Here is a 55,175-nt window from a genome sequence, read left to right on the forward strand (position 1 = left end):
TCGGCGAGGCACCGGGCGCGGGCATCCGCGTCTCGGGTTCGACCCGGGTCATAAGCGGATGAGCTGCGGCGTTCGCGGTCAGGCAATGTGGTCTGCCCCCAATGAGAGGCGGCCAGATGAAGGTCGCATGGTCGGGCTCTGTCCCAACGGCCGCTTCGGTGAACGCAGCGAAATATCCTGCGGCTACCCGACCAGAGAAGCCCTTTGCGGCACATTCCCAAAGGCCTGGAATAGTCACATAGCGTCACCGACAAAGAATCTGGCCATGCAAGGGATAGAGATTTCCAACCAATTGGGAACACAAGAGCTGCATCTAGGCTGGTGTGAGCACGCTTGCTCTTGTTGGCGTCTACTCTGCTGGCGCGAAACCGGTGATCAATTGTTTTAACCCCAATGCGGCGCCTGCGAAGATAGACAGGAAGGTCACCGGTGCACTGAACGCCAAAAGCGAGAAGGCAGAGATGCCTTGGCCGACGCTGCATCCCACGGCAAGGATTGCCCCTGGTCCCATGATTGCGGCACCCATGATTTGCCGTCGCAATTCGCGTGGGTCATCGCAGGCTTCCCAGCGGAAGTGGCCTTTGGAATACGACCCCAATGCGGCGCCGACGACGACACCGAAAACTGATCCGACGCTAAACGACAGCGCGGTGCCAGAGGCCGTCATGGAATAGAAGATCGTGTCGCCAATGGGGGCTACGAAGGTGTGGGTTTCTATTGGCTCGGCTTCAAAACCGGCCATTGCGACCCAATAGGTGCCGATCCAGCCAGAGACAATCGCAAGGCCGACGACAGCGCCCCAGAATAAGTAGCCCGGTGCGCGGCGCATGTCGGACGAGGCCAGCGCCCATGCCAAAAGCGCCCCGCCGACAACGAGCCCGGTCGTGAGGGGGGCGATCCCGAACCCTTCGAACAGTTGTGTGAACCCCTGTGCCGAAGTGGAATCGGACTCGACTGGGAACAGCGTGACCCTGGGACGGGCGAGGGGCCCCGACATTACGAAATATGCGGACAGGCCCATGACCAGTACGATTACAAATGATCGCAAGTCGCCACCGCCCAGCCGAGCAAGCGCGCCGTAGCCGCAATTGCCGCTAAGCGCCATGCCATAGCCGAACATCAGCCCGCCGATGATCGTGCCAGCAGGGTTCCAGACCCGGTCAAGATATGCCGCCTCGGACGCGTCAAACATGCCGAATGACATGGCGACATGCGTGCCGATGACGGCGACACCGATGGCGATGGCCCACATCCGCATGCGTCGGTTATCCGAACCGTAAAGCGCGTCTTCGATCGCACCGAGGGTGCAAAAGCGGCCGATCCGTGCAGCAAGCCCAAGGGCGACCCCGCCGACAAACCCAATCAATGCAACGGCATTGGCTTCTCCAAGCAGTTCAAGCAACTGGGCTTCCTCCCGAAGACCGATCGCTGGCCAGGCGACCGGTCAGTCGTCGTCCCGGCAAAACAGGTCGTAGACGACCTCCATGATTTGCCTGGGTCGATCATCTGTCAAGCTGTAGTAGATCGCCTTGCCATCTCGGCGCGGTTTCACCAGCCCTTCGAGCCGCAATCGGGACAGCTGTTGCGACACAGCGGCCTGGCGGGCGGACAGCAATTCCTCGAGTTCCGTTACCGACTTTTCGCCCGAGGCCAGATGGCACAGGATCATCAAGCGCCCCTCGTGGCTGATCGCCTTGAGGAAGTTCGATGCTTCCTGCGCGTTGCGCATCATCTTTTCCATATCCTCGGTGCACATGCCGGCGTCGAAGACGGGCAGGCGCGACGGTTCATTCATCTGCTGATCCGGTTCACTTGTCATTTCAAGCGTCATAGCGGTCTAGTCCGTATTGTCCAAGGGAATGCCCGCGCGTTCGAACATCATTGTGAGCAGACTCCAGAAGAAATCCTCGCCCGGGTACCCTTCGATGCGGCCCACTTCAGTTCCGTCATGGATCAGGATGAAGGTCGGGGTGAAGCGAACCTTTTGCGCAAAGTCCACATCGGGTGCCGCGCCGTGAAGGTCATAACGTTGCAGCGGTGCGGTCCGGCCCTCTGCAGTTTTGGGATAGATGTGGGAAATCTCCTCGTTCCAGCGCGCGCACCAGGCGCAGCCGGCTTCTTCCGCCATGAGCAGATATGTCTGCGCAAAGGCGGGCAGGGGCAGGACCAGAAGCGCCGTGATCAGCCAGGCATTCAGTGTTTTCACGACCCACTCCAATTGACGCCGCTTCATTCTTCATCATAATCTAATTTGTGAATATCACAAGGCAAGGAACCGCCACGCCGTGTTTGATGTGACATATTTGGGCGCTTTGCTGGCGGGTCTGCTGTCTTTTCTATCGCCCTGCATCCTGCCCATCGTGCCGTTCTACCTGAGCTATCTGGCGGGGGTCAGCATGAACCAGATCTCGGCCGAGGCGGAGATCTCGCGCGCCGTGCGCCTGCGCGCATTTCTGGCGGCGTGCTGCTTTGCGCTGGGGGTGATCACGGTGTTTATCGGGCTGGGCGCGACGGCCACGGCCTTTGGCCAGATGGTGCGCGAATATTTCGACATTCTGCGCTGGGTTGCCGCCGCGATCATCATCGCGATGGGGCTGCATTTTCTGGGCGTTGTGCGCATTGGCATTCTCTACCGCCAATTCCGGGCGGATGCGGGCAGCACGTCGAATGTGGGGTTGCTGGGGGCCTTTGTCATCGGCCTTGCCTTTGCCTTCGGCTGGACACCGTGTGTGGGGCCGGTGCTGGCCGCCATTCTGTTCACGGCGGCAGGGCAGGAGAGTGCGGGGCAGGGGGCGAGCCTGCTGTTTGTCTATGGCCTGGGCATGACGCTGCCCTTCATAGCCGCGGCGCTGTTCATCGGGCCGTTCATGCGGTTCATGGCACGGTTCCGGCGTCACCTTGGTTTGGTTGAAAAGATCATGGGGGCGCTGCTGGTCCTGTTTGGCGTGCTGATCGCCACCAATTCCATCAACTACATCGCGCAATGGATGCTGGAGCACGTGCCGTGGTTCAGCGCCATTGGCTGACATCCACGGGAGGATACCATGTTTCGACGGATTGCACTGCTGACCGCGCTGAGCCTTGGCATTCCCGCGATGGCTGCCGAGCTGGGGGATGACGGGCTGCACAAGGCGCCGTGGATGCGCGACACGTTCAAGGACCTGGCCGAAGATCTGGATGAGGCGAATGCCGAAGGGAAGCGACTGATGATCATCGTGGAACAGCGCGGCTGCATTTATTGCAAGAAGATGCACGAAGAGGTTTTCGTCGTTCCCGAGGTCGCCGGATACATCGAAGACAACTTTTTCGTCGTGCAGATCAACATGTTCGGCGATGTGGAGGTGACCGACTTCGATGGCACGGTGTTGCCCGAAAAGGAAATGGTCAAACGCTGGGGCGCGCTGTTCACGCCCAGCATCTATTTCCTTCCCGAAGAGGTGGCGGACGATGTGATGGCCACGCAGGCCGCCGTGGTCAACATGCCGGGGGCTTTTGGCCGCTGGACCACCTTCAACATGCTGAACTGGGTGGTCGAAAAGGGATATGACGGCGATGAGCCGTTTCAGAAGTACCATGCGCGGAAATTCGCGGAGCAGGCGAACTGAATCATGCTGCAGGCGCGAGGAAAACATTGCGTGTCATGCTGCGCTTGCGAACAGATATAAAAATTCATGTAGTTGAATTTGATATTGCTCAATCATGAATGTGTACGATAGTGTTCCCCCAAGAGCGGACGGGAATCGTCCAAGGGAGGGCACATGAAATACAGAATTGGACTTGGCCTGGCCGCGATACTGGCGGCCACCGCAGCAAGCGCAGAGGCCGTAAAACCGACGCAGGTTGTGTTTGAGGACGGGGCGATTTCCGCGTCGCTGAGCGGGATGCCGGGCGATGCGGCCAATGGCGCGGCCCTGATGAACAAGGGGTCGGGCAACTGCATTGCCTGCCATTCGGTCAGCGCGCTGTCCGACCTGCCGTTCCACGGAGAGGTCGGCCCGCCGCTGGACGGTGCCGGTGACCGCTGGAGCGAGGCGGACCTGCGCGGGATCGTGGCCGACGCCAAGATGATGTTCGACGGCACCGTGATGCCATCGTTCTACAAGACGTCCGGGTTCACCCGCCTTGGCGATGCCTACACCGGCAAGGCCCATGGTGAGGACGAGGTGCAACCCCTGCTGACCGCTCAGGAGATCGAGGACGTCGTGGCGTTCCTTGTGACCCTGAAAGACGAGTAACACGAGAGATCTGGAGCGTTCTATGGAACTGACACGGCGAAAACTGCTCGCACTTGGCTCTGGCGCAATGGCGCTGTCGAGCCTGACCGGCCTTCCGGCCTTTGCCAGCATGATGGATGACGCGATTGCAAAGCTGACGGGCGGCGCGGACCTGGGCGAAGGTGCGGTGACCATCACCGCCCCCGAAATTGCCGAGAACGGCAACACTGTGCCGATCGAGGTATCGGCCCCCGGTGCCGTTGCGATCACGGTTTATGCAGATGGCAACCCGGTGCCCAACGTAGCCACTTTCAAGTTTGGCCCGCTGGCCGCCTCGCGCAGTGCGTCTACACGCATTCGTCTGGCCACCACGCAGAACGTCGTTGCCATCGCGCAGATGGAAGACGGGTCGTTCCAGAAGGCATCGGCCAACGTGAAAGTGACCATCGGCGGCTGCGGCGGCTGATCTGACAATCCGCCCAACCGCGCAGGGCGCGGCATTCGGGCACCATATATTGGAGAGAGAGCAAATGGCCTCCGGAGTAAAACCCCGCGTAAAAGTCCCCAAAACGGCTTCTGCCGGTGACACCGTCACCATCAAGACCCTGATCAGCCACAAGATGGAGAGCGGTCAACGCAAGGACGATGATGGCAACATCATCCCCCGGTCGATCATCAACCGCTTTACCGCCGACTTCAACGGCCAGAACGTGATTGACGTCACGCTGGAGCCTGCGATTTCGACCAACCCGTATTTCCAGTTCGAGGCCATCGTGCCCGAGTCCGGTGAGTTCCAGTTCACCTGGTACGACGATGACGGTGATGTCTACGAGGAAACCAAGAAGATCGAAGTCTCTTGAGAAGACAGGGATCTCGCCAGGGAGGGACACTTATGAACTTGAAACCATGGATGGCAGCCGCCTTTGTCGGGATGGCCGGGGTCGCGATTGCGCAGGATGACAGCACGCTGTCGATTGATGGCGAGGACTTCGTCACTGAAACCGCGGCACCCGCGCATGTGGAGAACCTGAGCACGATCTATTCGGGCTGGCGATTCCGCACGCCCGAGACCCAGGCTCTGCAGGAGGATGACTTTGACAACCCAGCCATGATCTTTGTCGATCAAGGCATGGATCTGTTCAATGCGGTCGATGGGGCTGAGGGCAAGTCCTGCGCCTCATGTCACAAGGGTGGTCCGGAGGAATTCGTCGGCCTGCATGCCACGATGCCCAAGGTTGTCGATGGCAAGCTGATCGTGATGGAAGACCTCATCAATACCCACCGGGTGGAAGTGATGGGGGCCGAGCCTTGGAAGTGGTCCGGTGCCGACATGCAGGCCATGGTCGCCTTGATCGGTCTGCAATCGCGCGGGATGCCCATGGAGGTGGCCATTGACGGCGAAGCCGCCCCATTCTGGGAGAAGGGCAAGGAGATCTACTATACCCGCTACGGTCAGCTCGAGTTGTCGTGCTCCAATTGCCATGAGGACAACTATGGCAACATGATACGGGCCGACCATCTGAGCCAGGGTATGATCAACGGCTTTCCGACCTACCGTCTGAAGCAGGCCAAGCTGATTTCGCGCCACAACCGGTTCCGGGGCTGTATCCGCGACACACGGGCCGAGACCTTTGCCGAAGGATCCGACGAGTTCAAGGCGCTGGAGCTTTACGTCGCAAGCCGTGCCAACGGGCTGGATGTCGAAACACCCGCCGTCAGGCAGTAAACCGGATCAAGGGGCGTGCCTGCGGGTGGCGCCCCTTTTTTCGACGTATATAAATTCACATATACGCATATGTAATGAGGGGCTGATCACATGATCTCGCGCAGGGACTTTCTTCAGGTTGGGATGGCGGCGTCCGCACTGTTGGGCACATCCGGCTTTGGCAACTGGGCGCGGCTTGCGGCGCAACAGAGGCTGACGCAGGACCAGCTTCTGCAGTTTGAAACGTTCGGGAACGTGTCGCTGATCCATGTCACGGATATTCATGCGCAGCTGAAGCCGATCTATTTCCGCGAACCATCGGTGAATATCGGGGTGGGCGGCAACAAGGGGGCCGTGCCGCATGTCACGGGGGCGGAGTTCCGCAAGCTCTACGGCATCGAGGATGGATCACCTTCGCACTACGCGCTGAGTTCGGGTGATTTTGCGTCGCTTGCCCAGGCCTATGGCCGGGTGGGCGGCATGGATCGTGTGGCGACCGTGATCAAGGCGATCCGCGCGGACCGGCCTGACGCGATCCTGCTTGATGGTGGGGACACGTGGCATGGCTCCTACACCTGTCTGAAGACGGAGGGGCAGGACATGGTCAACGTCATGAACGCGCTGGAACCGGACGCGATGACCTTCCACTGGGAGTTTACGCTAGGGTCGGACCGCGTGAAGGAACTGGTCGAAAGCCTGCCCTTTGCCGCCCTTGGTCAGAACATCTTTGACGCCGAGTGGGACGAGCCCACGGAGATTTTCCCGCCCTACAAGATGTTCGAGCGGGGCGGCACCAAGATTGCCGTGATCGGGCAGGCGTTTCCCTACATGCCCATCGCAAACCCGGGCTGGATGTTCCCCGAATATGCGTTCGGCATCCGGGACGAGAATATGCAGGCGATGGTCGACGAGGTCCGTGCGGCCGGTGCGGAGTGCGTTGTCGTCCTGAGCCACAACGGCTTTGACGTCGACAAGAAGATGGCCACCGTTGTCAGCGGAATTGATGTCATCCTGTCGGGCCACACGCATGATGCGTTGCCCGAACCCGCAGTGTCAGGCGAGACGCTGATTTTTCCGTCGGGATCCAACGGGAAGTTCGTGACGCGCATTGACCTTGATATCCGCGACGGTCGGATGATGGGCTACCGGTCGAAACTGATCCCGATCTTCTCTGACGTTATTTCTCCAGACGCTGATATGACGGCGCTGATCGATGAGCAGCGCGCGCCGTTTGAGGCGGACATGGCAGAGGTGATCGGGCAGACCGACAGCCTTCTCTACCGTCGCGGAAATTTCAACGGCACGTGGGATGATCTGATCTGCGACGCGTTGTTGGCCGAGCGCGACGCCGAGATTGCGCTGAGCCCCGGCGTGCGCTGGGGGCCGTCGCTGATCCCCGGTCAGGACATCACGCGCGAGGATATCTTCAACGTCACGTCTATGACCTATGGCAAGGCGTATCGCACGGAAATGACGGGTGAATTCCTGAAAGTCGTGCTGGAGGATGTGGCCGACAACATCTTCAACCCCGACCCCTATTACCAGCAGGGCGGGGACATGGTGCGGACGGGCGGCCTCGGCTACCACATCGACGTGCGCGAACCCCAGGGCAGCCGCATCGGCAACATGACATTGCTGAACACGGGCGAGCCGATTGATCCCGCGCGCAACTACGTGGTGGCCGGCTGGGCGTCGGTCAATGAGGACACGGAGGGGCCGCAGATCTGGGACGTGGTGGAAAGCCATATCGCAAAGATGGGCACCGTGACCGTCAATCGAGACAATAACAACAGCGTCGTCGTGACCGGCGTTTAACGAGGGGGAGTGTCAGACATGGATGATACGTTCAAACCATCCCGGCGGGCCTTCCTGCGCGGCTCTGCCGCTGTGGCGGCGGGGTCTGTGGCGGGGGCGGCTGCGGCCACCGGGCCTGATCCGCTGATCACTGAATTGCAGGACTGGACCAGCTATACCGGCGTCGGCGTGGATGAGACGCCATACGGCATGCCCATCAGTTTCGAGAGCCACGTTGTGCGCCGGAACGTCGAATGGCTGACGGCCTCGCCCATCTCGTCCATCAACTTCACGCCGATCCATGCGCTTGAGGGGACCATCACACCACAGGGCTGTGCGTTTGAACGCCACCATTCGGGTGCCATCGAGTTGGCGAAGCCCGATTATCGGTTGATGATCAATGGGCTGGTAGACCAGCCGCTGGTGTTCACCTATGACGATCTGGAACGCTTCCCGCGGGAAAACCACGTCTATTTCTGCGAATGCGCCGCCAACACCGGGATGGAGTGGGCGGGTGCGCAGCTGAACGGCGTGCAGTTCACTCACGGCATGATCCACAACATGGAATATACCGGCGTGCCCCTGCGCATCCTGCTGAACGAAGCGGGTGCCGACATGTCCGCGGACAAGTGGGTCTACGTCGAGGGGGCAGACGCGTCGTCGAACGGGCGGTCCATCCCGATGGAGAAGGCGTTGGACGACGTGCTGGTCGCCTTCAAGGCCAATGGCGAGGCGCTGCGCATGGAGCATGGATATCCCGTGCGCCTTGTGGTGCCGGGATGGGAAGGGAACATGTGGGTCAAGTGGCTGCGCCGCATCGAAGTGACCGACATGGCCGTGGAAAGCCGCGAGGAAACCAGCAAGTACACCGACGTGCTGGAGGATGGCACCGCGCGCAAATGGACGTGGGAGATGGACGCGAAATCGGTCATCACCTCGCCCAGCCCGCAGATGCCGATCAAACATGGCGCTGGCCCGCTGGTCATTTCGGGTTTGGCCTGGTCCGGTCATGGCAAGATCGCCCGCGTGGACGTGTCCAAGGACGGCGGTATCACCTGGGAGACCGCGCGTCTCGGCAAGCAGGGCGACACAAAGGCACTGACCCGGTTCTACCTGGATATGGAGTGGGATGGCGCGCCGATGCTGCTGCAATCCCGCGCGATGGACGACACCGGTTATGTCCAGCCGACCAAGGAGCAGCTGCGCGAGAAACGCGGCGAGAACTCCGTCTACCACAACAACTGCATCCAGACCTGGTATGTGAATTCACAAGGGATCGCCGAGAATGTCGAAGTCTCCTAATCTCTTCATCCCCGCAATTGGAAGTTCGGCTCTCGTCCTCTGGACGGCCTTTGCTCTGATGGACCGCGACCAGGTGGCTGGCGGGGTCGACACGCTCGAAACCCAAATCGGACAGGTGTCGGCGACGACCACCGCAGCAACCCTTGTGGCCGGCGGAACACCCGCCGAGCCTGCCCCGCAGATCGACAAGCGCTACGGTTTGGGTCGCGCCGCACATCCCGAAGAGATTGCCGCCTGGGACGTGGACATCCTGCCCGATGGGCGTGGTCTGCCAGAGGGAAGTGGTGACGTCTGGACCGGCGAAGAGGTCTATGTCGACTATTGCGCCTCCTGCCACGGCGATTTTGCAGAAGGGGTGGACAACTGGCCCGTGCTTGCGGGCGGGTTCGACACGCTGGGGAACAAGGATCCTGTCAAGACGGTCGGCAGCTACTGGCCCTATCTGTCGACGGTCTGGGACTATGTTCACCGCTCCATGCCCTTTGGCGCGGCAGGGACGCTGACGGTTGATGAGACATACGCCATCGTTGCCTACCTCCTTTATTCCAACGACATGGTGGACGACGACTTTGTGCTGAGCCGCGAGACGTTCACGGATGTCCAGATGCACAATGCCGACGGCTTCGTTGTCGATGACCGGGCCGAGGCCGAATACGCCGAATGGCGCGCCGAGCCGTGCATGGAGAATTGCAAGGACACGGTTGAGATCACCATGCGGTCGGTCTTTCTGGTCGAGACACCGCCCGAGGGTGGGTCGAATTCTGTGATGAATCCGGCCAAGGTCGAAGGGTTGCCGTCCTTCACCGCTGAGGGGCCGTCCTTTATTCCGGTCGCGGCGCCAAAGGCTGCGGAGGCGCCCGCGCCCGAGACAGCGGAGGTGGCGGCGGCAAGCGACGGTGATGCGTTGCTGGAACATGGGGAAAAGGTGTTCCGCAAATGCTCCGCCTGCCATGCGGTGGGTGACGGGGCCAGGAACAAGGTGGGTCCACACCTGAACGGCATCATGGGGCGCACCATGGGATCGGTCGAGGGATTCAAATACTCGGACGGTTTTGCCGATGCGAACGCCGAGGGAAAGGTGTGGACGACCGAGGAGATGGTCGCGTTCCTGGCGAAGCCCAAGTCCTACATGAAAGGCACAAAGATGGTCTTTGCCGGGCTGAAGAAGGACGAAGATCTGGAAGCCATCACCGCCTATCTCGCGAGCTTTTCGGAATAGCCGTGGTGCGCGCCCTGCGATCCCTTTTGCCATTGGCCCTGACCGGGCTGACGGCGTTGTCCGGCCATGCCGATACCGGTGACGCCCAGGCGGGGGAAAAGGTGTTTCAGCAATGCAAGGGCTGCCATCAGGTCGGGGCCGGGGCCACGCACCGGATCGGCCCGCATCTGAACGGCCTGTTCGGGCGCAAGGCGGCCAGTCTGGACGACTTCGAGTATTCCAAGAGCTTTGAGCGCGCGGGTGCCGGCGGGCTGGAATGGCACGCCGAAACGCTGGACGTTTTCCTTGAAAACCCGCGCGCCATAACCAGCGGCACGCGGATGAGCTTTCGCGGGGTGAAGGACGCACAGGATCGGGCGCATCTGATCGTGTATCTGCGCCAGTTCTCGGACAACCCCGCCGACATTCCAGAGGCGGACCCGACGGCGCAGGCCGTGGATCATGACCTTGACCCCGCCATCCTCGCCCTGACGGGCGACCCGGAATACGGCGCGTATCTGAGCGGTGAATGCACCACCTGCCATCAGACGGGGGGCAGTGACGAGGGCATTCCTTCCATCACGTTCTGGCCCGAGGATCAGTTCGTGGTGGCCATGCATGCCTACAAGAACAAGCAACGCAACCATCCGGTCATGCAGATGATTGCAGGCCGGTTGGGAGACGAGGAGATCGCAGCACTCGCGGCGTATTTCAAGGACCTCGAGAACTGAGGTCATCATCGGGAGGAGATTTATTGTGACCTTCAACAGGCGGACTTTTCTTGGAGCATCTGCGGTGGTGGCGGCCGGCCTTGCCGCACCGATGGTGCGCGCGCAGGGCAAACCGCGCGTCGTCGTGATCGGCGGCGGGGCAGGGGGCGCGACCGCCGCGCGCTATATCGCCAAGGACAGCAAGGGCGAGGTCGATGTGACCCTGATCGAACCGACGCGCACCTACTACACCTGTTTCTTCTCCAATCTCTATCTGGGCGGCTTCAAGGAGATGGACGATCTGGGCCATACCTATGGCGGTCTGGCCGCAGGTGGCGTGAATGTCGTGCATGACTGGGCCGTAGGCGTCGATCGTGATGCCAGGACCGTCAGCCTCGCGGGTGGGGCAAGCTTGCCATATGACAAGCTGATTCTGTCGCCCGGTATCGACTTTGTCGATGGTGCGGTCGAGGGCTGGGACCTGAGCGCGCAGAACGCGATGCCGCATGCCTACAAGGGCGGATCGCAGACCGAGTTGCTGAAGGCGCAGCTGAAGGCGATGCCCGAGGGCGGCACCTTTGCCATGGTGGCGCCGCCGAATCCCTATCGCTGCCCGCCCGGACCATACGAGCGCGTATCCATGGTGGCGCATTACCTGAAAGCCAACAACCCGACGGCCAAGATCATCGTGGCCGATCCCAAGGCGAAATTCTCGAAAATGGCGCTGTTTCAGGAAGGGTGGAACAACCACTATTCGGGAATGGTCGACTGGATCGGGGAAGATTTTGGCGGCGGGAACGTGTCCGTGGATCCCGCAGCCATGACCGTGACCATTGACGGCGAGGAAACCAAGGTCGATGTCTGCAATGTCATCCCCGCGATGAAGGCGGGCCGCATCGCGGAACTGGCTGGCGTGACCGATGGCAACTGGGCCCCGGTGAACGCCGCCGACATGTCCAGCAAGGCCGACCCGGACATCCATGTGCTGGGCGACGCGAGCCAGCAGGGTGACATGCCGAAATCGGGCTTCTCCGCCAACAGTCAGGCCAAGGTCTGCGCCAACGCGGTACGCGGTGCGCTGACCGGGTCCAAGGTGTTCCCGGCCAAATTCTCGAACACCTGCTGGTCGCTGATCGACGCCGATGACGGCGTCAAGGTTGGGGCCACCTACGAGGCGACCGAAGAGAAGATTGCCAAGGTCGACGGCTTCATCTCGCAAACCGGTGAATCCTCGGACGTGCGCAAGGCCACCTACGAGGAATCCGAAGGCTGGTACGCAGGCATCACCGCCGACATGTTCGGCGCATCTGTCTGAGACCACGGCGGGGCCTTGCCGTTTCTCAAGGCCCCGCCCTCACACGCATGCAATTCTGCGGCATGATCAGGAGGATATGATGAAACAGACCATTCTTGCCATTTTGCTGGGCCTTGGCAGCGCTGCCCATGCCGAAACCGCAATCACAGTGCCCTTCGACGGCAGTTTCGACGACGCCGCCTTTGCCGTGGAAAGCGCGATTGTCGGCAAGGGCCTTGTCATCGACTATGTAAGCCACACCGGCGAGATGCTGAATCGTACCGGAGCGGATGTCGGCAGTGATGCCGAGCTGTTCAAGGAGGCGGATATCTTCATCTTCTGCTCGGCCGTGGTATCGCGCGAGGTGATGGAAGCCGACCCGATGAACATCGCGCATTGCCCCTATGGCATCTTTGTCGCCGAAAACGCCGAGGGTGTCATGATCGGCTATCGTGAATACCCCGCAGGCGAGATGCAGAAGGTGCAGGCCTTGCTGGCCGACATCGTCGCGGACGCTGTGGAGAATTGATGAACTACACCGATTTTTTCCGATCCGAGCTGGACGCGCTTCGCGACAGCGGCAATTACCGTAACTTTGCAGAGCTTGAACGCCACTGCGGGGCCTTTCCCTCGGCCACATGCCACAATGGTCCGGGTGAGGTGACGATCTGGTGTTCGAACGACTATCTGGGCATGGGCCAGCACCCGCTTGTGCTGGACGCGATGCACGCAGCCCTTGATCGTACTGGAGCCGGAGCCGGGGGGACGCGCAACATCTCGGGCACCACACATGACCACGTTCGGCTTGAGGCGGAACTGGCTGATCTGCATGGGAAAGAGGCGGCGCTATTGTTCACGTCCGGTTACGTGTCGAACTGGGCGGCCCTGGGCACGTTGGGTGCGCGCATTCCCGGGCTGACCATCCTCTCGGATGCGCTCAACCATGCGTCGATGATTGAAGGCATCCGGCATTCCAAGGCCGCGCGCGTGATCTGGAAACACAACGATCAGGCCGATCTGGAGGCGAAACTGGCCTGCCTTCCGGCCAACGCGCCCAAGCTGATCGCCTTCGAGAGCGTCTATTCCATGGACGGCGACATCGCCCCCATTGCCGAGATCTGCGATCTGGCCGACCGCTACAACGCGATGACCTATCTGGATGAGGTGCATGCCGTGGGCCTTTACGGCCCGCGCGGCGGAGGCGTGGCCGAGCGCGAAGGGGTGATGGACCGGCTAACCGTCATCGAGGGGACGTTGGGCAAGGCCTTTGGCGTCATGGGCGGGTATATCGCCGCGTCGACCGAGCTGTGCGATTTCGTGCGATCCTTTGCCAGCGGGTTCATCTTTACCACCGCTTTGCCGCCTGCGGTTGCGGCAGGGGCTGCGGCGTCGATCCGGCATCTGAAGGCCAGCGGGGCCGAGCGTGAGGCCCAGCAGGCGCGGGTGGCGCAGGTGCGGGCGCGGCTGGATCAGATCGGCCTGCCCCATATCGACAATCCCAGCCATATCATTCCGGTGATGGTGGGCGATCCGGTCAAGTGCAAGTTCATCTCGGACACGCTGTTGCGCGACTACGGGATCTATATCCAGCCGATCAACTATCCCACTGTACCCAAATGGACCGAGCGCCTGCGCATCACGCCGTCGCCCGTGCACAGCGATGCGGATGTGGCCCAGCTGGTGGCCGCGCTGGAAAAGTTGTGGACCCAATGCCAGTTGGCGCGACGTCCGCTGGCGGCGCAGTAGGCGTCTCAGGCTGATTGTACCAGTTGCGGGCGTGATGACATCCAGCGATGGGTGATCATCGCCCCCACCCACATGCAGAACACGGCCACCCAAGCAGTCAGCGCCATGATGGACCCGCCCGCCATGCCCGCGCCAACGGCGCAGCCGCCCGCAAGCATGCTGCCAAAGCCCATGAGAACCCCGCCGACCAGATATCGCTCCATCGGGGTGTCGGCGTCAAAACGCTGAACGCGCGCCTCGCCCTTGATCAGTGCGGTCAGAAGGGCGCCGATGAACACACCGGGCACGAGGCCGAGACCAAAGCTGGGAATGACATCGGGAGCTGTGACCAGCGCCATGAGTGTGTCGGTGGAGGGCCCGGTGAAGGTGACGGACTGCACCGCGATCACTTCGAAAGACACCTGGGCGATGAGGTAGGTCACCAGCCAGCCCACGAAGACCGCAACGCCGACAAGGGTTGCCGCTGCAAGCTCGGTCACGGGCACACGGTGGACGCGACCGAAAACCAGTGCCCCCACGAAGGCAAGTGCCGCAAAGGTGGTCAGCACGGGCACTCCCATGCCCAGCATCCCCATCACGCTACGCGCGGACCCGCCCGGCACCGTCCACAGGAGCGCAAGTGTTTCGCGTAGCGGCGAAAGCACACCGCTGAGTGCGGCCTGTGCCACGATCGTGACGACAAGCCCGGTCACGATGGCCCGCAGGTTCCCGGTGGCCGACAGGACCAGCAGCCGGCTGACGCAGCCGCGGGCAAGGATCATCCCCGCACCGAACATCAGCCCGCCGATGATCGCGCCCGACAAGCTGCCCGTGGCGGCCAGCTGGCGCGCGTCACTGGTGTCCAGCGCGCCGGTCAGGATGGTGGCCTGCACCGTGACGAGTGCGGCAAAGAACGCCACCAGCCAGATGGCGAGGCGGGGGCCGGGCTGGCCTTCGGATACCTCGACCGTGGCGGCACGCAGGCAGAATTTGGAATGCAGGGCGGCCGCGCCGAACAGCAGACCCACAAAGACGCCAGCCGCGCACATCACCGCCGGGTCACCGAAACGGTCAATCAGGGCTTCCAGCACAGTGCGCTCCTGAGGTCATCGTTCTGTGGGTTATGCGCCCGCCTCGGGCCGTGCGCGTTGACCCGGCGCAAAAAGACGCGGTCATTCGAATTCCATCTGTTCATAGACGCGGCCCGCGTTCTTGGTCGCCAGCTCTTCGAATGTATCAAGGTGGGCGTAGGGCGACTGATCGACGTAGTACGCATCGGCCAGATCACCGCCTGCATCCAGATGCGCACCGACCTGCTCGCGCAGGTAGACAAGGTAGTCGCGCGTATAACGGCGCACCTGATCCATGTTGGTGGGATGGCCGTGGCCGGGGATCACGTAGGTGGCGTTCAGCGCCTCGAAACAGCATTCCCACGTGTCGATCCAGTCTGCTGTTATCGTGTCGGCAAAGATCGGCAGCATGCGCTCGTGAAACGCCATGTCGCCCGCGATCACGAGGCTTTGCTCCGGCAGCCAGACCTGGGTGTCGCCTGGGCCGTGGGCAGGGCCAAGGTGCAAGACCTCGATGCTGAAATCGCCCATTTCGATGACTTCGCGGTCTTCGAAGGTGCGTGTGGGCGGCGCGACGAAAGTGCCTTCGGCCTTGTCGCGGTTGTAGCCTTTCATGCCCTCAAGAATTCGGTGACCGTTTTCTTCGATCTCGTGCGCGGCGTCGACATGGGCGAGGATCGGCACGCCCTGTTCGGCCCAGTAGGAATTGCCAAGCATCGCGTGGCCTTGCCCGTTTTCGTCGATGACGAGCTTCACGGGCTGGTCGGTGATCGTCTTGATCTCGTCATGCAGTGCCTTGGCCAACAGGTAGGCGGCACCGCCGTTGATCACGATCACGCCGTCGCCCGTCACGATGAAGCTCAGGTTGTTGTTGTGCCCGCTGTTCTCATGGGTCGGCGGAGCGGTGGCCCCGATGGCGGACCAGACATGCGGGATCACCTCGACCGGTTTGGAGTAGAGCATCGAACCGGGGTACTGGTCCGCGATTTCCTCGCTTGCGAGGGCGGGCAGGGCGACGAGCGCGCCGAAGATTGCAAGCCACCGCATCATGTGTCACCCGGCACGAATACGTACCCCTCTGCACCCTTGTCCACGCGGCCCAAGCCGCCTCGCGGCAAGTGAAAGCCGACGATCCGCATCTGCTCGGACATGATGCGGTCAAACAGAACCTTGCGCGTGGCAGCCGCCATATCGCCGTCCTGATCCGACCCGCTGATCCAGCCAGGCTTGCGAAAAGCCACGTGGTGATTGCCGATGGCGTCCCCGATCACCAGTGCGCTATCGGACTCGTTGCGCACCTCGAAACTCATGTGGCCGGGCGTGTGACCGGGGGTTGGCACGGCCGAGATGCCGGGCAGGATCTCTTGCCCATCGTCGAAGAGCTGCACGCTGTCCTCGATCACTTCCATCCGGCGCCTGGCCCCCACGGCAAAGGCAGCGCGCGCGTCACCTATGGTGTCGACGGTGTCGGGATCCCACCAGTAATTCCATTCGTCGCGGCCCATCATGTAGGTGGCGTCGGGGAACAGCGGTTCGTCGAACTCGTCCAGCAGCCCCCAGATGTGATCGGGATGGGCGTGGGTGAACACGACATGGGTAATGTCCTCGGGCGCGCGGCCGGCCGCGTCCAGGCTGTCGAGAATGGTGCCTGCTGTCGGCATGAAGTCGGGCCCTGAGCCCACGTCAAAGAGCACGGTGTTCGTGCCATCGCGGTAGAGTGCGAGGTTGCATTCGGGCGTCAGCCGCTCGTCCGAAATGCCGTAGTCCATCAGGATCGGTGCCAGTTCGTCCTTGGGCATGGGTTCAAAGATGAAACTGCCGGGCAGCATCAGGCTGCCGTCGCTGACGGTTGTCAGGGTCGCTGATCCAAGGGAAATCTCTGCGGTCGCCAAGCGGGGCCAGGACCCGGCAAGAGGCACGGCGGCAGCTGTTTGCAAAAATCTGCGGCGTGACAACGACATGGTTACCCTCCCAATAAATTCTTGTATGCGAATATGAATGTATTTCCATCTCGGCGCAAGGATTTGTACGGTGCGCGCAGCGCAAGGTGCATAGGTCAGGTGTCAGGACTTGAATCCGACATAAGGTGCGAGAGACGGTGATCGACATCGGGTCAAACACCCGGACAGTTTCACGAATGCCCAGGTCAAAGGCCTAGGGGCTTGCCGAGCCTTCGAGCCGCGCCCATTTGCATCGAGGCACAGCCGAAAGAAACAAAGGTGACCGCAGGATGAGTATCGGCGATTGGACAGAGCGGTTTCAGGGCACGGCGTCCTTGCCGCGGCACGTACGTAACCGGCTTCTGGGAAGCGCCCGTATCGCCCGTATCCATGCTGGCAAGACAGTCTTTAGCCCGGACAATATTCCCGACAGCCTGATGTTCCTGGTCGAGGGGACGATCCGCGTGTCGCAATCGTCCGACAGCGGCCGCGAAATCGTTCTCTACCGCGTGGAGGCGGGTGAAAGCTGTGTCCTGACAACCGCCTGCATGCTGGCCGAAGAAGCCTACAATGCCGAAGGCATTGCCGAAACGGATGTCTTGGCCGTTACCTTGCCGCGCGTGTCCTTTGATCGCCTCGTTGCAGAAGAACCTGCGTTTCGTTCATTTGTTTTTGCCGCCTATTCGCGGCGCCTCATCGACCTCTTGCGCGTCGTGGATGATGTGGCGTTTGGGCGGATCGACGTGCGGCTGGCGGAGCGGCTGCTCGGATTGGCGCGGGATCTCAAGGAGATATCTGCCACTCACCAACAACTCGCCAGTGAGCTTGGTACGGCGCGGGAGGTGATCTCGCGCGTGTTGCAGGATTTTTCAAAACGCGGGCTGATCCGCCAGACACGTGGACGTATCACCATCGAAGACCGCGCAGCTTTGCGCACGATTGCGCAAAGCGACTAGGGCCGAACCCTCGTTGAAGAAAGTCTGCGCGCTCGGTGACATTATCACTGAACAGTGCGGCGGGCATTTGTATCCCGAGAGCAAGTCAATGCTCGCATGAGGTTTCAACATGTCCGTCAACGTCGGTACGATCGACCGCGTCATTCGCGCTGCTTTGGGTTTCTCCCTGCTTTATCTTGCGTTTCTCAGCGGGGTGTCATTGTTCGCGGCCCCCTTGTTCAAATTCGGCGCTGCTGTGATCGGCATCGTCATGCTGGCCACGTCCACGCTGAAACTGTGCCCGAACTATTCCATTCTTGGCCTCAAAAGCTGTGGGGACTGCTGAAATGGAAACGACATTCACACCTTTCACATCCTTTGGCGGCGGCCTCGCAATTGGGCTTGGCGCCGTGCTCTTGATGCTGGGCCTTGGGCGCGTGTTCGGGGCCACCGGTATCCTGTCTGGGGCCGTCTTTGTCGAAAGCCGGGACGACCTGTCATGGCGGCTCGCCCTGATCGTCGGCATGGTCTTGGCGCCCGGATTGATCTTTGTAATCATCGGGTCGATGCCCGAACTTAACGTTCCCATCAGCCCGGTCATGATTGTCGTCGGCGGGGTCATAGTCGGCCTCGGTGCAAGCCTCGGGTCGGGCTGCACGTCCGGGCACGGGGTTTGCGGCCTGTCGCGCCTGTCCGTTCGGTCGCTGGTTGCCGTTCCGACGTTCATGGCGACGGCTGCAATCACCGTCTTTCTGATCCGTCACGTGTTTGGAGGCTGAACCATGAAGCTTGTTTTCGCACTGATCACCGGCCTCGTTTTTGGCACCGGCATTGCCGTCTCGGGGATGATGGACCCGGCGAAGGTTCTGAACTTCTTTGACATTGCGGGCACGTGGGACCCAAGCCTTGCCTTCGTGATGGGCGGCGCGCTGGTCGTTACCTTCTTTGGCTACAGGTTCGCCTTCAAACGATCCGCGCCCCTGTTCGGCGGCCGGTTTCAGGTATCGAGCAGCACCGATATCGACCTGAAACTTGTGGGCGGTTCGGCTCTGTTCGGCATTGGATGGGGAATCGCCGGGTTCTGCCCCGGCGCTGCGATCCCGGCCCTTGGGACCGGACGTTGGGAAGTGGCCCTGTTCCTGGTGGCGGTTGTGGCCGGGTTTTTTCTGCGCCGTCTTGTGGCGCCAATTCGCCCCGCACAGGCCGCGCGATGAAGATGGAGGATATCATGATGACCCAATACCCCGTGAACATGGACATCAAACCCGCCGTTCAGGCGTTCTTTGACGAGGCGACAAACACGATCAGCTATATCGTGAAAGACCCGTCATCGAATGCTTGCGCCATCGTCGACAGCGTCATGGACATCGACTATGCCGCCGGTCGCATCACGTTTGACCATGCGGATGAGCTTATCCGTCAGGTCGAGGCGCAGGGCCTGAAGCTGGAGTGGGTCATCGAGACCCACGTCCATGCCGACCACCTGAGTGCGGCCCCCTACCTTCAGGAGAAACTGGGCGGCAAGATCGGTGTCGGGTCGAATATCACGGTCGTTCAGGACGTCTTTGGCAAGGTGTTCAACGAAGGCACCGAGTTCCAGCGTGACGGCAGCCAGTTCGATGCGTTGTTCGAGGATGGCGATACCTACATGATCGGCAACATGCAGGCCTTTGCCATGTACACGCCCGGCCACACGCCCGCGTGCATGGTGCATGTGATCGGTGATGCCGCTTTTGTCGGTGACACACTGTTCATGCCCGATGGCGGCTCTGCCCGCTGCGACTTCCCGGGCGGAAGTGCCGAAGAGCTGTACGAAAGCATCATGAAAGTGCTGGCGCTGCCCGATGAGACACGCCTCTTCATGTGCCACGATTACGGCCCGAGCGGGCGCGACATCGCGTGGGAAACCACCGTCGCCGAGGAGAAGGAACACAATATCCACGTCGGAGGTGGCAAGACGAAGGAAGACTTCATCAAGTTCCGTACCGAGCGTGACGCCCAGCTGGATATGCCCAAGCTGATCATTCCGTCGCTGCAAGTGAACATGCGGGCAGGCGAAGTGCCCAAGGATGCTGACGGCAACCCGATGCTGAAAGTGCCCGTAGACGCGCTTTGACCCCGGACATAGGAGCAGATCATGGACCTGAAGCACATCTCTGAAACCTTCACTGTAAGCCCGCAAGTGTCGCCCGGCGACATCGCGGCCCTCAAGGCGGCAGGGTTCAAGGCCATCATCTGCAACCGACCGGACGGGGAGGGAGCCGACCAGCCCACGTTCCCCGAGATCGAAACGGCGGCCAACGCCGCAGGACTCGAGGCGCGCTATGTGCCGGTGGAAGCGGGCAAGGTCAGTGACGACGATGTCGCCGCATTTGGTGTCGCGCTGAACAACCTGCCGCGCCCGGTTCTGGCCTATTGCCGGACCGGCACGCGATCCGCGACGCTGTGGTCCTTTCAAGAGGCCAAGACACGGCCCATGTCCGACATCCTCGCCGCGACGCAAGCGGCAGGCTATGACATGAACGGTGTCGCGCGGCGTATCGCGAACGGGGGCAAGACCCCCACCGACACCGGCGACGCCAAGTACGATGTTGTGATCGTGGGCGCGGGTGCAGGCGGGATTTCCGTGGCCGCCAGCCTGAAATCGCGCAAGCCGGGCCTGTCCATAGCGGTGATTGATCCGGCTGACATCCACTACTACCAGCCCGGCTGGACCATGGTGGGCGGAGGCATTTTCAAGGCACAGGATACCGCGAAAACCATGGGTTCGCTCATCCCGCGTGGTGTGAAGTGGATCAAGGCCGCTGTGGCCGCGTTCGAGCCAAACAACAATGCCGTGATCCTGGATGGCTGCCGGGTCGTGAAATACGACCGGCTGGTCGTGTGCCCTGGCCTCAAGCTGGATTGGCGCGCGGTCGAGGGGCTGGAAGAGACGCTGGGCCGCAACGGTGTGACATCGAACTACCGCTACGATCTGGCGCCCTACACCTGGCAGCTTGTGCAGGGGTTGAAGGAAGGGCGCGCGCTGTTCACGCAGCCTCCGATGCCGATCAAATGCGCCGGCGCGCCTCAAAAGGCGCTGTACCTTTCGGGAGATGCGTGGTTCCGCAATCGTGCGCTGAAGGATATCGACATCCAGTTCATGAATGCGGGCGGTGTGCTGTTCGGGGTCAAGGATTATGTCCCGGCGCTGATGGAGTATGTCGACAAGTATGACGCGATGCTGAACTTCTTTCACAACCTTGTCGCCATTGATGGCCCCGCCAGAACCGCGACCTTCAGGGTCGCCGCGCCGGATACGGACCCGCACGAGGTGACGGTGGATTTCGACATGATCCACGTTTGCCCGCCGCAGGTCGCACCCGACTTTATCCGGGTGTCACCGCTGGCCGATGCCGCGGGCTGGGTCGATGTGGATCAGGCCACGCTGCGCCACAAGAGCTACGACAATATCTGGTCGCTGGGCGACGTGATGAACGCGCCCAACGCCAAGACGGCGGCAGCGGCCCGAAAGCAGGCTCCGACCGTGGCCGACAACATTGTCGCCGACATCGCGGGCCGGGCGCCCACGGCCGCCTATGACGGCTATGGGTCCTGCCCCCTGACCGTCGAGCGGGGCAAGATCGTTCTGGCCGAGTTCGGGTATGGCGGCGTGATGAAACCCAGTTTTCCCACGGTCCTGCTGGACGGAACCAAACCCTCACGCGCGGCATGGTTCCTGAAGGAGCGGATGCTGCCGCCGATCTACTGGAAGGCGATGCTGCGCGGCAAGGAATGGCTGGCCAAGCCCGAAAAGCTGAAGGTCGCGGCTGAATAGCACAACGTCTCACGACATGATCCACCGCAGAGCGCGAACAGGATGCGGCGGACATCGCGTGCGGATCGCTTGTGGCCCGCGCGCTCCGGACTGAAAGAAACACACCCATGCGCATCGCACAGTATTTCCCGATCCTAGACTGGGGCCGCACCTATGACCGGGCGGCGCTGTCCAACGACTTGATCGCGGCGGTGATCGTGACGATCATGTTGATCCCGCAGTCGCTGGCCTATGCGCTCCTTGCGGGGCTGCCGCCCGAGGTGGGCATTTACGCGTCCATTGCGCCCATCATCCTTTACGCAATCTTTGGCACCAGCCGCGCGCTGGCCGTGGGCCCGGTGGCCGTTGTGTCGCTGCTCACGGCCTCTGCCATCGGGCAGGTGGCGGAACAGGGGACTGCGGGCTACGCCGTCGCGGCGCTGACGCTTGCGTTCTTGTCGGGTGGAATCCTGGTCCTGTTGGGGGTTCTGCGCCTTGGGTTTCTTGCCAATTTCCTCAGCCATCCCGTCATTTCCGGGTTCATCACCGCGTCGGGCATTCTGATCGCGACCAGCCAGCTCAAGCACGTTCTGGGCATAGACGCGCACGGTCACACCTTGCCCGAAATGATCGTGTCGGTCGTGGGTCACCTCGGGCAGGTCAACCCGATCACCGTTGCAATTGGCGTGAGCGCCACCGCCATTCTGTTCTGGGTTCGCCTGGGCCTGAAGCCGTTTTTGCGTAAGCTGGGTGCTTCACCGAAACTTGCAGATGTCGCGACCAAGGCCGGGCCGGTTGCAGCGGTCGTTGCCACGACCTTGGCTGTGTGGCTGTTCAGCTTGGATTCGGCGGGCGTCAGAACTGTCGGCGAAGTTCCGCAAAGCCTGCCGCCCCTGACCATGCCCGGGTTGTCGCCAGAATTGGTGCAGGCGCTGTTTGTGCCTGCCATCCTGATTTCCGTCATCGGCTTTGTGGAATCCGTGTCCGTGGCCCAAACACTGGCGGCAAAGAAGCGGCAGCGCATCGACCCTGATCAAGAACTGATCGGTCTTGGTGCCGCCAATATCGGCGCGGCCTTTACCGGTGGCTATCCCGTCACGGGCGGCTTCGCACGGTCGGTCGTGAATTTTGATGCCGGTGCGGAAACCCCCGCGGCGGGGGCCTATACAGCCCTTGGTCTTGCCATTGCCGCCGTCGCGCTGACACCGCTGGTCTACTATCTACCGAACGCAACGCTGGCCGCGACAATCATCGTCGCCGTTCTCAGCCTTGTCGATTTCAAGATCCTCAAGAAGATCTGGGGATATTCGAAATCGGATTTCACCGCAGTGACAGCCACGATCCTGCTGACGCTTGGCCTTGGTGTCGAGGTTGGCGTCGCGTCCGGCGTCGTCATCTCCGTCCTTCTGCATCTGTTCAAGACATCGCGCCCACATGTGGCCGAAGTCGGCCTTGTTTCCGGCAGCCAGCACTTTCGCAACATTCACCGCCACAAGGTCGAAACAAGTTCCCAGGTGCTGACCCTGCGGGTGGATGAAAGCCTGTATTTCATCAACGCCCGGTTCCTCGAGGACATGGTGCAAGCCCGCGTGGCCGAGGGGGGCAGCATCAAACATGTGATCCTCATGTTTTCTGCCGTGAACGAAGTCGATTTCTCCGCTCTCGAGAGCCTCGAGGCCATTAATGAACACTTGAAGGACATGAACGTCGGCTTGCACCTTTCCGAGGTCAAAGGCCCGGTGATGGATCGGCTCAAGCAATCCCATTTGCTGGAACATCTGAACGGGGACGTCTTTCTTTCCCAGTTTGATGCGTGGCAGGCGCTTGCTGGTCGCGCTCTTGTCGAACCGGCGGCTCAATGAGCCAAGCCGGCATAACCGAAAGACAGTTGAAATCCGGGGTCGACGCTATTTGCAGATTTAAACCGTCGAAATCCTGCGCGTCGACGTCATGCCAGTGCTGGGTATCCGTAGCCAGCCGGGTGTCAGCGGCACGAATGGCTGATTAGGTGCGCTGAAGGGTCCTTGGTAGCCGCTGCAGCATTTGGCATCGGGCTTTTTCCGGACATTCGCTGCGCGCTGCACAAGTTTCCGATCTTCAGGATCGGTGGTTGTGAGCGACATCCAGCATTGCAAATCGATTAATATCGATTCCGGAAACTGCATCGGCGTCGGCCCCGCCCAATCACCGCCGCAAGCCGGTCTTTGCACGGGGCAGGGTGGAAGAGCGGATGCCGTGTGCGTATGATGTGCGTTGCGGGTCCGTTCCGAATGCGACCGGCCCCGAGGAGACCGTTGAATGACCTTGAACGCAGCCACCAAGGCCGCGCGGCTGAGCGTGGCCCCTATGATGGGTGGTAGTGATTTATATGGTATGTCAGACGCTTACATAGTCCCGTGTGCAGCCAATGTTCATGTTTTGATCGCGTTGGCTCGTGCTATGTCGCGCTTGCTACGACAGGCTGGTCTATCCGCTGCCGAGCGACATTCTGCCTCGCTCGGCCCGAGATGGGATAGCGGCTGCGGTGAAGAATTGGCGACAAGGGGCAACTCTGCGTCATGTCCATTCCGTTCACAGAACAGGATTCCACCACCGCCTATTTCTTTTTGTGCTCGCCCAGATTTGTCAAGGTTTTGCCCTTCGTGAAGTCGGCTGTCGCAACGACCTTTTCCTTCACTTTCTTTGGCTTTTTTGCTTCTCTGTTTCCGCGTTTCTTGTCACCTTTTGACACGTCAGATCCTCCTGATCCAAGTTTCAGTTTCCAATGCCGTTTTCGTCTTTGGTCTTCGTCAGTTTTTGCGTTGGCGCCCCAAGGGCCCTGCCCATAGGGCGCTGCTGTTCACATCATTCCGCCCATTCCATCCATGTCGGACACTTCGCTGCGGGCACCGCCCTTCTCGGGCTTCTGCGCGACCATCGCTTCGGTCGTGATCAATAGCCCGGCAATGGACGCGGCGTTTTCGAGCGCGATACGGACGACTTTCGTCGGATCGATGACACCGGCCTTCAGCATGTCGACGTATTCTTCGGCCTGCGCGTCGAAACCGAAGCTGGGGCTGTCGTTCTCGATCACCTTTCCCACGACGACCGAACCGTCGACGCCCGCGTTGCCGGCGATCTGGCGCAGCGGCGCCTGGATCGCGCGGCGGACGATCTTGACGCCGGCATCCTGATCGCTGTTCTCACCCTTCAGCGTCGCAAGCACCTTGCCGGCATGAATCAGGGCCACGCCGCCACCGGGCACGACACCTTCCTGAACCGCGGCGCGGGTGGCGTTCAGCGCATCGTCCACACGGTCCTTGCGCTCCCTCACCTCGATCTCGGTCGCCCCGCCGACCCGGATTACAGCAATGCCGCCGGCAAGCTTGGCCAGCCGCTCCTGCAGCTTCTCCTTGTCGTAGTCCGAAGTGGTCTCCTCGATCTGCGCCCGGATCTGCGTGACGCGCGCCGCAATCGCGTCCTTGTCGCCGGCACCGTCGATGATCGTCGTGTCATCCTTGGTGATCGCGACCTTCTTCGCCGTGCCGAGCATATCCATTGTGACATTCTCCAGCTTGATGCCCATTTCCACGGAAATCACCTGACCGCCCGTGAGCACGGCAATGTCGTCCATCATCGCCTTGCGGCGGTCTCCGAAGCCGGGCGCCTTGACCGCCGCGACTTTCAGCCCGCCGCGCAGCTTGTTGACGACCAGCGTCGCCAACGCCTCGCCCTCGATGTCCTCGGCTACGATCAGCAGTTGCTTTTCGGCCTGCATTACAGCCTCCAGCAGCGGCACCATGGATACGAGAGAGCTCAGTTTCTTTTCGTGAAGCAGGATGACGCAGTCTTCCAGCTCGACGACCATCTTCTGAGCGTTCGTGATGAAATAGGGGCTCAGATAGCCGCGGTCGAACTGCATGCCCTCGACCACTTCGGTTTCGGTCTCCAGTCCCTTGTTTTCCTCGACGGTGATCACGCCTTCGTTGCCGACCTTGGCCATCGCATCTGCGATTTGACGGCCGATCGCGATTTCTCCGTTGGCCGAAATGGCGCCGACCTTCGCGATCTCGTCGCTGTCGCCGACGGGGCGGGACAGGGTCTTGATCTCGGCCACAACCGCAGCGACGGCCTTGTCGATCCCGCGCTTGAGATCCATCGGGTTCATGCCGGCCGCGACCGACTTCATGCCCTCCCGGACAATCGCATGGGCGAGCACGGTTGCGGTCGTGGTGCCGTCGCCGGCCTCGTCATTGGTGCGCTGCGCGACCTCCTTGACCATCTGCGCGCCCATGTTTTCGAAATGGTCCGACAGCTCGATTTCCTTGGCGACGGTCACACCGTCCTTGGTGATGCGCGGCGCACCCCAGGATTTGTCGAGGATGACGTTCCGGCCCTTCGGTCCAAGGGTGATCTTCACGGCGTTGGCCAGCGTGCTGATGCCTTTCAGCATGCGGTCACGGGCATCGGTACTGAATCTGACGTCTTTGGCGGACACGATCGTGTGCTCCTGAAAATGAAATTTCGGGGTCGATTTCGGGGTCAGGCCATGACGCCGAGAATATCGTTCTCCTTCATGATCATGAGATATTCGCCATCCAGTTTGATTTCGGTCCCGGACCATCTTCCGAACAGGATCCGGTCGCCCGCCTTAACGTCCATAACGATGTGTTCGCCATCCACGTCCTTGGCGCCAGCGCCGACCGCGACGATCTCACCCTCCTGCGGCTTCTCTTTTGCGGAGTCAGGGATGATGAGCCCGCCTGAGGTCTTCGCGTCGCCTTCGATGCGGCGGACGAGAACCCGGTCGTGGAGTGGGGTGAACGACACGAAAGTGCTCCTTCATCGGATTTCCAAGGGAGCATGGCGATGTTCGGAAGTGCTTTGGCACTCGCCACACCGGAGCGCCAATATAATCGAAATGATGGCTCGGCAGGGGTTCTACAATAGCGTCTCAAGAAATTCTTTCTTCTTCCGATCAATTGGTATCCACAAATGCTCCGGAACATCGTCAAAGCCCGACTTCACAAGCGACGAACGGCGTCACCGCCAGCAATGATCGCGTTGATCAAATCTGCCACGGCCCGGTGATTCTCCGTTTCGGGTCCGGCGCCGACGGCGTTCTCATGGGTCGCTGCGGCGTCGCGAAGAACCCCCACGATCTCGTGCTCCGGCAGCAACCCGCGATCGTTCAAGGCAAGCAGGAGCGCCTCGCAGATCGATAGGGCGGCCTGGCCTGCATGTTCTCTCGCCGTGGACATCCGGGCTTCCTTTCGTGGCATCGTGAACCCGGGAAAGGTGAGGTTCAAATGCATCCGTACTTTTCGCAGGAATTGGCTTATGCTGGACTGATCCAAAGCAGTGTTCGGGCCGATTTCCGCTCTTGGGTCACCACACGCCGGGAGACCCAATGACATTAGTTGAACACAGCCCCCTTACCCGCAAGCTTTCGGCCTTCGTCGCCTTGTCTGATGTCGAGCTGGCCGTGCTGGAGCGACTGCACCAGCGCCGCCGATCCTTCGTCGCGGGGCGCGATATGGTGCATCAGGGCCAGACGGCTCGAGCCGCGTATATTCTGTCCGCGGGTTGGGTCTGTTCCTACAAGCTACAGGCCGACGGGACGCGCCAGATCGTGGATTTCCAGGTGCCGGGGGATTTCCTGGGGCTGCGGAGCGTTCTCTTGCGCACTTCGGACCACAGCTTTGAACCCATCGTCGATATCGAGGCTGCCGAAGTGATGACGAGCGACCTGCTGGAAGCGTTCGCGCAGACGCCTCGGCTGGCGACCGCCATACTCTGGGCGGCGTCAAGGGACGAGGCGATGGTCGTGGAGCATCTCGTCGGGATCGGTCGGCGTGGCGCGGACGCCCGCATGGCGCATTTCCTGCTGGAGCTGGGATCGAGGCTTGCGCTGGTTGGCATGGGCAGCAAGGAAGGGTTCGAATGCCCGCTGACGCAGTATCACCTCGCCGATACGCTGGGGTTGAGCGCGGTCCATGTGAACCGCGTCTTGCGCCAGCTTCGCGAGAGTGGACTGGTGACCTTTCGGGACGGTCATGTGGCGTTCCACGACTATGGCGGGCTGGTGGAACTTGCCGAATTCGATCCGGCATATCTGGACCAGACCGGGCCGCTCCTGAAATAATTGCGCCGTTCTCCCTTGCTCGGCAGACGGTCGCGGTGATCAGGTCTGGCGCTGGCGGGCATGCGGGGGCGTGGGGCGCCGCATCGAGTTCCTTGTCGGACTCGGCGTCGTTCTTCGCCCTATGGGCCTTTTCTGCTGCCTGATAGTGTTTCAGCGCCGCATCCTTCTTCGGGCCGGAGGGCGCCTTGTCCTACACAGCCTTCATATTGTCGGCTGTCATTGTCTGTTCGGGAGCCATAGAGATTTTCGTTTCACGAACGTTCCGAAAAAAATAAGCGCGCCGACATGCCGACCATTTGCGGTTTGGTACGTCCACACGCTTCTCGGGTGCTCGGAAAACTGCGCCACTAAATTTTCGGCGGGCAGGTCTCACCTAATCGATGTTGGCATCCCGCCGCACTGACGTACGCTGGTTCCGCCGAAAGCGGCTGCGGATTTCTGCGGGTGCCCGGCGAGTTCGCAAACGGCTCGGTGGCGAGGACTAACCTGTGTCAGCGCAAGGCGAACGATCATGGGCTACAAGAGGGAAAGCGTTCGACTGATCGCGCCCGGAATCCAAGGGGCCGTCGACAGTGGTGAGCGACGAATCTGCCAACATCGCGGAGACCAGAGATGAACATGCGGTCAACCAGATCGACGGTGACGTTTTCGAACCCGTTCACCCTGTCGGGATACCTGGGCGAACTGCCCGCCGGAGACTACGAAGTTCTCGTCGAAGAAGAGCTTCTCCAGGGGCTGAGCTTCGAGGCCTACCGTTGGACGGCGACATATCTGACGGTGCGCGGCAGAGGCCGTCATGCGGGACGCTCCGAGTTGCGCGCAATTTCCGACAATGATCTGAAGGAGGCGCTGGGTCGGGATGCCGCCCAGAGCCAGACCAACAACCACAGCGAAGCGGTGCTTTCCCCGCTGGAGGATGGAACATGAACACTCCCGAATGGCTCAAACCCGGCATTTATGGCGCGCTGATCGGCGCAGTCTTCGTCGGCGTCGTCGGATTTTCGTGGGGCGGCTGGGTAACCGGCGGAACCGCAAATGACAGGGCGATGGCGATGTCCCGAGACGATGTTGTCGCCTCCATGGTACCGGTGTGCCTTGACATGGCCCGGTCCGACCCGGCACGGGCGGAGAAGCTTGAAACGATCCGGGCCGCCTCGACATATCAGCGGCGGGATGCCGTCATGGCGGCAGGCTGGGCGACGGTTCCGGGAGCCGATGCTCCTGACCGGGACATCGCGCAGGCCTGTCTTGCGGCCCTCGAGCTTTGAGCGGCAACGAAATGGCTCATGACAAGTCACTCAGAGCGGAACAGGCTGCGGTACAAGCGGAAACCTCGCCGGCACCGCCGCCGGAGAGAACCGATCCTGAAGGACGTGCAGGCGGCAATAAACCGACGAAACACCCGCTGGCACGATTGATTTCGAAGTTGGGGGTGGTCGCTGGTGTGGTCGCGTCCGTGGCCTTCCCCGCATTTGCGCAGGACGGCACCGGCCCGATGCCCGAGAACGCTCAGCCGCGCAGCTATGGCAGCGGATGGGTCTGCGATTTCGGTTACCGGGTGGAGGGCGCCGTATGCCTGGCGCTCGATATCCCCGAGCATGCCTATCCAACCGGCCGCTCCTACGGGGTGGGGTGGGCGTGCGACCGTGGGTATGAGGAAGTGAGCGGGACGTCTTGCAATCCCATCCCGGTGCCGGCCAACGCCTTCCTCCGGTCTTCCGGCTATGATTGGCAATGCGAACGCGGGTACCGGCAAGAGCGCGACGCATGTGTACGAATCGTCCTGCCAGACAACGCCTATCTCACCGACAACACGTCAGGCTCCGGTTGGACCTGCGAGCGCGGTTTCGCGGCCAGTTCCGGCGCCTGCGAGCCTATTGCTGTGCCAGCGAACGCATATCTGACCAATGCAGTCTATGGCGCCGCCTGGGCCTGCGAGAGAGGCTTTGCAAAGATCGATGACCGGTGCGACGCCATTATCCTGCCGGCGAACGCGTTTCTCGACCAAGCATCCTATGGACCGGGCTGGAGCTGTGAGCGTGGGTACGAGCCGCTGAGCGGCGCCTGCGTCGCTATCGATCTGCCGGAGAACGCCTATCTCGACCGATCCGGTAACCGGTGGACCTGCAATCGAGGCTTCCAGATTGCCGAAGGGGCGTGCGTCCTTGGACGGTGATCGTGACATGACAAGGAGAGGCCGTGTGTCCGGCATGCGGGTCAGCATAGGGTGTCGTCTGCGATACAGCTTCCCCCAGCCGACGCCGCTGCTCGCGCTGCTCAACGTCCACTACTCGCGCTTTGGCGATCTGGAGCGCGCCGACTACCTCGTCACGTCGCCGAGCGTGCCTCTCGAAAGCTACCGGGACGGCTTCGGCAACTGGTGTACGCGCCTCATGGCTCCGGCGGGTGACTTTTGCCTGTCGACGGATGGCATCTTCCGCGACACGGGCGGACCCGATCCCGTCTCTCCCGATGCGCAGCAGCACGCGGTTCAGGATCTGCCATTTGAGACCCTCGTGTTCCTGCAGGGGAGCCGGTATTGCGATACCGATCTTCTTTCGGATGAAGCCTGGCGTCTTTTCGAGACCACGGAACCCGGATGGCCCCGCGTTCAGGCGATCTGTGATTTCGTGCACGGGCATGTCCGCTTCGACTACATGCAGGCAAAAGCCACCCGCACAGCATCGCAGACCCTGGCCGAGCGACAGGGCGTCTGCCGCGACTTAGCCCATCTCGCCATCGCCCTGTGTCGCTGCATGAACATTCCGGCACGCTACTGCACCGGATATCTGAGCGACATCGGTGAGCCTCTTCCTCATCCGCCGGGGGATTTCGCCGCATGGATGGAGGTTTTTCTCGCTGGTGAATGGCACCTGTTCGACCCACGCAACAACAAGCCAAGGTTTGCGCGAATTCTGATCGCGCGCGGCCGCGATGCCGCCGATGTACCTTTGACCCAGACATTCGGTGAAAACACGTTGACGGAATTCAAGGTCTGGACGAATGAATTGGCCTGACTGATCTTGGTTTCCTTCGCGGTGCGCCATCGTAAATCAGGTCGCCAGTCCCCATATAGAGAACACCGATGTCAAGCATCCCGGTCCGTCACGGACGAGGAGTTGGCGCCGGCCAATCAAAGGATCGATGACATGTCCTTCAAGGACCTGACCGCGAGGGCTGCGGCGGCAATGAAGCCGAAGCCCGCCGAAACCCCAAAGTCCACCGCTAAAGAGGAAGAGCCCAAGGCCGCCGGCAAGGCAGCGCCAGCGAAATCCAAGACATCTTGAGCTTCGCACAGGTCGCGCGCCCCATTCTCAAACGGGGCGCGGACCACCCGCGTCAACAATGGAGAGAATCACGTCAATGGAAGATCTGACGAGCAAGACCGTTGCGGTTTTTTCCAGACCGTTCATGGTCCCGGGATTTAGCGAAACGCTGCCCGCGGGGGAGTACGACATCGAAACCGAGCTGGTTTCGCCTCCGGGCCACCTTGATCCCGAAGCCTGGAAAGCCTCCGTCGTGGTGAAGCTTCATCCCCGGATATCGCATCCCGGACTTGCGCGGACTCTGACGGTTTCCCTTGCCGAACTGGACCACGCACGTGCCAGGGACAAGCTGACGGGTAAGGCGCTATCCGACTTCTTCCTTGAGGAAATGCTGGCGGATCCGATGGTGCGCCTCGTGATGGAGGCCGACGGTGTTTCTGAGGCGCATCTGCGACATCTCTATTCAGGCCGCGGGACGCCTGATCCCGATCTGAATGTGCCGGCGTCGACGACGACCACTCAAAGGACCCGGGACGATGCGTCAATCCAGGCCGCCGAAAACGAAGGCATGCCTTCAATATCGGCAACACTGTCGCGATCGCTAGGTCGCCAAGTCGCGGGACAGACTTGATGTCGGACGAGGCCATGGCCGAAGGCGAACGGCCATACGTCATGACCGTTCGGGCCCGGCGCGACGTTCCGCAGGAACGCCAATGCCTGCGGTGCAGAACCCTTTTCTGGAGCGAAGGGTTCGGAGAGCGGATCTGTCGGCGCTGCAAGGGATTGAACGCCTGGCGAAACGCTGTGCCCGATAGCTCCCGGTCGTCGCGCCGCCGCTGATCCGCATCGACTTGCGTGCCGTCTTCCTCGAACCACACTGGACCCCCGTTTTGGCCTGCCTCGACATCCTTCACACGACAACCTACCGATACTGTCAGGCGGTCTCTCTCGGACCGCACAGGTTGATGCTGCGTCCCCGCGAAACGCGGGAACTGAGGCTTTTCTCACACGATCTGTCCATTACTCCGACAGCGACCGTAACCTGGGCGCATGATGTGGCCGGCAACGCGATCGCCACAGCCGTCTTTGACGGTCCAACAGATCATCTGGTGATCGAAAGCCGCGCAAGTCTGGAGATCACCGCGCCGGCCTGGCCCGTTTTTGCCATCTCCGCTTCTGCCATCGAGTACCCGTTCCTCTATTCAGCCGACGAATGGACGGATCTGGACGCGCTGACGGTTCCTCAGTACGGCGACCCCGACGGTCGATTTGCCCGATGGGTCGAAAGCTTTGTCATGAGACGACCAACAGACACGCTGTCTTTGCTGAAGGACATAAGCAATGGCGTGTTCACGCAGAATTCCTATCAGATGCGTGAGTCGGAGGGTGCCCAGACGCCTATCGAGACCCTCAACCGGGGATGGGGCTCGTGCCGCGATTTCGCGGTTTTGCTTGCAGAGGCAGCCCGCAAGCTTGCACTTGGGGCCCGCATCGTCTCCGGCTACTTGTTCGATCAAGAAGACAGCCTTATCGGGTCAGCAGGTACCGGGTCTACCCATGCCTGGGTCGAGATATACCTGCCCGGCGCAGGATGGATCGCCTTCGATCCAACGAACCGGAGCGTCGGGTCGCAGAACCTGATACCGGTCGCAGTCGGTCGCGACATCCACCAGGTCGTACCTGTCTCCGGGAGTTTTTCAGGAGGGCAGGGTGCACTTTGCGATCTCGTGGTCGAAGTTGCGGTTCGTCTCGCAATTCAGGATCATGCAGCGATTATGGAGGAACGGCGTGAAACGGACTTTGCACAGATAAGCTAGAGTTGGCCTGCACATGAATGCCACAGCGGTTTTCGGGCCTTCCGCTAGGTTCTGTGACGGTCGATTCTCGTCTTGGATAAGCGATTGAGCAAAGGAAGGTTTCTCAAACCTACCCAATTGCCGTCGTTTGCTTGTCTTTCCCCTCGGTGGGCTAGACTGGTCTAATTCGTGTGCGGTATGTGTGTTTTGAGGCCCCAAAGACCGGTTTTCGGGCCGCAGGAGAACAATGAATGCCCTTCAACGCAGCCACCGAGGCAGCGCGGTTGTCTATTGCGCCGATGATGGATTGGACCGACCGGCATTGCCGGTTTCTGCATCGGCAATTGTCGCGGCAGGCGTTGCTCTATACCGAGATGGTGACGGCGCCGGCTTTGGTGCGGGGTGGGGCGGTGCATTTGCTGGCGCATGATTCGGCCGAGCATCCGGTGGCCCTGCAACTGGGCGGCTCGGACCCGGGGGAGCTGGCGCAGGCGGCGCGGCTGGGGGCCGAGGCAGGGTATGACGAGATCAACCTCAACTGCGGCTGCCCGTCGGATCGGGTTCAGTCCGGCACCTTCGGCGCGGTTCTGATGAAACGTCCGGAACTGGTCGCAGACTGCGTTGCCGCCATGCGGGAGGCAGTGGATGTCGAGGTCACCGTGAAATGCCGCATCGGCGTGGATGACCAGGATCCGCACAAGGTTCTGCCCGACTTCCTGGACCGGATCGCCGCGGCGGGTTGCGCACGGGTCACGGTTCATGCCCGCAAGGCTTGGCTTCAGGGCCTCAGCCCCAAGGAAAACCGCGACATCCCGCCCCTGGACTACGACCTGGTGCACGAGATGAAGGGGCGGTTTCCGCAGCTGCACGTGTCGATCAACGGCGGCATCGACACGCTGGCAGAGGCCAGGGCCCATCTGGATGCCGGGCTGGACGGCGTGATGATCGGGCGGGCGGCCTATCATCGCCCGGCGGATATCCTGGCAGCGGCGGATCCCGAGATCTTCGGCACCGGAGAGGCGCGCAGCCCCGAACAGGCGGTTGACGCCATGCTGCCCTATATCGAGGCGCATCTGCGTGGTGGGGGGCGGTTGCACCAGGTCACGCGGCACATGCTGGGCCTGTTTGCCGGCCGGCCCGGCGCGCGCCAGTGGCGGCGCGTGCTGTCCGAGGGCGCCACGCGGCCCGGCGCCGGAACCGAGCTGGTGCTTCAGGCGCTGGACCGGGTGCGGCTGGAGGGCGGTGCGGGCGCGACTCGGCGTGCCGGGTGAACTTCAGGGCAGGTGGTAGCCGCGGAATTCCTTGACCGTGGCCAGGCTGAGCAGGGTCTTCATCTGGCTGACCGCGGGGATCGCGGACAGACGCTCGCGATAGAGCGCCTCGTAGTCGGTGGGCGAGCGCACGCAGACGCGGATCAGGAAGTCGAACTCGCCGGTGATCATGTGGCATTCCAGGATCTCGGGCATGGCGCGGATCGCCTGTTCGAAGGCCTCGAGGTCCTCGCGCCGCTGCGAGTTGAGCTTCACCTCGATGAAGACCTGTACCTCGAGACCCACGGCCTTGCGCGCCAGCTGCGCGGCATAACCGCGGATCGTGCCATCCGCCTCGAGCAGCTTGACGCGCCGGTGACAGGCTGACAACGACAGGCCGATGCGTTGCGACAGGGCGGCCATCGAGATCTGGCTGTCCACTTGCAGGATGGAAAGGATCTTGCGGTCGATGTCGTCCATTGTAAAATTTCCAGTTGAACACGGCGATGGCAAATATTTTCCGAAAAATTTCCGAAAAGAAAAGAAGTTTCGTAATTTCTGAGGCGCGCGGTAGTGTAGGTTGACGATGCGTCACTAAGACGCGCTACTCACTCCGAGGGAGAATGAAATGACAACAAGATTCGTCGTCGGATATGACGGCAGCACGGCGTCCCGCCGGGCGCTCGACTTTGCGCTTGAACGGGCCGAGGCGAGTGGCGCCGAGGTGCTGGTCGCCCATATCCTGGAATGGTCGCCCTATTCTTTCCTGACACCGAACGAACTGGAAGAGCGTCACATGCGCCGCAAAGAGGAGCTGGCGCGCGCCGAATCCGCGCTGATCGCGCCGCTCAAGAGCGAGCTTGAGGCAAGCCCGGTGCCGGTGGAGACCACGCTGAAATACGGCAATGTTGCCGACACGCTTTGCGCCCTGGCCAAGGATAGCGGCGCGACGCAGATCTTCATCGGCCGCAAGGGCGAGGGCGGCGGGTTCGCGGCGCGCGTCTTCGGCTCGGTCGCGGGCACGCTGGCGCAATGCGCGCCGGTTCCCTGCACCATCGTTCCGTAACCCAGACAGACGGTGAAATCATGAAATCCACTTATAAATCGACTGCCCTTGCGGCCTCGGCCCTGCTGGTCTCGGCGGCGCCGGCGCTGGCGCAGACCATCGACGAACAGGTCAACGCGCTTTTTGCCAGTTCGACCGGCTGGTTCGTCAGCTTCATCTTCAGCCCGTTCCCGGGCACGACCTTTCCATGGATCGTGGCCTGGCTGGTGGTGGCCGCGACGGTGTTCACCTTCTATTTCGGGCTGATCCAGTTCCGTGCGTTCCCGCATTCCATCGCCCTGGTCAAGGGCGACTATTCCGATCCCAACGACGCCGGCGAGGTCAGCCACTTCCAGGCTTTGGCCACGGCGCTGTCGGGCACCGTGGGCCTGGGCAACATCGCCGGTGTGGCGGTGGCCGTGGGCATCGGCGGGCCGGGCGCGACCTTCTGGATGATCCTCGCCGGCCTGATGGGCATGGCGTCGAAATTCACCGAATGTACGCTGGGCGTGAAATACCGCAACGAGTTCGAGGACGGCCATGTTTCGGGCGGTCCGATGTATTACATGACCAAGGGTTTCGCCGAGCGCGGCCTGCCGGCGGGCAAGTTCCTGGCGGTCATGTTCTCGATCTTCTGCATCCTGGGCGCCCTGGGCGGCGGCAATATGTTCCAGGCCAACCAGGCGCATGCGCAGATCACCAATGTGGTCGGTGATTACCCCGGCTGGATCACCGGCATTGTCTTTGCCGGCATCGTCTTTGCGGTGATCGTGGGCGGCCTGAAATCCATCGCCCGCGTGACCGAGAAGGTGGTGCCGTTCATGGGCGTGCTCTACGTGCTGACCGCCATCGTGATCCTGCTGCTCAACTATGACCGGATCGGCTGGGCCTTCGGCCAGATCTTCGAGGGCGCCTTCACCGGCCTCGGTGTGGCCGGCGGCATGGTCGGCGCGCTGATCCAGGGCTTCAAGCGGGCGGCCTTCTCGAACGAGGCGGGCGTCGGCTCGGCGGCCATCGCCCACTCGGCGGTGCGCACCAAGGAGCCGATCACCGAAGGGTTTGTGTCGCTGCTGGAGCCGTTCATCGACACCGTGGTGATCTGCACCATGACCGCGCTGGTGATCATCATCACCGGGCAGCTGGTCACCGATCCGGAAACCGGGCTCTATATCCTGGACGAGGCTGGCACCGCGATCCAGACCGTGGACGGCACTTCCGGTGTCGCGCTGACCTCGGCGGCGTTCTCGGCCTCCTTCGGGTGGTTCAAGTACGTGCTGGCGATCGCGGTGATCCTGTTCGCCTTCTCGACCATGATCAGCTGGTCCTATTACGGCCTCAAGGCCTGGACCTTCCTGTTCGGCGAGGGCGAGACCAAGGAACTGGTGTTCAAGATCATCTTCTGCATCTTCGTGGTGATCGGTGCCGCGGCCAGCCTCGGCCCGGTGATCGACTTCTCGGATGCGGCGATCTTTGCGATGGCGGTGGTTAACATCATCGCGCTCTACGTCCTGATGCCGATCGTCAAGCGCGAGCTGGAAAGCTACCTGACGCGGCTCAAGTCGGGCGAGATCCGCAAGTACGGCTGACGGGCCACTGGCTAGGCAACAAGACCGGGGCCGGCGTGCATGCGCCGGCCCCTTTCCGTTGCGGATTTGCATGTCGTCGCAGCGGCGTTAGATTGTTCGGATATCGCGTGATCCGCGAACGGCGCGACCCCGGAACGACATCCAAAGGAGTTGACGGCATGGAAGAAAAGCAGAGCTACGAGAAGAAGATGCAGGCCCAGCTGGACCAGTGGAAGGCCGAGATCGAAAAGATGAAGGCCCAGATGAAGGAATCGCAGGCCGACGCCGAGATCGAATACAAGGAACAGCTGGCCGAACTGCGCGCCAAGCGCGACCAGATGGAGGCCGAACTGACCAAGCTGCAGGCCTCGGGCACCGAGGCCTGGGCGGATTTCAAGGCCGGCGCCGACCGCGCCTGGGACGAGATGTCCGAGGCGATGAAACGCGCGTTCAACCGGTTCGGTTGACGCGGCTTCGGCTTCCCCTTTCGGCACGCGCGCTGTAACGAGGCAGGCGGACCGAAGGAGAGGCCGAGATGCCGGAAACCGCCCTGCTGCTGCAAATGCTCGCCCTGCTGATGGTGATCGGGGCGCTGGCCGGCGTGCTGGCGGGGCTTCTGGGGGTCGGCGGCGGGATCGTGCTGGTGCCGGCCTTTTTCTATGCCTTCCAGACGCTGGGCTATGACGGGCCGCAGCTGATGCAGATGTGCCTGGCCACCTCGCTGGCCACGATCATCGTCACCTCGGTGCGCTCGGTTCTCGGCCACAACCGCAAGGGCGCGGTGGATTGGGATATCCTGCGCGGCTGGGGGCCGGGCATCGTGCTGGGCGCCGTGCTGGGAGTGCTGGTGGCGTCCAGCCTGCGCTCGGTCGCGCTGCAGGCACTTTTCGGGGTTCTGGGCGTTGTTATCGGCGCCTATCTCGGGCTGGGACGGGCGCATTGGCGGCTGGGCGAGGCGATGCCGCGCGGGCTGCGCCGCGCCGTCCTGTCGCCGATGGTCGGTTTCCTGTCGGTGCTCATGGGCATCGGCGGCGGCAGTTTCGGCGTGCCTCTGATGAGCCTCTACGGCACGCCGATCCATCGTGCCGTGGCCACCGCCGCCGGGTTCGGCGTGATCATCGCGGTGCCCTCGGTGCTGGGCTTCCTGTTCCTGCAGATCGACCCGGCCAATCGGCCGCCGCTGACCATAGGCGCGGTCAACCTGGTGGCCTTCTTCGTGGTCATCGCCATGACCCTGTTCACCGCGCCGCTGGGCGTGAGGCTGGCCCATGCGATGGACCCGAAGCCGCTCAAGCGGGTCTTCGCGGTGTTCCTCACGCTGGTCGCGCTCAACATGCTGCGCAAGGCGCTGGGGTGGTAGAGGGCTTCGAAACCCGCGGCTGGGTCCGGTTTCCCTTCGACCCGGTGCTGGCCGACTGGGTGGCGCATGCGCGGCCCCGGGCGCGCGCGGCGCTCGACGATCCGGCGCTGGCCCATTGGCACGATTGCGACGGCACCTGGTTCGTCGGCGTCGACGCGCTGGACAATGACGCGCAAGGCAGGGTGGGCGGGTCGGACCCCCTGTCCGGTCAGGCGATGCGGTTCATTGCCGATCATCTTGGGATGCTGCCGCTGCACCGGGCACAGGTCTCGGTGCTTTGGCCGGGCTATCCGCGTCCGCGCCGCGGCGAGGGCGCGGCGGCGTTCCGCTACCGCCAGACCCGCGATGCGGCGCATGTGGACGGGCTCAAGCCCACCGGCCCCGATCGCCGGCGCAAGGTGCAGGAGTGCCATGCCTGGATCCTGGGCCTGCCGCTGACCGAGGCCGGCCCCGATGCCGCCCCGCTGGTGGTCTGGGAGGGCAGCCATCGCATCATCCGCGCCGCCCTGGCCGCAGCGCTTGCCGACCATCCGCGTGCGGGCTGGGCCGATGTCGATGTCACGGACGCCTACCAGGCGGCCCGCCGCGAGGTCTTCGACACCTGCCGCCGGGTGCCGCTGCCGGCGCGTCCTGGCGAGGCCTATGTGATTCATCGCCACGCGCTGCACGGCGTTGCCCCTTGGGCCGCGTCCGCCGATGCCGGCCCCGACGGGCGCATGATCGCCTATTTCCGACCCGAACTGCCGGGCGGCGTGGTGCAGTGGATCGACCCATCCTGACCGCACCGGGGGCTTCCCGCGCGCCGTGCCTGTCGTCAGCCCTTGAGCCGCGCCGCGCGCCCGCCGCGCCTGCGGGCCAGCCTGGGCGCGCGATCGGGCAACTCGTCCATCACAGCGCGGCGTTCCTCGGCGGTCATCTTCGACCAGTGGGTGATCTCGTCGATGGTGCGATAACAGCCTGTGCAGATACGCTCGGCGGGGTGCACCACGCAGATCTGCACACAGGGGCTCTCTACCTCGTTGCGTCTCCAGACCGGTTTGCTCATCTGGTGCGGGCTCCTAGAGATTGCGCAGGCGATCCAGCGCCCCTTGCAGGATATACGCCGCCGCCACGTGGTCGATCACCTCGGCGCGACGTTTCCGGGTCGTATCCGCCTCGAGCAGCGCCCGTTCCGCCGCCACCGTGCTCAGCCGCTCGTCCCAGAACCCGATGGGCAGCTCGGTCAGCCGGGACAGGTTGCGCGCAAAGGCGCGGGTCGACTGGCAGCGCGGCCCCTCGCTGCCGTCCATGTTGCGCGGCAGTCCCAGGATCAGCCCGCCGATCTCGCGTTCGGCCAGGATCTCCAGCAACCGCGCGGCGTCCAGCGTGAACTTGCGGCGCCGGATGGTCTCCAGCGGGCTGGCCACCCCGCGCATCCGGTCGGACACGGCGACGCCGATGGTCCGCTCGCCCAGGTCCAGCCCGGCCAGGCCGACCAGCGGCGGCAGGGCGGCGGCGAAGTTCTCGAAATCCTCGCAGATCACGGCGTGATCCCGGCCTGGCGCGCGGCGTCGCCAAGAAGTTCCAGAGCCTGTGGTGCGGCGGCAAAGCGGGTGCGCGATTCGTCATAGATCGCCTGCGCACGGTCGCGCTCGCCCAGAACGCCCAGGGCGCCGATCAGCCGGGCCCATTCCTCGGGCGTGCCGCCCTCGGTGGCCAGCCGGTCGGACAATCGTTCGACCATGCCGCGGATCATCTCGGCCCGCTCCTCGTTGTTCATCTCGCTGGCGGCGGCGATGTCGGCCGAACTTGGGCCGGGCGCGTCGGGCCCGCCCTCGGCGGGGCCCGCCGTCATTGGTGCCCCCGGCGGCGGCCGGTCGTATTCGACCCCGGCCAGCATGGCCAACTCGTCGATCTGCCGCCCGATGATCTGGGCCAGCGGCGAGTCCGGCGGCACGTCGCGCAGCAGCCCGTCCATGATGCGGAAGGCCAGGTCGGGGCGGCCGGTCTGCTCGTGCATCCTGGCCCAGTAGAACAGCGCCGCCTCGTGCCGCGAGTCGCGCTCAAGCGCGCGGCGCAGATCCGCCTCGGCCTCGGGCGAGACATAGCCGCCCGCCGCGGCGATCTTCATCTCGGCCAGCTCGGCATAGTCATGCCCCGTGGCCGCGTCGCCCTTGATCTCGATGACCCGCGCCTTGGCGGCACGGGCGGCGGCAAAATTGCCCAGGTTGGCTTCATGGCGCGCCAGCAATTCCTGGCCCCGAAGGTCGTCGGGCCGTTCGGCCACGGCCGCGCGCAGGCGCTTGATAAGTTCGGCATATTGCGCCTCGGGTTCGACCGGCACCGCGTCCGGCACGCGCGCCTCGGCGGTGGCCTGATCGGGGCGGTCGGCGCGCCGCTCCTCGGCCATTTCCATCCGCAGCGAGAGCGGCAGGTCGCCATATCCCGGCGCGCCGAGATCGCGGTAGAGCCACACGCCGCCGCCGAGCAGAACCGCCGCCAGCCCCAGGGCCACGCCCAGGCTCAGGGCGCGCGACTGAGCGCCGCCGCAGCGGCCGGCCTGCATCTGGGCATCGGCGGCCAGGATCCGGCGCGAGATCTCGGTGCGGGTGCGTTCGGCATCGGCCTCGGCGATCACGCCGCGCGCCAGGTCCTTGTCGACGGCGGCCAGCTGTTCGCGATAGACCTGCAGGTCATAGGCCGCCGCCGGCTCGGCCGTGCCGCGCGCCCGCAGCAGCGCCGTGGCCAGCACCGCCGCCACCGCCAGCGCCATGCCCGAGATCACAATCCAGAAAACCATGTCCGCTCCTGTTCGTCCCCTTCATCTAGCCCTCCGGACCGGCGGGCAAAAGGGCAAATCCCCGGCCGGGGATACCATGTCGCAACTGCGAGATATTGCGGCGCAAGGCTATGCGTCTATTCTGACCGGACGCTGCATAGAGATCCCAGTTCCGCAATCACCGGATTCGACCATGAGACATTACTCTGCCTTTGCCGTCGCCCGCGAGGCCCTGCGCCACCACACGGGGTGGGAGCGCGCCTGGCGTTCGCCCGAGCCGAAGCGGCGCTATGACGTCATCATCGTCGGCGCGGGAGGGCATGGCCTGGCCACCGCCTATTACCTGGGCAAGAACTACGGCATCCAGAATGTCGCGGTGATCGAAAAGGGATGGCTGGGCGGCGGCAATACCGGCCGCAACACGACCATCATCCGCTCGAACTACCTTCAGGATCCGTCCGCGGCGATCTACGAGAAGTCGCGCAGCCTCTACGAGCATCTCAGCCAGGATCTGAACTACAACCTGATGTTCAGCCCGCGCGGCGTGATGATGCTGGCCCAGACCCAGAACGAGGTGCGCGGCTACAAGCGCACCGCCCATGCCAACGCGCTGCAGGGGGTCACGACCGAGTGGATCTCGCCGCAGCGGGTCAAGGAACTGGTGCCGATCATCAATCTGGACGGCCCGCGCTATCCGGTCCTCGGTGCGCTCTGGCAGGCGCGGGCCGGCACTGCGCGCCACGATGCGCTGGCCTGGGGCTATGCGCGCGCCTGTTCGGCGATGGGCATGGACATCATCCAGCAATGCGAAGTGACCGGCGTGCGCTCGGACAACGGCCATGTGAAGGGGGTCGAGACCACGCGCGGCCCCATCGACTGCGACAAGCTGGGTATCGTGGTGGCGGGCCATTCCGGCGTGCTGGCCGAGATGGCCGGGTTCCGCCTGCCGATCGAATCCGTGGCGCTGCAGGCGCTGGTCAGCGAGCCGATCAAGCCCTGCATGGACGTGGTGGTGATGGCCAACACCGTGCATGGCTACATGAGCCAGTCCGACAAGGGCGAGATGGTGATCGGCGGCGGCGCGGACGGCTATAACAACTACACCCAGCGCGGGTCGTTCCACCATGTCGAGGAGACCGTGCGCGCCTTGGTCGAAACCTTCCCGATGATCTCGCGGCTGAAGATGCTGCGGCAATGGGGCGGAATCGTGGACATGACCGGCGACCGCTCGCCCATCCTCTCCAAGACCCCGCTGGGGGGGTGTTTCATCAATTGCGGCTGGGGCACCGGCGGCTTCAAGGCAATCCCCGGATCGGGCTGGGGCATGGCGCAGCTGATGGCGACGGGCCATTCGCCCCTGACCGAGGCCTTCACCCTCGACCGGTTCGCCGAGGGCCGGTTCATCGACGAAAGCGTGGCGGCAGGAGTGGCGCACTGATGCGTGCGGCGAAGCGGACATCCGGCACGTCGCGGGGCCAAACGCCGACAGGGCGCGACTGGTTCCCGCCGCAATGTCACGTTTTCGCCGGATCGGTGGCGAATGGCCTATTCGCAGCGCAGAGAATCGCGGGTTTTGGCGCAAATCCGGCGTCCGCATGTTCGTGCCCTGTTCCGGGTGCCGGGTCCCTCCTATTTTCAGTGCATGAAGAGGAGGACACGCCATGTCTGACTATATGCACTATGACTTCCCCAAGCGGCGCGATTTCCAGCAGCCCCGTAATTTCGATCTGCATGGAGAACGTCGGATCGGGTCCGGCTGGGGCGGCATCATCGCCGCGGCGGCGGCGCTTGTGCTTGTCCTGTCGCTCATCCTCATCGGTGGCGCGACCGGCGACAGCGCGTCCGAACCGCATCCGGGCGGTGCCGGAGCCCCGCCTGTCGCCGTGCCGCAGCAACAGCCTGCACCGGTCGACGAGGCCGCACCGCCGGCCCGCTAAGCCGCTTGAGGCCGCAACTCAGGGCGGGCGCCACGGCGCGCCCGCCTGCGCCACCCGCCACGCCGCCCGGACAAACGGGGGCGGGTGCTGATGGCCTATTCCGCACAGATGGCCGACACGATGCGCACCGACCTGGGCGGCGGGCACGTGTTCACCGAAAAGAAGATGTTCGGCGGGCTGTGCTTCTTCCTGCACGGCAACATGGTCTGCGGCGTCGGCGGGCAGGGCGCGCTCTACCGGCCGGGAAAGGCGTCAGAGGCCGAGGCGCTGGCGTTTGGCGGCGTTGCGCCGATGATCATGGGCGGCGCCCGCCGGATGGGCGGGTTTGTCCGGCTCGACAATGATCGGTTCAACGATGCCAGCCTGCGCGCCACGCTGACCGACCTGTCGCTGGCCCATGCCGCAGGCCTGCCACCCAAGGCGGCGACGCCATGAGCGGCGCCCGCACCATCGCTCTTCAACCGGCTGAAAATGGCCGGGCGCTTCGGGCGGTTCCGGCCAGCGTGCGCCGATCCGGGCCGGGGATTTCCGCCGATCTTGTTCGCGTCCTGTTCCCTGTCATCCTGTCCCTCCCACCATCGGAGGAGAAGACATGGACGACATCACTCAAAGACAGCATTACGCGCCGTCCCGTACGGCATCCGGCGGCGGCTGGATCATCATCGCCGTTGTCGTGGCCCTGGTGCTGTTCATCGCAGCCATCCTCAGCCTGGGCGACACGTCCGGCACCGTCGCCCCGGCCGATCCGGCGGCAACCGGCGCCACACCGGATGCCGGGCTGGTCACCGAACCCGCAGCCCCGGCGGCACCCGCCGACTGACACCATTCCGCGCGACCTGACCGGCGGGCGCCTCGTCGCGCCCGCCCCCGGCCGGTCCGCATCCCTCTTCCATCCCATCAGACCCGACGCCCGCCCGGCTACCCGGCGCGGGCCCGTGCGCGTGCGCGGTCCGGCCCCGGTGGCCGGCCCCGACCAAGGAGGCCCCTCATGCTGATCCTCAGATGCCCCTATTGCGGCAACGATGTCGACGAAACCGACCTGGCCCCGGGCGGCGAGGCGCATATCCGGCGGCACGGGCCAGGCTCGACCGACGCGGAGCTGACGGACTACCTGTTTCAGCGCGAGAACCCGCGCGGCGTGCATTTCGAACGCTGGCGCCACGCCGCCGGATGCGGCAAGTGGTTCCACGCCGCCCGCGCCACCGACACGCTCCAGGTCTTCGGCACCTACAGCGCCCAGACCACCGAACCGCCGCAGGAGATCCGCGACGCCATCACCAAGGCGCGTCCGGGCTGGTCCTGGAGGGAGTTCTCGTGATCTTCACCGTTTCTGAAATACTCCCGCCGGAGGCTCCGGCGGCTCCGCACGCGAAAGGTTCGAACGAATGAGCACGCGTCTGCCCAGCCACGGCCGGCTGATCGACCGCTCGGCCCAGGTCACCTTCACCTTCAACGGCGCGACCATGCGCGGCTATGCCGGCGACACGCTGGCCTCGGCGCTGCTGGCCAACGACCGGATGATGGTCGGCCGATCCTTCAAATATCACCGCCCGCGCGGCGTGGTCGCCAGCGGCGCGGAAGAGCCAAACGCCCTGGTCGGGCTGGGGCAGGGCAACAGGTTCGAGCCGAACCAGCGCGCCACCACCACCGAGCTTTTCGACGGGCTCACCGCGGTCAGCCAGAACCACTGGCCCAGCCTCGATTTCGACATCGGCGCGGTCAACACGGCGCTGGCCCGGTTCCTGCCGGCGGGCTTCTACTACAAGATGTTCATCCATCCGCAGCCGTTCTGGAAACATGTCTACGAGCCCTTCATCCGCAAGTCGGCGGGCCTGGGCCGCGCCCCGGACAGCGAGGCGCGCGATGCCGATACCTATGAGCATTTCCATGTCCAGACCGATATCCTGGTGATCGGCGGCGGGGTTGCGGGGCTGCTGGCGGCGCGCAATGCCGCGCTCAGCGGCGCGCGGGTGTTGCTGATCGAGCAGACCGCGCATTGGGGCGGACGCGCGCCGGTCGATGGCGGCACGGTCGATGGCGCGCCTGTGGACAAGTTCGTGGAACAAATCGTTTCCGAGTTGGAAACGATGGCCAACGTGACGATGCGCCTGCGCTGCATGGGGGCGGGGGTCTATGACCACGGCTATGCCCTGGGATATGAGCGGCTGACCGATCACGACCCGGATGCGCCGGGTCCGCGGCACCGGCTCTGGCGGATCCGCGCGCGGCGGATCGTGACCGCGACCGGCGCGATCGAACGGCCGCTCTCCTTTGCCGGCAACGACGTGCCCGGCGTGATGCTGGCCGGTGCGATGCGCGATTACGTGGTGAACTGGGGCGTCGCCCCCGGGCGCAGGGTGGTGGTGGCCACCAACAACGACGACGCCTACCGCACCGCGATCACGCTCAAGCAGGCGGGGGTCGACGTGGTGCGCGTGCTGGACGCCCGCGCGGCGGGCGGCGGCGCGCTGATGGAGGAGGCGCGCAGCCTCGGGATCCGCGTCGATCCCGGCCGCGCCATCGCCAAGGTGTCGGGCGGCAAGCGGGTCAAGAAAGTCGCGATCTGCAACCAGGACGGGATCGGCGGCGCGCGCGAGGACCTGTCCTGCGACGCGGTGGCGATGTCGGGCGGCTGGTCGCCGGTGGTGCACCTGTGGTCGCATTGCGGCGGCAAGCTGGCCTGGGACGAGGACCGCGCGCATTTCCGGCCCGACCCCGACCGCCCGCCGCTGGGCGCCGATGGCCGGGGCTTTGTGGTGACCGCGGGCGCGGCCTCGGGCGCGCTGGCGCTGGACGCGGTGCTGGATGATGCCGCCGCGGCCGGAAAGGCCGCCGCCAAGGCCGCCGGCCACAGCCCGCGCCGGGGCAAGACGCCCCGGGGCGAGACCACGCCCGAGGCTGCGATGGAGCCGGTCTGGCTGATGCCGGCCCGCGCCGACACGCCGCTGAGGATGAAGTCCTGGCTGGATTTCCAGAACGACGTGAAGGTCTCGGATGTGCAGCTGGCCGCGCGCGAGGGGTATGAAAGCGTCGAGCACACCAAGCGATACACCACGCTGGGCATGGCGACGGATCAGGGAAAACTGAGCAACATCAACGGCCTGGCGATCCTGGCCGACGCGCTGGAGGCCGAGATCCCCAAGGTCGGTACGACCACCTTCCGCCCGCCCTACACGCCGATCTCGATGGGCGCCATCGCCGGCGAGGCGCGCGGCGAGGTGTTCCAGCCGATCCGGCGCACGCCGATGCATGACTGGCACGAGAGGAACGGCGCGGATTGGGAGCCGGTCGGCCACTGGCGCCGCCCCTTCACCTATCTGCGCCCCGGTGAGACGGTGCATGACGCGGTGAACCGCGAGGTGAAGAACACCCGCGAGAACCTGGGCCTGCTCGATGCCTCGACACTGGGCAAGCTGGTGGTCAAGGGGCCGGATGCGGGCCGGTTCCTCGACATGATGTATACCAACATGATGTCCACTCTGAAGGTCGGCAAATGCCGCTACGGGTTGATGTGCTCGGAGAACGGCTTCCTGATCGACGACGGGGTGGTGGCCCGGATCGACGAGGACACCTGGCTGTGCCACACAACCACGGGCGGAGCCGAGCATATCCATGCCCATATGGAGGAATGGCTGCAGACCGAATGGTGGGACTGGAAGGTCCATGTCGCCAACCTGACCGAGCAATACGCCCAGGTCGCCGTGGTCGGCCCCAACGCCCGCAAGGTGCTGGAGACGCTGGGCGGCATGGACCTGTCGAAGGAGGCGCTGGCCTTCATGGAATGGAAGGACGGGCGGATCGGCGAATTCGACGCGCGGGTCTATCGCATCTCGTTCTCGGGCGAGTTGAGCTACGAGATCGCCGTGCCCGCATCAAAGGGCCAGGCGTTCTGGGACGCGCTGATTGAGGCGGGGCGCGCGTTCGGGGTGATGCCCTATGGCACCGAATGCCTGCACATCCTGCGCGCCGAGAAGGGGTTCATCATGATCGGCGACGAGACCGACGGCACGGTGATCCCGCAGGATCTGGGCCTGAGCTGGGCGATTTCCAAGAAGAAAGAGGACTTCCTGGGCAAGCGCGCACAGCAGCGCAGCCACATGACCGACCCCAATCGCTGGAAACTGGTGGGGCTGGAGACTGTGGACGGATCGGTGCTGCCCGATGGCGCCTATGCGGTCGGCGAGGGCGTGAATGCCAATGGTCAGCGCAACACGGTCGGGCGGGTGACCTCGACCTATCACTCGGCCAACCTGGGCCGGGGCATCGCCATGGGGCTGGTTCTGAACGGGCCCGACCGGATGGGCGAGGTGCTGGAGTTTCCGGGCACGGACGGGACGGTATTCAAGGCGAAAATCGTGGACCCAGTGGTCTATGACAAGGACGGGGAGAAGCAGAATGTCTGACGCGGTCAGCGCATTGGGTGGCGTGTCCTTCGATGGCATCGCCCGGATCGAGGAATGCGGGTTGCAGGGCATGATCACCCTGCGCGGCGATCTGTCCGACCAGGCGCTGGCCGCGGCCGTGACCAGGGCTACCGGGCAGAAGAAGCTGCCCGAAGCCAACCGCGCCCGGGTGGCGGGCGAGAGCGGGGTGTGCTGGATGTCGCCCGACGAGCTGCTGTTGCTGGTGCCCTATGAAGAGGTGGGCGGCAGGCTGGAGGCTTTGGTCGCGGCGCTGAAGGACAGCCACGCCCTGGCGGTGAACGTCTCGGACGCGCGGGCTGTCTTTCGCGTCACGGGCGACGCCGCGCGCGAGGTGCTGGCCAAGCTGGCGCCCGTCGACCTGTCGCGCGACGCCTTCCAGCCGGGCCGGTTCCGCCGCACGCGGCTGGCCCAGGTGCCGGCCGCGTTCTGGATGGAAGAGGACGAAAGCTTCCGCATCGTCTGTTTCCGGTCGGTGGCCGACTACGTGTTCAAGCTGCTCAAGGTGGCCGCCCAACCCGGCAGCAAGGTGGGCGTGCTCTGAACGGGCTTGGGGGCTCTGCCCCCGTCCGGCCGCGCGGCGGCCGGACTCCCCCGGAGTATTTCTGAAAAGATGAAGCCCGGGTGGTGGCTCAGGGCGTGAACAGGAAACTGGGAAATCCGGCCGTCGCCTCCGGTTTGGTGAAATCGGCCGCCGGGGCGCCGGGGCGGTCGCCGTAAAAGCCGAGCGCCCGGGCCAGATCGGCCATGCGCCCATCTCGTTGCTCTTCGGGCAGGAAGGGCGCGTGGGTCGAGAGGTAAAGCGCCGGGCGCTGCGTTTCGAGCCAGCCGGTCATGGTGGGAATGAGGTCGAACTCGGCGCCCTCGACATCCATCTTGACCAGGCTCACGCCCGACAGGTCGACCGCCGACGCGAACTGGTCCCAGGCTATCGTCAGCGCATCGGTGCCATGCGCGCCACTGTGCAAAAGCGAGGTCATGGAATCGCCCGCCTCGCCACCGAACGAGGCCATGCGCGCCACGCCGACCCCGTCCGACAGGGCAACGCAGAAGGCCGAGACGTTGGTCAGCCCGTTCATCTCGATGTTCCAGGCCAGGTGGCGGAAGGCCACCGGGTCGGGTTCGAAACACCAGACATGGCGGGCGCGGCGGGCGGCGTAGAGCACGGTGGGGCCGATCCAGGCACCGATATCGACATAATCGCGGTCGGGTGACAGGTGGCGGTCGAGCACCGCGAAGGTCTCGGGCTCCCAGTCGCCGCGCGACGCCTTGCGCCAGAATTTCGAATGGTAGGGATCGAGGCGAAACGGCGCTCCATTGAGCCGCCCGGCATAGTGCCCTCGGGCGCGGTAGAAGATTTTGCGCGCGCGGGTGAACAATTTCCGCCTCCATGCGTTGATTTGCCGTCCACCCTTGACCTGCCGGCAAGCCCGCCGCATGTAACCGGTGGAACCGCAACACTCATTCAAGACAGGGGGCCAAGATGGCTTTTGAACTTCCCGACCTTCCTTATGCACATGACGCGCTGGCATCCAAGGGCATGTCGGCGGAAACGCTGGAATTCCACCACGACATCCACCACAAGGCCTATGTCGACAACGGCAACAAGGCGATTGCCGGCACCGAGTGGGACGGCAAGTCGATGGAAGAGATCATCACCGGCACCTATGACAAGTCGGCCGTGGCCCAGAGCGGGATCTTCAACAACATCAGCCAGTTGTGGAACCACAACCAGTTCTGGGAGATGATGGGGCCGGGCGACTCGAAGATGCCGGGCGAGCTGGAGACGGCGCTGACCGAGGCCTTCGGTTCGGTGGACGAGTTCAAGTCGAAATTCGCCGCCGCCGGCGCGGGTCAGTTCGGGTCGGGCTGGGCCTGGCTGGTCAAGAAACCGGACGGCTCGCTGGACGTGACCAAGACCGAGAACGGGGTCAACCCGCTCTGCTTCGGCCAGACCGCGCTGCTGGGCTGCGACGTGTGGGAGCACAGCTACTACATTGATTTCCGCAACAAGCGTCCCGCCTACCTGGACAATTTCCTCAACAACCTGGTGAACTGGGAGAACGTCGCCTCGCGGATGTAACCGCCCTGGACCGACGAGATGTGACAGGGCCCGCCAGCTTGGCGGGCCTTTTTCCTTGCGGATCCGGGGCAGGGGGCGCTGCCCCCGTCCGCCCCTGGAGCGGACTCCCCCGGGATATTTGCGGCAAGAGGATGAGGCCGGTCAGGCCAGGTGGCGGCGCAGCGCGTCCATCGCGGTCTCGGGGCCGTCGACCCAGGTGAGGAAGCCCGCTAGCGAGGCGTCGGCGAAGCCCTGCGACACGGTCTGGTCAACCAGGGCGCGCAGCGGATCCCAGTAGCCGTCCACGTTCATCACCACGATGGGCTTGTCGTGCAGGCCCAGCTGGCGCCAGGTCAGCGCCTCGAACAGCTCGTCGAGCGAGCCGGCGCCGCCGGGGAGGACGACCACCGCGTCGGCGTTCATGATCATCACCTTCTTGCGCTCGTGCATGGTTTCAGTGACGACATAGCGGGTCAGGTCGGTCTTGCCGACCTCGCGCCGCACAAGGTGGTCGGGGATCACGCCGAAGGTCTCGCCGCCCGCAGACTGGGCGGCGCGGGCGACCTCTCCCATCAGTCCCACGTCGCCCGCACCGTAGACCAGGCGCCAGCCGGCGCGCGCCAGCAACATGCCGAAATTGCGGGCGGTTTCGGCATAGGCCGGGATTGCCCCGTTTCGGGATCCGCAATAGACACATATGGATTTCATCGGGGACGGGCCTCGCGCAGGAGCGTTCTGTGTTTTGACCGGTGATAGCGGGATTGCTAGGGTTGCTCAACCGGGCCCGTGCCCGGCTCATGGAAAGGACGCGCATGGCGGACAAGGCCGGCACCGGAGGGTCGGGAACCTTCGTTTGGGGGATCGTGGCCGGTGGCCTGGCGGTCGCCGCCGTGGCGGGGGGATATGTGCTGTGGTCTCGGGGCGATGACGCGCCGTCCGAGGCGGTGGCGGTTGCGCCTCCGGTCGAACCTGCCGGAGAGGCCGAGGGTGCTGAGCCGGGGGAGTCTGTTTCTGTTCCGGAGGTCGAACCGGACACCGCCGAAATGCCGGACACGGACAGCGCGACCGCGCCATCCCCGCCGGTCGAGGTCGAAACGACGGATCGTGCGCCTGCGCCCGAGACTTCGGCGCCGGAGACCGCCGCGCTGGACACGCCGGAGGCGCCGCCTGAGGTCGAGCCAGACGCCCCGGAAACGGCTGTCGAGACAGATCCGGTGGCGGGCTTGTCCGCGCCGCAGGTCGATCTGGTCCGGGTCGAGCCGGACGGGGCGGTGACGCTGGCCGGGCGCGCCGATCCGGGCAGCCGGGTGGTGGTGCTGCTGGACGGGACGGAAGTGCATGAGTTCGACGTGGATGACAGCGGCCAGTTCGCTGCCTTCTTCGACGTGCCCTTTGCCACCGATCCGCGCGCGCTGGCCCTGCAGGCGCGGCGCGAGGGGCAGGCGGCGCTGTCGGCGGATCTGGTGATTGCCGGGCTTCCCGCGCCGGCGCCCGAACCGGCGGCTCCGTCGGAGCCGACCGACACGGGCACATCGGCGGAGACCGATCCGCCTACACCCACGACCGATCCGGTGGAAGCGGCGCCCGCCACTCAGACCGCCACAGCGACACCGCCCGCCGAACTGGCCGATCCAGCAACACCCGCACAGGCGCCGCTGCGAACGGCCGAGGCGCAAGCGGTGACGCCCGATGCCGAACCGGCCCCCGTGACGAGCGAAGCGGACACGAGCACCGAAGTGGAGCCCGCGCCGGAGTCGTTGGCCGGGCTGACGCCCGAAGGCCCCGCTCCCGAGGCGACGCAGGTCACCGTGCAGCCCGCCGCGCCGGCGGCGTCCTCCGCGACCCCGGTGGCCGAGGCACAACCCAACGTCGCCGCCGGGCAACCGGCCCCGACCAGCCGACCGCTGGTGCTGCGCTCGGACGCGCAGGGCGTCGAGGTGTTGCAGGCGCCCGGCGATGGCACCGTGGCACGCGACCGGATCGCGCTGGACACGATCGGCTATTCCGCCGCCGGGGCCGTGCAGCTGACCGGCCGGTCGCGCACCGGGTCGGTGATCCGGATCTATCTCGACAACCGGGCGGTGTCCGATTTCACCGCCGATGCCGGCGGCCGCTGGCGCGGCGAGCTGGGCGACATCGCTCCGGGGGTCTATACCCTGCGCCTGGATGAGCTGGACTCCGACGGCGCGGTGCTGAGCCGGATCGAAACCCCGTTCCAGCGCGCCGCACCCGACGCGCTGCGCCCGGTGGCCAGCGGCGACGCGCCGGTGCAGGCCGCGCCGCAGGTGCGCGCCGTCACCGTGCAGCGCGGCGACACGCTCTGGGCGATCTCGCGCGAGCGCTATGGCGAGGGGCTGCTCTATGTGAAACTCTTCGAGGCCAACCGCGACGACATCCGTGACCCCGACCTGATCTATCCGGGCCAGGTCTTCACCGTTCCCGACTGAGGTTTGTCGCTGGTATCCCGGCCGTGACCGGGCTATCTGGGACGTCAGGCAAGGGACATCATGCGAAGACGCGCCCCCACCCATTCCGGCGACATCCCGCCCGAGGCCGAACGGCGCTCGGGCTTGCGGACGATCCGCAAGGTCGCGCCGTATCTCTGGCCCGACGGCAAACCCTGGGTCAAGCGCCGCGTGGTGCTGGCCATGGCGATGCTGGTGCTGGCCAAGGTGATCGCCGTCTATACGCCGATCCTCTACAAGGGGGCCGTCGATGCGCTGGCGGGCGAGGGCGTGCCGCCGCTGGCGCTGGGCGCGGTCGGGCTGACCGTGGCCTATGGCGTGGCGCGGATGATGACCGTGGGCTTTCAGCAGCTGCGCGACGCGCTTTTTGCGCCGGTGGGGCAGCGCGCGCTGCGGGCGCTGGCGCTGGAGACCTTCCGCCACATCCACCGCCTGTCCATGCGCTATCACATCACGCGGCGCACCGGCGGGCTGAGCCGGGTGATCGAGCGCGGGGTCAAGGGCGTCGACTTCCTGCTGCGCTTCCTGCTGTTCTCGATCGGTCCGCTGATTCTGGAATTGTTGATGGTCGCGGTGGTGCTGATGGTGCTGTTCGACGTCTGGTACCTGGTCGTTGTGGTGGTCACGATCGCGCTCTACACCTGGTTCACCTTTGCCGTGACCGAATGGCGGGTGAAGCTGCGCCGCGAGATGAACGACCAGGACACCGAGGCCAACCAGCGCGCCATCGACAGCCTCCTGAACTTCGAAACAGTCAAGTATTTCAGTGCGGAAGAGCGTGAAGCTCACCGTTACGACCAGTCGATGCAGGCCTATGAAGGGGCCGCGCTCAAGACCGCCTATTCGCTGGCCTTCCTGAATTTCGGCCAGTCCTTCCTGATCACCTGCGGGCTGATCGGAGTGATGGTTCTGGCCGCCGTCGGGGTCCAGTCGGGCGCCCTGACCGTGGGCGATTTCGTGATGGTCAACGCCTACATGATCCAGATCACCGTTCCGCTGAACTTCCTCGGCACCGTCTATCGCGAGATCCGCCAGGCCCTGGTGGACATGGGCGAGATGTTCACGCTGCTGGAACAGCCCGCCGAGGTTTCCGACCGGCCCGGCGCCCAGCCTCTGCAGGTCTCGGGCGGCGAGATCGCGCTGGAGGAGGTGCGGTTCGGCTATGACCCCGAGCGCGAGATCCTCAAGGGCGTCTCGCTGACCGTGCCGGCAGGCCAGACCGTGGCCATTGTCGGCGCCACAGGGTCGGGAAAGTCCACCATCGGGCGGCTGCTGTTCCGGTTCTACGACGTGACCGGCGGCGCGATGAAGATCGACGGCCAGGATCTGCGCGACGTCACCCAGGACAGCCTGCATGCCGCCATCGGTGTGGTGCCGCAGGATACCGTGCTCTTCAACGACACGATCCGCTACAACATCGCCTATGGGCAGGCCGAGGCCACCCTGGCGCAGATCGAGGAAGCCGCCCGCGCCGCCCAGATCCACGACTTCATCGTCTCGCTGCCCGAGGGCTATGACACGGCCGTCGGCGAACGCGGGCTGAAACTGTCGGGTGGCGAGAAGCAGCGGGTCGGCATCGCCCGCACCCTGCTCAAGAACCCGCCCATCCTGCTGCTGGACGAGGCGACCAGCGCGCTGGACACCGATACCGAACAGGAGATCCAGGAGGCGCTGGCCCTCGCCGGAGAGGGGCGGACGGTGATCACCATCGCGCATCGCCTCAGCACCGTGGCCGAGGCCGACCGCATCGTCGTGCTCGAGGACGGGCGCATCGTCGAGCAGGGCACCCATGCCGGGCTGCTGGAGCGGCGCGGACGCTATGCGCAGCTCTGGGCGCGCCAGCAACGTGAAGAGGATGCCGCCTGACGCCGCGGTTTTTTCGCCGGAGGTCCCCAACTTTGACACCTTTTCCCGCTTTAACCTGGCCGGCATTCTTTTGTCGACGGATCCACGGGCAGACGTGACGCATCGGTTCTACAGGTTGATTGCGCTCTTTGCGCTCGAGGTTCTGGCGATCATTCTGATCTTCCAGGTGTTTTCGTCTGTCGAGTGCCGGCTGACCGAGGTCGAGACAGCCTGTCGCGGTCTGCGCAGCGCGATGATCCGGGGGCTGTGCCTGTTCATAGGGTTGGGCCTGTTCGTCTGGTTCCGGCCCGGTTTGCGCGCGCGGCTTCTGCGCGCGTCCGAGGCCGGCGGGTATGAAGCACGGTTATGGGGGTTCGCCCATCTGGCGGGGCTCGGCCTGATTTTCCTGCCGTGGATGAGCGCGGATCCCGCCACGCTGAACCGCGACTTTCCGGTCTACATGCTGTCGCTCAGCCTGGGCGCGTTCCTGGCCGGGCTGGGCGCGCTGTTCCTGCTGGTGCCAAGGGGCGAGGTGCTGCCGCTTCTGCGGGCGGGCGGGCGTGGCCTGGTGGCGGTGGTCGTCGTGTCCCTGATCATTCCCGACCTGGCCGACGCGCTGGCGCCGCTGTGGTGGAGCTTTCGCTGGCTGCTGGTTGCGACCTTCTACGGGGTTGCGGTGCTCCTGGCGCTGCTGGGCAATCATGTCATCCTCAGCCCCGAGAGATCGACCATCGGCACCGGCGATTTCTTCGTCGAGATGGCCGGCAGCTGCTCGGGCATCGAGGGGTTCGCCCTGACCACCGGGTTCTTCGTGATCTACTCGGTCCTGATGCGCGACACGCTGCACCTGCGGCGGCTGTGGCTGATCGTGTTTCCGCTGGCGCTGCTGGTCAGCTGGCTGTTCAACGTCATCCGCATCTCGGCGCTGATCCTGATCGGTGACCGGGTGTCGCCGGAACTGGCGGTCAACGGCTTCCACAGTTTTGCCGGCTGGCTGTTCTTCACGATCCTGGCGCTGGGCGTTCTGTGGGTGGTGCAGGCGATACCGGCGCTGCACCGCGAACCGGCCGCCGCGCGGCCCCCGGCGGAGTTGCCGCCGCTGACCCACGATACGAACGCGGCGCTGATCGCGCCCTTCATCGTCTTCATGCTGTCCAGCCTTCTGGTGCAGAGCTTCTGGCAGGAGCCGGCGATGGCCTATCCGGTGCAGGCCGGGCTGGTCGCATTGGTGCTCTGGCTGTTCCGCCGGCCGCTCTTGCGGCTCGACTGGCGCCTGGACCCTGTGGCGTTTCTCGCCGGACTGGCGGTGGGGGCCGGCTGGCTGCTGAGCGCCGAACCCGGCGCGTCCCCGGCGGGACTGGCGCAACTGGGCAGCTGGGCACTGGCCGGCTGGGTGATTTGCCGGATCGTGGGCATCGCGATCCTGGTGCCGATCGTCGAAGAGGCGTTCTTTCGCGGCTACCTGCTGCGCCTGCTCGGCGGCGGGACTGCCTGGCGCACGGCACTGGCCGTGGGTGCCACCAGCCTGGCCTTTGCGTTCTTGCACGGGCGCATTATCGAGGCGGGGCTGGCCGGCGTGGTCTTTGCGCTGATCGCCC

The 55,175-nt window shown here is 63.8% G+C and carries 60 protein-coding genes (1 of these 60 running past the window's edge); 45 read left to right on the forward strand and 15 right to left on the reverse strand.

Going from position 1 to position 55,175, the window contains the following annotated elements:
- Nucleotides 1-349: 349 nt before the first annotated feature.
- The 3 genes from BMX57_RS04910 to BMX57_RS04920 are packed head-to-tail and all read right to left on the reverse strand — an operon-like array spanning nucleotide 350 to nucleotide 2,206.
- Nucleotides 350-1,402 (reverse strand): YeeE/YedE family protein, encoded by a 1,053-nt coding sequence (locus BMX57_RS04910; RefSeq protein WP_092363124.1) that lies wholly within the window; start codon nucleotides 1,400-1,402, stop codon nucleotides 350-352.
- 42 nt (nucleotides 1,403-1,444) lie between these two features.
- A complete protein-coding gene (locus BMX57_RS04915) occupies nucleotides 1,445-1,831 on the reverse strand; it encodes an ArsR/SmtB family transcription factor (RefSeq protein WP_373283097.1) in 387 nt (128 codons plus the stop codon).
- A 6-nt stretch (nucleotides 1,832-1,837) separates the two neighbouring features.
- On the reverse strand, nucleotides 1,838-2,206 hold the full coding sequence (locus BMX57_RS04920; RefSeq protein WP_373283096.1) for a hypothetical protein: 369 nt from the start codon (nucleotides 2,204-2,206) through the stop codon (nucleotides 1,838-1,840).
- 79 nt (nucleotides 2,207-2,285) lie between these two features.
- Between BMX57_RS04920 and BMX57_RS04925 the strand changes: the two genes are divergently transcribed.
- The 13 genes from BMX57_RS04925 (at nucleotide 2,286) to hemA (ending at nucleotide 13,963) form a co-directional block, all read left to right on the forward strand.
- Entirely contained in the window at nucleotides 2,286-3,026 is a 741-nt protein-coding gene (locus BMX57_RS04925) for a cytochrome c biogenesis CcdA family protein (protein WP_092363128.1), read from the forward strand.
- 18 nt (nucleotides 3,027-3,044) lie between these two features.
- Entirely contained in the window at nucleotides 3,045-3,605 is a 561-nt protein-coding gene (locus tag BMX57_RS04930) for a thioredoxin family protein (RefSeq protein WP_092363130.1), read from the forward strand.
- Nucleotides 3,606-3,758: 153 nt separating this feature from the next.
- Entirely contained in the window at nucleotides 3,759-4,235 is a 477-nt protein-coding gene (gene soxX, locus BMX57_RS04935; protein ID WP_092363132.1) for a sulfur oxidation c-type cytochrome SoxX, read from the forward strand.
- A gap of 22 nt (nucleotides 4,236-4,257) precedes the next feature.
- Nucleotides 4,258-4,680: a thiosulfate oxidation carrier protein SoxY gene (gene soxY / locus BMX57_RS04940; protein ID WP_092363133.1), complete on the forward strand. Its 423-nt coding sequence runs from the start codon at nucleotides 4,258-4,260 to the stop codon at nucleotides 4,678-4,680.
- A 64-nt stretch (nucleotides 4,681-4,744) separates the two neighbouring features.
- Nucleotides 4,745-5,074 (forward strand): thiosulfate oxidation carrier complex protein SoxZ, encoded by a 330-nt coding sequence (soxZ, locus tag BMX57_RS04945; RefSeq protein WP_092363135.1) that lies wholly within the window; start codon nucleotides 4,745-4,747, stop codon nucleotides 5,072-5,074.
- Between the two features lie 32 nt (nucleotides 5,075-5,106).
- Nucleotides 5,107-5,940 carry a sulfur oxidation c-type cytochrome SoxA gene (gene soxA / locus BMX57_RS04950; protein ID WP_092363136.1) on the forward strand — a complete coding sequence of 278 codons (834 nt, stop codon included), beginning with the start codon at nucleotides 5,107-5,109 and terminating at the stop codon, nucleotides 5,938-5,940.
- Between the two features lie 90 nt (nucleotides 5,941-6,030).
- Nucleotides 6,031-7,734, forward strand: coding sequence for a thiosulfohydrolase SoxB (soxB, locus tag BMX57_RS04955; RefSeq protein ID WP_092363138.1), 1,704 nt, complete (start codon nucleotides 6,031-6,033; stop codon nucleotides 7,732-7,734).
- Nucleotides 7,735-7,752: 18 nt separating this feature from the next.
- On the forward strand, nucleotides 7,753-9,015 hold the full coding sequence (gene soxC, locus BMX57_RS04960) for a sulfite dehydrogenase (protein WP_092363140.1): 1,263 nt from the start codon (nucleotides 7,753-7,755) through the stop codon (nucleotides 9,013-9,015).
- The gene (locus BMX57_RS04965; protein ID WP_092363142.1) at nucleotides 8,999-10,234 is read left to right on the forward strand and encodes a c-type cytochrome; all 1,236 of its coding nucleotides are present in this window, start codon (nucleotides 8,999-9,001) and stop codon (nucleotides 10,232-10,234) included. Before soxC ends, BMX57_RS04965 begins: the two co-directional genes overlap by 17 nt.
- Nucleotides 10,235-10,236: 2 nt before the next feature.
- On the forward strand, nucleotides 10,237-10,944 hold the full coding sequence (locus BMX57_RS04970; RefSeq protein WP_143057882.1) for a c-type cytochrome: 708 nt from the start codon (nucleotides 10,237-10,239) through the stop codon (nucleotides 10,942-10,944).
- A 25-nt stretch (nucleotides 10,945-10,969) separates the two neighbouring features.
- Nucleotides 10,970-12,238 carry an NAD(P)/FAD-dependent oxidoreductase gene (locus tag BMX57_RS04975; protein ID WP_092363144.1) on the forward strand — a complete coding sequence of 423 codons (1,269 nt, stop codon included), beginning with the start codon at nucleotides 10,970-10,972 and terminating at the stop codon, nucleotides 12,236-12,238.
- Nucleotides 12,239-12,317: 79 nt separating this feature from the next.
- Nucleotides 12,318-12,746: a DUF302 domain-containing protein gene (locus tag BMX57_RS04980; RefSeq protein ID WP_092364289.1), complete on the forward strand. Its 429-nt coding sequence runs from the start codon at nucleotides 12,318-12,320 to the stop codon at nucleotides 12,744-12,746.
- Nucleotides 12,746-13,963, forward strand: a complete 1,218-nt coding sequence (gene hemA / locus BMX57_RS04985) for a 5-aminolevulinate synthase (RefSeq protein WP_092363146.1) — start codon at nucleotides 12,746-12,748, stop codon at nucleotides 13,961-13,963. The genes BMX57_RS04980 and hemA overlap by 1 nt, the downstream gene beginning before the upstream one ends.
- 5 nt (nucleotides 13,964-13,968) lie before the next feature.
- Here the strand turns inward: hemA and BMX57_RS04990 are convergent, their stop codons facing one another.
- The 3 genes from BMX57_RS04990 to BMX57_RS05000 form a co-directional block, all read right to left on the reverse strand.
- On the reverse strand, nucleotides 13,969-15,033 hold the full coding sequence (locus tag BMX57_RS04990; protein WP_092363148.1) for a YeeE/YedE family protein: 1,065 nt from the start codon (nucleotides 15,031-15,033) through the stop codon (nucleotides 13,969-13,971).
- Nucleotides 15,034-15,114: 81 nt separating this feature from the next.
- Nucleotides 15,115-16,059: an MBL fold metallo-hydrolase gene (locus BMX57_RS04995; protein ID WP_177175387.1), complete on the reverse strand. Its 945-nt coding sequence runs from the start codon at nucleotides 16,057-16,059 to the stop codon at nucleotides 15,115-15,117.
- Nucleotides 16,059-16,973 carry an MBL fold metallo-hydrolase gene (locus tag BMX57_RS05000; protein WP_092363152.1) on the reverse strand — a complete coding sequence of 305 codons (915 nt, stop codon included), beginning with the start codon at nucleotides 16,971-16,973 and terminating at the stop codon, nucleotides 16,059-16,061. The genes BMX57_RS04995 and BMX57_RS05000 overlap by 1 nt, the downstream gene beginning before the upstream one ends.
- A gap of 269 nt (nucleotides 16,974-17,242) precedes the next feature.
- Between BMX57_RS05000 and BMX57_RS05005 the strand changes: the two genes are divergently transcribed.
- The 7 genes from BMX57_RS05005 (at nucleotide 17,243) to BMX57_RS05035 (ending at nucleotide 23,545) form a co-directional block, all read left to right on the forward strand.
- Nucleotides 17,243-17,908, forward strand: coding sequence for a Crp/Fnr family transcriptional regulator (locus tag BMX57_RS05005; RefSeq protein ID WP_092363154.1), 666 nt, complete (start codon nucleotides 17,243-17,245; stop codon nucleotides 17,906-17,908).
- A gap of 109 nt (nucleotides 17,909-18,017) precedes the next feature.
- Nucleotides 18,018-18,233 carry a YgaP family membrane protein gene (locus BMX57_RS05010; protein WP_092363156.1) on the forward strand — a complete coding sequence of 72 codons (216 nt, stop codon included), beginning with the start codon at nucleotides 18,018-18,020 and terminating at the stop codon, nucleotides 18,231-18,233.
- A gap of 1 nt (nucleotide 18,234) precedes the next feature.
- The gene (locus BMX57_RS05015) at nucleotides 18,235-18,666 is read left to right on the forward strand and encodes a YeeE/YedE family protein (protein WP_092363158.1); all 432 of its coding nucleotides are present in this window, start codon (nucleotides 18,235-18,237) and stop codon (nucleotides 18,664-18,666) included.
- Between the two features lie 3 nt (nucleotides 18,667-18,669).
- Complete coding sequence (locus BMX57_RS05020; protein ID WP_092363160.1) at nucleotides 18,670-19,101, forward strand: DUF6691 family protein; 432 nt, start codon at nucleotides 18,670-18,672, stop codon at nucleotides 19,099-19,101.
- A 17-nt stretch (nucleotides 19,102-19,118) separates the two neighbouring features.
- The gene (locus BMX57_RS05025; RefSeq protein ID WP_092364292.1) at nucleotides 19,119-20,003 is read left to right on the forward strand and encodes an MBL fold metallo-hydrolase; all 885 of its coding nucleotides are present in this window, start codon (nucleotides 19,119-19,121) and stop codon (nucleotides 20,001-20,003) included.
- Nucleotides 20,004-20,024: 21 nt separating this feature from the next.
- Nucleotides 20,025-21,704 carry a bifunctional protein tyrosine phosphatase family protein/NAD(P)/FAD-dependent oxidoreductase gene (locus BMX57_RS05030; protein WP_092363162.1) on the forward strand — a complete coding sequence of 560 codons (1,680 nt, stop codon included), beginning with the start codon at nucleotides 20,025-20,027 and terminating at the stop codon, nucleotides 21,702-21,704.
- Nucleotides 21,705-21,811: 107 nt separating this feature from the next.
- Nucleotides 21,812-23,545, forward strand: a complete 1,734-nt coding sequence (locus BMX57_RS05035) for a SulP family inorganic anion transporter (protein WP_092363164.1) — start codon at nucleotides 21,812-21,814, stop codon at nucleotides 23,543-23,545.
- Nucleotides 23,546-24,522: 977 nt separating this feature from the next.
- Here BMX57_RS05035 and groL read toward each other — a convergent pair.
- The 3 genes from groL to BMX57_RS05055 all read right to left on the reverse strand — a co-directional run bounded on the left by groL (nucleotide 24,523) and on the right by BMX57_RS05055 (nucleotide 26,923).
- Nucleotides 24,523-26,160: a chaperonin GroEL gene (gene groL, locus BMX57_RS05045; protein WP_092363168.1), complete on the reverse strand. Its 1,638-nt coding sequence runs from the start codon at nucleotides 26,158-26,160 to the stop codon at nucleotides 24,523-24,525.
- A 44-nt stretch (nucleotides 26,161-26,204) separates the two neighbouring features.
- Nucleotides 26,205-26,492 (reverse strand): co-chaperone GroES, encoded by a 288-nt coding sequence (locus tag BMX57_RS05050; RefSeq protein ID WP_092363170.1) that lies wholly within the window; start codon nucleotides 26,490-26,492, stop codon nucleotides 26,205-26,207.
- 194 nt (nucleotides 26,493-26,686) lie between these two features.
- Nucleotides 26,687-26,923 (reverse strand): hypothetical protein, encoded by a 237-nt coding sequence (locus BMX57_RS05055; protein ID WP_092363172.1) that lies wholly within the window; start codon nucleotides 26,921-26,923, stop codon nucleotides 26,687-26,689.
- A gap of 149 nt (nucleotides 26,924-27,072) precedes the next feature.
- Here BMX57_RS05055 and BMX57_RS05060 point away from each other — a divergent pair, with 149 nt between their 5' ends.
- The 9 genes from BMX57_RS05060 (at nucleotide 27,073) to dusA (ending at nucleotide 34,140) form a co-directional block, all read left to right on the forward strand.
- On the forward strand, nucleotides 27,073-27,807 hold the full coding sequence (locus tag BMX57_RS05060; protein ID WP_092363174.1) for a Crp/Fnr family transcriptional regulator: 735 nt from the start codon (nucleotides 27,073-27,075) through the stop codon (nucleotides 27,805-27,807).
- Nucleotides 27,808-28,425: 618 nt separating this feature from the next.
- On the forward strand, nucleotides 28,426-28,734 hold the full coding sequence (locus BMX57_RS05065; RefSeq protein WP_092364295.1) for a hypothetical protein: 309 nt from the start codon (nucleotides 28,426-28,428) through the stop codon (nucleotides 28,732-28,734).
- On the forward strand, nucleotides 28,731-29,075 hold the full coding sequence (locus BMX57_RS05070; protein ID WP_092363176.1) for a hypothetical protein: 345 nt from the start codon (nucleotides 28,731-28,733) through the stop codon (nucleotides 29,073-29,075). The genes BMX57_RS05065 and BMX57_RS05070 overlap by 4 nt, the downstream gene beginning before the upstream one ends.
- Nucleotides 29,076-29,086: 11 nt before the next feature.
- Complete coding sequence (locus BMX57_RS05075; protein WP_143057883.1) at nucleotides 29,087-29,983, forward strand: hypothetical protein; 897 nt, start codon at nucleotides 29,087-29,089, stop codon at nucleotides 29,981-29,983.
- A 34-nt stretch (nucleotides 29,984-30,017) separates the two neighbouring features.
- Nucleotides 30,018-30,824 carry a transglutaminase-like domain-containing protein gene (locus BMX57_RS05080; protein WP_092363180.1) on the forward strand — a complete coding sequence of 269 codons (807 nt, stop codon included), beginning with the start codon at nucleotides 30,018-30,020 and terminating at the stop codon, nucleotides 30,822-30,824.
- Nucleotides 30,825-30,956: 132 nt separating this feature from the next.
- The gene (locus BMX57_RS20600; RefSeq protein WP_177175389.1) at nucleotides 30,957-31,094 is read left to right on the forward strand and encodes a hypothetical protein; all 138 of its coding nucleotides are present in this window, start codon (nucleotides 30,957-30,959) and stop codon (nucleotides 31,092-31,094) included.
- 76 nt (nucleotides 31,095-31,170) lie between these two features.
- Entirely contained in the window at nucleotides 31,171-31,704 is a 534-nt protein-coding gene (locus tag BMX57_RS05090) for a hypothetical protein (RefSeq protein ID WP_092364298.1), read from the forward strand.
- A gap of 259 nt (nucleotides 31,705-31,963) precedes the next feature.
- Complete coding sequence (locus BMX57_RS05095) at nucleotides 31,964-32,890, forward strand: transglutaminase family protein (protein ID WP_092363184.1); 927 nt, start codon at nucleotides 31,964-31,966, stop codon at nucleotides 32,888-32,890.
- Nucleotides 32,891-33,120: 230 nt separating this feature from the next.
- On the forward strand, nucleotides 33,121-34,140 hold the full coding sequence (gene dusA / locus BMX57_RS05100) for a tRNA dihydrouridine(20/20a) synthase DusA (RefSeq protein ID WP_092363186.1): 1,020 nt from the start codon (nucleotides 33,121-33,123) through the stop codon (nucleotides 34,138-34,140).
- 3 nt (nucleotides 34,141-34,143) lie between these two features.
- On the opposite strand, the gene BMX57_RS05105 is transcribed toward dusA, so the two are convergent.
- Entirely contained in the window at nucleotides 34,144-34,599 is a 456-nt protein-coding gene (locus BMX57_RS05105) for an Lrp/AsnC family transcriptional regulator (protein ID WP_092363188.1), read from the reverse strand.
- Nucleotides 34,600-34,747: 148 nt separating this feature from the next.
- On the opposite strand from BMX57_RS05105, the gene BMX57_RS05110 reads away from it, so the two are divergent.
- The 5 genes from BMX57_RS05110 (at nucleotide 34,748) to BMX57_RS05130 (ending at nucleotide 38,868) form a co-directional block, all read left to right on the forward strand.
- Entirely contained in the window at nucleotides 34,748-35,185 is a 438-nt protein-coding gene (locus BMX57_RS05110) for a universal stress protein (RefSeq protein WP_092363190.1), read from the forward strand.
- 20 nt (nucleotides 35,186-35,205) lie between these two features.
- Entirely contained in the window at nucleotides 35,206-36,750 is a 1,545-nt protein-coding gene (locus BMX57_RS05115; RefSeq protein ID WP_092363192.1) for an alanine/glycine:cation symporter family protein, read from the forward strand.
- Between the two features lie 158 nt (nucleotides 36,751-36,908).
- Nucleotides 36,909-37,196: a sll1863 family stress response protein gene (locus tag BMX57_RS05120; RefSeq protein WP_092363194.1), complete on the forward strand. Its 288-nt coding sequence runs from the start codon at nucleotides 36,909-36,911 to the stop codon at nucleotides 37,194-37,196.
- A 68-nt stretch (nucleotides 37,197-37,264) separates the two neighbouring features.
- On the forward strand, nucleotides 37,265-38,089 hold the full coding sequence (locus tag BMX57_RS05125) for a sulfite exporter TauE/SafE family protein (protein ID WP_092363196.1): 825 nt from the start codon (nucleotides 37,265-37,267) through the stop codon (nucleotides 38,087-38,089).
- Complete coding sequence (locus BMX57_RS05130; protein ID WP_092363198.1) at nucleotides 38,083-38,868, forward strand: hypothetical protein; 786 nt, start codon at nucleotides 38,083-38,085, stop codon at nucleotides 38,866-38,868. The genes BMX57_RS05125 and BMX57_RS05130 overlap by 7 nt, the downstream gene beginning before the upstream one ends.
- Nucleotides 38,869-38,903: 35 nt before the next feature.
- On the opposite strand, the gene BMX57_RS05135 is transcribed toward BMX57_RS05130, so the two are convergent.
- From BMX57_RS05135 to ccmI, 3 genes are read right to left on the reverse strand one after another with little or no spacing between them, the layout of a single operon-like run.
- Nucleotides 38,904-39,134 carry a DUF1289 domain-containing protein gene (locus tag BMX57_RS05135; RefSeq protein WP_092363200.1) on the reverse strand — a complete coding sequence of 77 codons (231 nt, stop codon included), beginning with the start codon at nucleotides 39,132-39,134 and terminating at the stop codon, nucleotides 38,904-38,906.
- Between the two features lie 13 nt (nucleotides 39,135-39,147).
- Entirely contained in the window at nucleotides 39,148-39,612 is a 465-nt protein-coding gene (gene ruvX / locus BMX57_RS05140) for a Holliday junction resolvase RuvX (protein WP_092363202.1), read from the reverse strand.
- Complete coding sequence (gene ccmI, locus BMX57_RS05145; protein WP_092363204.1) at nucleotides 39,609-40,868, reverse strand: c-type cytochrome biogenesis protein CcmI; 1,260 nt, start codon at nucleotides 40,866-40,868, stop codon at nucleotides 39,609-39,611. The genes ruvX and ccmI overlap by 4 nt, the downstream gene beginning before the upstream one ends.
- Nucleotides 40,869-41,040: 172 nt before the next feature.
- On the opposite strand from ccmI, the gene BMX57_RS05150 reads away from it, so the two are divergent.
- From BMX57_RS05150 to BMX57_RS05180, 7 genes are all read left to right on the forward strand, one after another.
- Nucleotides 41,041-42,285 carry a sarcosine oxidase subunit beta family protein gene (locus BMX57_RS05150; protein WP_092363206.1) on the forward strand — a complete coding sequence of 415 codons (1,245 nt, stop codon included), beginning with the start codon at nucleotides 41,041-41,043 and terminating at the stop codon, nucleotides 42,283-42,285.
- 223 nt (nucleotides 42,286-42,508) lie between these two features.
- A complete protein-coding gene (locus BMX57_RS05155) occupies nucleotides 42,509-42,784 on the forward strand; it encodes a hypothetical protein (protein WP_092363208.1) in 276 nt (91 codons plus the stop codon).
- A 90-nt stretch (nucleotides 42,785-42,874) separates the two neighbouring features.
- Complete coding sequence (locus tag BMX57_RS05160) at nucleotides 42,875-43,219, forward strand: TfoX/Sxy family protein (protein WP_092364301.1); 345 nt, start codon at nucleotides 42,875-42,877, stop codon at nucleotides 43,217-43,219.
- Between the two features lie 157 nt (nucleotides 43,220-43,376).
- Nucleotides 43,377-43,604, forward strand: coding sequence for a hypothetical protein (locus BMX57_RS20605; protein ID WP_092363210.1), 228 nt, complete (start codon nucleotides 43,377-43,379; stop codon nucleotides 43,602-43,604).
- Nucleotides 43,605-43,772: 168 nt separating this feature from the next.
- Nucleotides 43,773-44,102, forward strand: a complete 330-nt coding sequence (locus BMX57_RS05170) for a sarcosine oxidase subunit delta (protein ID WP_092363212.1) — start codon at nucleotides 43,773-43,775, stop codon at nucleotides 44,100-44,102.
- 67 nt (nucleotides 44,103-44,169) lie between these two features.
- On the forward strand, nucleotides 44,170-47,187 hold the full coding sequence (locus BMX57_RS05175; RefSeq protein ID WP_092363214.1) for a sarcosine oxidase subunit alpha family protein: 3,018 nt from the start codon (nucleotides 44,170-44,172) through the stop codon (nucleotides 47,185-47,187).
- The gene (locus BMX57_RS05180) at nucleotides 47,180-47,749 is read left to right on the forward strand and encodes a sarcosine oxidase subunit gamma (RefSeq protein ID WP_092363216.1); all 570 of its coding nucleotides are present in this window, start codon (nucleotides 47,180-47,182) and stop codon (nucleotides 47,747-47,749) included. The genes BMX57_RS05175 and BMX57_RS05180 overlap by 8 nt, the downstream gene beginning before the upstream one ends.
- An 88-nt stretch (nucleotides 47,750-47,837) precedes the next feature.
- On the opposite strand, the gene BMX57_RS05185 is transcribed toward BMX57_RS05180, so the two are convergent.
- On the reverse strand, nucleotides 47,838-48,584 hold the full coding sequence (locus tag BMX57_RS05185; RefSeq protein ID WP_092363218.1) for an FkbM family methyltransferase: 747 nt from the start codon (nucleotides 48,582-48,584) through the stop codon (nucleotides 47,838-47,840).
- Between the two features lie 104 nt (nucleotides 48,585-48,688).
- On the opposite strand from BMX57_RS05185, the gene BMX57_RS05190 reads away from it, so the two are divergent.
- Nucleotides 48,689-49,288, forward strand: coding sequence for a superoxide dismutase (locus BMX57_RS05190; RefSeq protein WP_092363220.1), 600 nt, complete (start codon nucleotides 48,689-48,691; stop codon nucleotides 49,286-49,288).
- Nucleotides 49,289-49,429: 141 nt separating this feature from the next.
- Here BMX57_RS05190 and BMX57_RS05195 read toward each other — a convergent pair whose 3' ends face one another.
- Nucleotides 49,430-49,975, reverse strand: coding sequence for an LOG family protein (locus BMX57_RS05195; RefSeq protein ID WP_092363222.1), 546 nt, complete (start codon nucleotides 49,973-49,975; stop codon nucleotides 49,430-49,432).
- 104 nt (nucleotides 49,976-50,079) lie between these two features.
- Between BMX57_RS05195 and BMX57_RS05200 the strand changes: the two genes are divergently transcribed.
- The 3 genes from BMX57_RS05200 to xrtE all read left to right on the forward strand — a co-directional run.
- On the forward strand, nucleotides 50,080-51,714 hold the full coding sequence (locus BMX57_RS05200; RefSeq protein WP_092363224.1) for a LysM peptidoglycan-binding domain-containing protein: 1,635 nt from the start codon (nucleotides 50,080-50,082) through the stop codon (nucleotides 51,712-51,714).
- A 60-nt stretch (nucleotides 51,715-51,774) separates the two neighbouring features.
- Nucleotides 51,775-53,598 carry an ABCB family ABC transporter ATP-binding protein/permease gene (locus tag BMX57_RS05205; RefSeq protein WP_092363226.1) on the forward strand — a complete coding sequence of 608 codons (1,824 nt, stop codon included), beginning with the start codon at nucleotides 51,775-51,777 and terminating at the stop codon, nucleotides 53,596-53,598.
- 94 nt (nucleotides 53,599-53,692) lie between these two features.
- Nucleotides 53,693-55,175 carry the 5' portion of an exosortase E/protease, VPEID-CTERM system gene (gene xrtE, locus BMX57_RS05210; protein ID WP_177175390.1) on the forward strand. It continues 101 nt past the right edge of the window, so the window shows 1,483 of its 1,584 coding nt (coding positions 1-1,483); its start codon is at nucleotides 53,693-53,695; the stop codon falls past the right edge of the window.

Origin of the sequence: Cribrihabitans marinus, assembly GCF_900109035.1 — a bacterium.
Lineage (GTDB): Bacteria > Pseudomonadota > Alphaproteobacteria > Rhodobacterales > Rhodobacteraceae > Cribrihabitans > Cribrihabitans marinus.

Excerpts from the sequence above, each read along its gene's own strand:
- BMX57_RS04915 (WP_373283097.1), bottom strand. The coding sequence starts at position 1,831 with ATGACGCTTGAAATGACAAGTGAACCGGATCAGCAGATGAATGAACCG.
- BMX57_RS04930 (WP_092363130.1), top strand. The coding sequence starts at position 3,045 with ATGTTTCGACGGATTGCACTGCTGACCGCGCTGAGCCTTGGCATTCCC.
- soxX (WP_092363132.1), top strand. The coding sequence starts at position 3,759 with ATGAAATACAGAATTGGACTTGGCCTGGCCGCGATACTGGCGGCCACC.
- soxY (WP_092363133.1), top strand. The coding sequence starts at position 4,258 with ATGGAACTGACACGGCGAAAACTGCTCGCACTTGGCTCTGGCGCAATG.
- soxZ (WP_092363135.1), top strand. The coding sequence starts at position 4,745 with ATGGCCTCCGGAGTAAAACCCCGCGTAAAAGTCCCCAAAACGGCTTCT.
- soxA (WP_092363136.1), top strand. The coding sequence starts at position 5,107 with ATGAACTTGAAACCATGGATGGCAGCCGCCTTTGTCGGGATGGCCGGG.
- soxB (WP_092363138.1), top strand. The coding sequence starts at position 6,031 with ATGATCTCGCGCAGGGACTTTCTTCAGGTTGGGATGGCGGCGTCCGCA.
- soxC (WP_092363140.1), top strand. The coding sequence starts at position 7,753 with ATGGATGATACGTTCAAACCATCCCGGCGGGCCTTCCTGCGCGGCTCT.
- BMX57_RS04965 (WP_092363142.1), top strand. The coding sequence starts at position 8,999 with ATGTCGAAGTCTCCTAATCTCTTCATCCCCGCAATTGGAAGTTCGGCT.
- BMX57_RS04980 (WP_092364289.1), top strand. The coding sequence starts at position 12,318 with ATGAAACAGACCATTCTTGCCATTTTGCTGGGCCTTGGCAGCGCTGCC.
- hemA (WP_092363146.1), top strand. The coding sequence starts at position 12,746 with ATGAACTACACCGATTTTTTCCGATCCGAGCTGGACGCGCTTCGCGAC.
- BMX57_RS04995 (WP_177175387.1), bottom strand. The coding sequence starts at position 16,059 with ATGCGGTGGCTTGCAATCTTCGGCGCGCTCGTCGCCCTGCCCGCCCTC.
- BMX57_RS05000 (WP_092363152.1), bottom strand. The coding sequence starts at position 16,973 with ATGTCGTTGTCACGCCGCAGATTTTTGCAAACAGCTGCCGCCGTGCCT.
- BMX57_RS05005 (WP_092363154.1), top strand. The coding sequence starts at position 17,243 with ATGAGTATCGGCGATTGGACAGAGCGGTTTCAGGGCACGGCGTCCTTG.
- BMX57_RS05010 (WP_092363156.1), top strand. The coding sequence starts at position 18,018 with ATGTCCGTCAACGTCGGTACGATCGACCGCGTCATTCGCGCTGCTTTG.
- BMX57_RS05015 (WP_092363158.1), top strand. The coding sequence starts at position 18,235 with ATGGAAACGACATTCACACCTTTCACATCCTTTGGCGGCGGCCTCGCA.
- BMX57_RS05020 (WP_092363160.1), top strand. The coding sequence starts at position 18,670 with ATGAAGCTTGTTTTCGCACTGATCACCGGCCTCGTTTTTGGCACCGGC.
- BMX57_RS05025 (WP_092364292.1), top strand. The coding sequence starts at position 19,119 with ATGACCCAATACCCCGTGAACATGGACATCAAACCCGCCGTTCAGGCG.
- BMX57_RS05030 (WP_092363162.1), top strand. The coding sequence starts at position 20,025 with ATGGACCTGAAGCACATCTCTGAAACCTTCACTGTAAGCCCGCAAGTG.
- BMX57_RS05035 (WP_092363164.1), top strand. The coding sequence starts at position 21,812 with ATGCGCATCGCACAGTATTTCCCGATCCTAGACTGGGGCCGCACCTAT.
- BMX57_RS05055 (WP_092363172.1), bottom strand. The coding sequence starts at position 26,923 with ATGTCCACGGCGAGAGAACATGCAGGCCAGGCCGCCCTATCGATCTGC.
- BMX57_RS05060 (WP_092363174.1), top strand. The coding sequence starts at position 27,073 with ATGACATTAGTTGAACACAGCCCCCTTACCCGCAAGCTTTCGGCCTTC.
- BMX57_RS05065 (WP_092364295.1), top strand. The coding sequence starts at position 28,426 with ATGCGGTCAACCAGATCGACGGTGACGTTTTCGAACCCGTTCACCCTG.
- BMX57_RS05070 (WP_092363176.1), top strand. The coding sequence starts at position 28,731 with ATGAACACTCCCGAATGGCTCAAACCCGGCATTTATGGCGCGCTGATC.
- BMX57_RS05075 (WP_143057883.1), top strand. The coding sequence starts at position 29,087 with ATGGCTCATGACAAGTCACTCAGAGCGGAACAGGCTGCGGTACAAGCG.
- BMX57_RS05080 (WP_092363180.1), top strand. The coding sequence starts at position 30,018 with ATGCGGGTCAGCATAGGGTGTCGTCTGCGATACAGCTTCCCCCAGCCG.
- BMX57_RS20600 (WP_177175389.1), top strand. The coding sequence starts at position 30,957 with ATGTCCTTCAAGGACCTGACCGCGAGGGCTGCGGCGGCAATGAAGCCG.
- BMX57_RS05090 (WP_092364298.1), top strand. The coding sequence starts at position 31,171 with ATGGAAGATCTGACGAGCAAGACCGTTGCGGTTTTTTCCAGACCGTTC.
- dusA (WP_092363186.1), top strand. The coding sequence starts at position 33,121 with ATGCCCTTCAACGCAGCCACCGAGGCAGCGCGGTTGTCTATTGCGCCG.
- BMX57_RS05105 (WP_092363188.1), bottom strand. The coding sequence starts at position 34,599 with ATGGACGACATCGACCGCAAGATCCTTTCCATCCTGCAAGTGGACAGC.
- BMX57_RS05110 (WP_092363190.1), top strand. The coding sequence starts at position 34,748 with ATGACAACAAGATTCGTCGTCGGATATGACGGCAGCACGGCGTCCCGC.
- BMX57_RS05115 (WP_092363192.1), top strand. The coding sequence starts at position 35,206 with ATGAAATCCACTTATAAATCGACTGCCCTTGCGGCCTCGGCCCTGCTG.
- BMX57_RS05120 (WP_092363194.1), top strand. The coding sequence starts at position 36,909 with ATGGAAGAAAAGCAGAGCTACGAGAAGAAGATGCAGGCCCAGCTGGAC.
- BMX57_RS05125 (WP_092363196.1), top strand. The coding sequence starts at position 37,265 with ATGCCGGAAACCGCCCTGCTGCTGCAAATGCTCGCCCTGCTGATGGTG.
- BMX57_RS05135 (WP_092363200.1), bottom strand. The coding sequence starts at position 39,134 with ATGAGCAAACCGGTCTGGAGACGCAACGAGGTAGAGAGCCCCTGTGTG.
- ccmI (WP_092363204.1), bottom strand. The coding sequence starts at position 40,868 with ATGGTTTTCTGGATTGTGATCTCGGGCATGGCGCTGGCGGTGGCGGCG.
- BMX57_RS05150 (WP_092363206.1), top strand. The coding sequence starts at position 41,041 with ATGAGACATTACTCTGCCTTTGCCGTCGCCCGCGAGGCCCTGCGCCAC.
- BMX57_RS05155 (WP_092363208.1), top strand. The coding sequence starts at position 42,509 with ATGTCTGACTATATGCACTATGACTTCCCCAAGCGGCGCGATTTCCAG.
- BMX57_RS05160 (WP_092364301.1), top strand. The coding sequence starts at position 42,875 with ATGGCCTATTCCGCACAGATGGCCGACACGATGCGCACCGACCTGGGC.
- BMX57_RS20605 (WP_092363210.1), top strand. The coding sequence starts at position 43,377 with ATGGACGACATCACTCAAAGACAGCATTACGCGCCGTCCCGTACGGCA.
- BMX57_RS05170 (WP_092363212.1), top strand. The coding sequence starts at position 43,773 with ATGCTGATCCTCAGATGCCCCTATTGCGGCAACGATGTCGACGAAACC.
- BMX57_RS05175 (WP_092363214.1), top strand. The coding sequence starts at position 44,170 with ATGAGCACGCGTCTGCCCAGCCACGGCCGGCTGATCGACCGCTCGGCC.
- BMX57_RS05180 (WP_092363216.1), top strand. The coding sequence starts at position 47,180 with ATGTCTGACGCGGTCAGCGCATTGGGTGGCGTGTCCTTCGATGGCATC.
- BMX57_RS05190 (WP_092363220.1), top strand. The coding sequence starts at position 48,689 with ATGGCTTTTGAACTTCCCGACCTTCCTTATGCACATGACGCGCTGGCA.
- BMX57_RS05195 (WP_092363222.1), bottom strand. The coding sequence starts at position 49,975 with ATGAAATCCATATGTGTCTATTGCGGATCCCGAAACGGGGCAATCCCG.
- BMX57_RS05200 (WP_092363224.1), top strand. The coding sequence starts at position 50,080 with ATGGCGGACAAGGCCGGCACCGGAGGGTCGGGAACCTTCGTTTGGGGG.
- BMX57_RS05205 (WP_092363226.1), top strand. The coding sequence starts at position 51,775 with ATGCGAAGACGCGCCCCCACCCATTCCGGCGACATCCCGCCCGAGGCC.